Origin of the sequence: Streptomyces sp. E-08 (assembly GCF_049913095.1) — a bacterium.
Classification (GTDB): Bacteria; Actinomycetota; Actinomycetes; order Streptomycetales; family Streptomycetaceae; genus Streptomyces.
This window is the reverse complement of sequence record NZ_CP183971.1, coordinates 6,963,800-7,017,421: the sequence shown is the minus strand read 5'-3', so window position 1 is coordinate 7,017,421 and position 53,622 is coordinate 6,963,800. Positions and strand designations below refer to the sequence as shown.

The window sequence follows — 53,622 nt, the reverse complement described above, 5'->3', positions numbered from 1 at the left end:
CCTTGATCAGGATGGCGCCGAGGGCGGCGAGGGTGCCCAGGAAGGCCCACAGCCAGTCGATCCGGCCGGAGCCCCACGGGTCGGCGGCGCGCAGGCCGAAGCCGACGAGGACCGCCGCGTCGCACAGGTAGGCGCCGACCCGGTCCAGGTACACGCCGGCGAGCGAGAACTGCTTCTTCCAGCGGGCCACCTCGCCGTCGACGCAGTCGAGCAGCAGGTAGAGCTGGACCATGAGCGCGCCGAGCAGCGCCCCCGGGATCCCGGGCACCAGCAGGGCCGGAGCCGCGAGGACGCCCGCGAGCGTCATGACGTACGTGAGCTGGTTCGGCGTCACCTTGGTGCCGACGAGCTGACGGGTGATCCTGAGCGAGATCTCCCGCATGTACAGGCGGCCGCCCCAGTGCTCACCGCTGCGCCGGTCCTTCACACCCGGGGGGTGGACGACCGGGCGGAGCTCGGCCACCGAAGGCTTCCGCACCGGACGGACCTCAGCTACCGATGGATTTGGCATAGTCGGCGTACGCGTCCCTGATCTCGTCGTCGGACAGGTCGAGGTGTTCGAGGATGGTGAAGCGGCCCGGCCGGGTCTGCGGGGCGAAGGACACCGCCCGGACGAACTCGTCCACGGTGAAGCCCATCTCCTCGGGCAGGACGGGCAGCCCGTGCCGGCGGAGGGTCTCGACCATCACGCCGGAGGCGTCCCGGGCACCGCGCAGGTGCATCGCGAAGGCCGCGCCGAGACCGCACTGCTCGCCGTGGCTGGCCGCGCGCGTCGGGAAGAGCAGGTCGAAGGCGTGGCTGATCTCGTGGCAGGCGCCCGAGGAGGGGCGCGTGTCACCGCTGATCGACATGGCGATGCCGGACATCACCAGGCCCTCGGAGAGCGTGACGAGGAAGTCGTCGTCGCCCACGCCGCCGGGGTGGCGGAGCACCGCCTCACCCGCGCTGCGGGCCATGGCGGCGGCCAGGCCGTCGACGGGCTCGCCGGTCTCGCGGTGCGAGAGCTCCCAGTCCTCGATGGCGGAGAGGTTGGAGATCGCGTCACCGATGCCGGAGCGGACGTACCGCACGGGGGCGTCCCGGATCACGTCGAGGTCGATGACCAGCGCGATCGGGGTGGGCACGCCATAGGAGCCGCGCCCGTTGTCGTTGTCCAGGGTGGACACCGGCGAGCAGATCCCGTCGTGCGACAGGTTGGTGGCGATGGCCACCAGCGGCAGCCCGACCCGGGCCGCCGCGTACTTCGTCACGTCGATGATCTTGCCGCCGCCGAGCGCGACCACGGCGTCGTACCGCTTGCCGCGCATGGCGTCGGCGAGCTTGACGGCCTCGTCGATCGTGCCGCCCGAGACCGGGTACCAGTCGGCGCCGGGCAGCTCGGGGGCGAAGTGGTCACGCAGCTTGAGGCCCGAGCCGCCGCTGATGGCGACGGCGATCTTGCCGTTGCTGGAGATCCGCTGGTCCGCGAGGAGCGCGGACAGGTCGTCCAGCGCTCCCCTGCGGATGTCGACGACGACCGGCGAGGGGATCAGCCGAGTCAGTACTGGCACGCGATCTCACGGCCCTTCGCGAGGTCGTCGTGGTTGTCGATCTCGACCCACCTGACGTCACCGATGGGCTCGACGTCGACGGTGAAGCCGCGGTTGACGAGCTCCTGGTAGCCGTCCTCGTAGTAGAGGTCGGGGTCGCGCTCGAAGGTGGCCTTGAGGGCGTCGGCGAGCTCCTCGGCGGCCTCGGCCTCGATGAGGGTGACGCCGATGTACTCGCCGGTGGCGGTGGCCGGGTCCATGAGCTTGGTGATGCGCTGGACGCCCTTGCCCTCGGCCGTGATGACCTTCATCTCCTCGTCGGCGAGGTTCTTCACCGTGTCGAGGGCGAGGATGATCTTCTGGCCCTTGCCGCGGGCGGCGAGCAGGGTCTTCTCGACGGAGACCGGGTGGACGGTGTCGCCGTTGGCGAGGATCACACCGCGCTTGAGGACCTCACGGGCGCACCACAGGGAGTAGGCGTTGTTCCACTCCTCGGCCTTGTCGTTGTCGACGAGGGTGATCTTGAGGCCGTACTTGGCCTCCAGAGCGTCCTTGCGGTCGTAGACGGCCTCCTTGCGGTAGCCGACGACGATCGCGACCTCGGTGAGGCCGATCTCGGCGAAGTTCTTGAGCGTGCCGTCGAGGATGGTCAGCTCGTTCTCGGTGCCCTCGCCGGACACGGGCACGAGGGCCTTCGGAAGCGTCTCGGTGTAGGGGCGCAGACGGCGTCCGGCACCGGCTGCCAGTACGAGGCCGATCATGCTGTTTCTCCTTCGTCGTGAACGGCGGGTGCTCCGGAGGAGACCCAGAAGCGGATGGACTCCACGAGCACCACCAGCGCGACGGCGACCGCCATCGCGGTCAGTGCCAGGGTGAAGTCGTCGCCGCGGTCCGCCAGCAGGGCGGCGAGGACGGTCACCAGGAGCGTGCGCCCCTCGTGTCCGCCGGTGACGCGCACCAGCCACGCGGGCGGCGCGCCGGTGCCGCCGCGAATGCGGTACACCGTGTCGTAGTGATGGTAGGCGACGGCCGCGACCAGCCCGAATGCGGCGGGAAGGGCGTGCGGGGAGTCGGATCGGGCGGCGAGCACGAGGACGGTCGTGTACTCGGCCGCGCGGAAGAGCGGGGGGACGAGCCAGTCGAGGGCGCCCTTGAGGGGGCGGGCGACGGCCGCGCCGGCGAACACCACGTACAGGGCCGCGGCGACCACGGTCCCGCGGTCCCCGAAGGGGCGGCCGAGGACCGCGGGGACCAGCACGCCCGTGGCGACCAGGGCGAGGACGAACCCGGGGAGCACCCCGAGTCCGGCGCGGCCGAAGATCCGGCCCGCGATCCCGGCCAGCGGGCCGGAGTCCGCGAGGTCCGCCAGCGCCTGGGCGGCCCGGTCCGTCCGCTTCGCCTTGCGGGTCAGGGAGCGCAGGACGCGGCCGGCCGTGGTGTAGCAGGCGCCGAACGCGCAGCCGACGATCAGGGCCCAGAAGACGATCCGGGGCGTGGTGACGGCGGTGAGGACGGCGATCATCGCCCAGCGCTCACCGATCGGCAGGATGATCATGCGGCGGGCCCAGACCGTCCAGCCGACGCCGTCGAGCCTGCTGGACAGGGCGGCGGTGGGGCTGGTGTTGGCCGTGGCGTCGTGGTTGGCCTCGTTGAACGAGAAGTCCACGACGTGCCGGCAGGTCATGAGGACCATCGCGCCGAGCGCGAGGGCCCAGACGTCGTCGCCGTTGCGGGCGGCGCCGAGGGCGAGGCCCGCGTAGAAGGCGTACTCCTTGGCCCGGTCGAAGGTCGCGTCGAGCCAGGCGCCCATCGTCGAGTACTTGAGCGCGTAGCGGGCGAGCTGCCCGTCGGTGCAGTCGAGGACGAAGGAGACCAGGAGGAGGACGCCGGCGGCGACGTAGCCGCCGCGCGTACCGGTCGCCGCGCAGCCCGCCGCGATCAGGGCGGTGAGCAGCGAGGCGGTGGTGACCTGGTTGGGGGTCAGGCCGCGGCGCGCGCACCAGCGGGCGATGTAGCGCGAGTACGGGCTGATGAAGAAGGTGGTGAAGAAGCCGTCGTGCGCCTTGACGGCCGACCGCAGGCGTACGGCCTCGTCGTCCACGGCGTCCACGGCGGCGCGGGCCTCGTGGCGGGCCTCCGCGTCGGTGGGCACGGTGGCGACGAGGGTGCCGAGCTGGGGCCGGTGCACGGCGACGCCGTCGGCGTCGAGGGCGTCGGCGAGCGCGTCGGTGAGGCCGTCGGTGAGCGTGCCGGTGCCGGCGGCCCCGGTGGTGGCGGAGGCCGCGTCCAGGGCGCGGGCGAGCGCGGGGCGGGCCTCGCGCTGCGCGGTGAGCGCGCCGGGGGCCGCCGCCGCGGCGAAGCGGGGGTCGGTCAGGGTGAGGCGCAGCGCGTGCAGGTGACCGACGAACCGGGGGTCGACGAGCGCGACGCGCTCGCCCGCCGGGACGGCGGCCAGCAGGGCGCCGGCCTCCTCGGCGCCGGAGGCGATCCGGACGTCGAAGCCGAGCGACCGCAGATCTCCGTCGAGCGAGGATCCGGGTGCCGGCGGGCCGGTGAGGATGGCGGTCGACAGACGAACTCACTCCTTGGAGCTGACGGAGGGGCCGGCGGGGCCATGGCGGCCCCGGGCGCGGCGGTGTGGCCGGGCACCGGGCGGCGACACGTCGGCTGAGGCTATCGGATGAACGGAACGTGAGTTCACCGAGGCTTCTCCGGCAGGACTCCCCCGGTACCGTCCGTGTCCGTCCGGGTGCGTCGCGTCCCGCCGGGATCATCGCGCGAGACCGGCGGCCCGCCCCACGAACCCCGTTCGGCGAGGACGGTGGCCGGATCTCCGCTCTCCGTCGTCGTCGCAGGTCAGAGCATATGACAACGGTGTTCAGTACCGTGTTGCACATACCCCCCACCCGTAGTTCACTTGCGAATCGGGGCACAGACACGACACGACCGGGAGGCCTTGTCATGGGGGCTGGACACGACCACGGACACAGCCACGGCGGCCCGCCGCCGACGGGTACGGCGGGGGCCGCGTACAGGAACCGACTGCGGATCGCGCTCGGCATCACGCTCTCCGTGATGGTGATCGAGATCATCGGCGGTCTGGTCGCGGACTCGCTCGCGCTGATCGCCGACGCGGCGCACATGGCGACCGACGCCGTGGGCCTCGCGATGGCGCTCCTCGCGATCCACTTCGCGAACCGGCCGCCCTCCGGGAACCGCACGTTCGGGTTCGCCAGGGCCGAGATCCTGGCGGCGCTCGCCAACTGTCTGCTGCTCCTCGTCGTCGGCGGTTACGTGCTGTACGAGGCGGTCCAGCGGTTCGTCGAGCCGGCCGAGACCAAGGGCGGTCTGGCGATCGCGTTCGCCGTGGTCGGCCTGGTGGCGAACGTGATCTCGCTGTCGCTGCTCATGCGGGGCCAGAAGGAGAGCCTCAACGTGCGCGGGGCGTATCTGGAGGTGCTCGCGGACGCCCTGGGCTCGGTCACCGTGATCATCGCGTCCGCGATCATCCTGGCGACGGGCTGGCAGTACGCCGACCCGATCGCCTCGATCGTGATCGGCCTGATGATCGTGCCCCGGACGCTCAAGCTGCTGCGCGAGACCCTGGACGTGCTCCTGGAGGCGGCCCCCAAGGGCGTCGACATGGCGGAGGTGCGGGCGCACATCCTGGCCCTGCCGGGCGTGGAGGACGTGCACGACCTGCACGCCTGGACGATCACCTCGGGGATGCCGGTGCTCTCCGCGCACGTGGTCGTCGACCAGGACGCGCTGGACTCGGTCGGGCACGAGAAGATGCTGCACGCCCTGCAGGGCTGCCTGGGCTCCCACTTCGACGTGGAGCACTGCACCTTCCAGCTGGAGCCGGCCGGGCACGCCGAGCACGAGGCGAAGCTCTGCCTCTGAGCGGCTCGGCGCCGAAAGGGCCCGCCCCCGGCGGGCACCACCTGTTAGGGTTTTCGCACGAACACGTGTGGAGAGGAGCTGAGGTTGATGACCGTCGCGATGGAGGCTGCCCAGTGCGGCAGCGCCCGGTCGTCCCTCAGCCTCCGGGTCTCCGGCTGACCTGATCCCGGTCTTCCCACCGGTACGTCACGTCGTCGGCCGGGACCCTCGTCACCAAAGGGTTTCCCACGTTGTCCGACAACGCTCTGCACGACTCCTTCTTCGCCCTGCACCACGGTCTGCCGCGGCAGGGTCCCGGTTCCGACACCACCACCCGTCGGCTCCTCGCGCTCGCGGGGAGGCTTCCGGCGCGCCCGCGCGTGCTCGACCTGGGCTGCGGCCCCGGCCGCTCCGCGCTGCTCCTGGCCGCCGAGGCGGGCGCCGAGGTGACCGCCGTCGACACCCACGAACCGTTCCTCGCGGAGCTGCGGGAGACCGCCGCCGCCCGCGGGCTCGACCGTTCGGTCCGCACCCTGAACGCCGACATGGGGGCGCTGCCCTTCCCCGACGGCTCCTTCGACCTGGTCTGGGCCGAGAGCTCGGTCTTCGTCCTCGGCTTCGACCGCGCCCTGACGGAATGGCGCAGGCTCCTGGCCCCCGGGGGCACCCTGGTGCTCACCGAGTGCGTCTGGACCACCGGGGAGCCGGGCCCGGCGGCCCGCGCCTTCTGGGAGGACCACTACACGCTCCGTACCGTCGCCGGGAACGCGGAGGCGGCCGTCGCGGCCGGCTACCACGTCCTGGGGACCCTCCCCCAGCCCGACGGCGACTGGGACGAGTACTACGTCCCGCTCGCCGCGCACGCCGACGCGGCGGACACCACCGTGCCCGGCATGGCCGAGGCGGTGGCCGGGGCCCGCGCCGAGATCGCGCTGCGGCGCGAGCACGGCGCCGACTACGGGTACGCGGGCTTCGCCCTGCGGCCCGCCGACCCGCGCTGGCGCACCCGCCCGGAGACCACCGGGGACGTCGAGGCGGTCCACGCGCTGGTGGCCGCGGCCTTCGGGTCCGAGGCCGAGGCCGATCTCGTCGAGGCGCTCCGCGTCGACGACGCCTGGCTGCCGGGCCTGTCGTACGTGGCCGTGGCACCGGACGGCACGGTCGCGGCGCACGCGCTGATCACCCGCTGCCTGGTGGACGGCGCCCCCGCGGCCGCGCTCGCGCCGGTCTCGGTGGCTCCCGCGTACCAGCGGACGGGGGCCGGGCAGGCCGTCGTCCGGGCGGTGCTCGACGCGGCCCGGCTGCTCGGCGAGGAGCTCGTGCTCGTCCTGGGCCATCCGGAGTACTACCCGCGGTTCGGGTTCGTACGGGCGTCCGAGTATGGAATCAAGCCAGGTTTCGAGGTTCCGGACGAGACCATGATGGCGCTCGTCCTGGACGGTTCCGCGCCCGTTCCCCGGGGCACGCTCGCCTATCCGGCACCTTTCGGGGTGTAGTGCCCCGTTGAATCCCTCCCGCTCCCGCCGCACCGGCTGTACTCCGGTGCGGTGGGAGCGGCCACGTCCGGTCGCCGAAGTACGGACAAGCCGCTTTTGTACGGCAGACTGTGGTGGCCCCACCGGGCCGAGGACCGAAGCGAAGGATGGGTATGCCGACCACACCAGCCACCGCGGCTCAGATCTCGCCGGAGATCGCGTCGAACGGTGTCCAGCCGTCCGGAGTCCCGGCGCCGATCATGCTCGAACTGGTCGACGAGGAGGGGAGGACCATCGGCACCGCGGAGAAGCTGGCCGCGCACCAGGCGCCGGGGCAGCTCCACCGCGCCTTCTCCGTCTTCCTCTTCGACGAGTCGGGCCGGCTGCTGCTCCAGCGGCGGGCGCTCGGCAAGTACCACTCCCCCGGCGTCTGGTCGAACACCTGCTGCGGCCACCCCTACCCGCACGAGGCGCCGTTCGCCGCGGCCGCCCGGCGGACCTTCGAGGAGCTCGGCGTCTCGCCGACGCTGCTCGCCGAGGCCGGCACCGTCCGCTACAACCACCCCGACCCGGCCTCGGGCCTGGTGGAGCAGGAGTTCAACCACCTCTTCGTCGGCCTGGTGCAGGCCGACCCGCGGCCGGACGCGGAGGAGATCGAGTCCACCGCCTTCGTGACCGCCGACGAACTGGTCGAGCGGCACGCGGCCGCCCCGTTCTCCGCCTGGTTCATGACGGTCCTGGACGCGGCGCGTCCGGCGATCAGGGAGCTGACGGGTCCCTCCGGGGGCTGGTGACCACCGGCGCCCGCAGCGCGCCTCCCGGCCCCGGTGCCATCGGGGCCGGGGCCCGGCCCGCCCTGTGCGGCGCACCCGGCGGGACCGTCAGACGGGTCCCAGGGGCAGCGCCGCCCAGATGATCTTCCCGCCGCTCGCGGTGTGCTCGACGTCGCAGGCGCCGCCGGCCTCCTGGGCGATCTCGCGGACCAGGAGGAGTCCCCGGCCGCCGGTCTGCCCCCAGTCCGCCTCCAGCGCCTTGGGGCGGTACGGGTGGTTGTCCTCGACCGACACCCTGACCCACTCGGGGCCGATCGCGACCTCCACCGCTATCTCCGGGGAGAGCAGCGCCGCGTGCCGCACGGCGTTGGTCACCAGCTCGGAGACGATCAGCAGCAGGCCGTCCATGATCTCCTCATGGACGGGGACGCCCTGGCGGACCAGCAGGTCGCGTACGGCGTGCCGGGCCTGCGGGACGGAGACGTCGACCGCTGCAGCGGTGAAGCGCCAGACTCCTTCGTAGGACGGTTGCCGGGCGGGGACGCCTCCGTGGGTCTCCACGGTCCCGTTCCCACCCTCGTGCTCGATTCTCGCCACGGATCGAGTCTTGGCAATGCGCGGGGGCCGACCGGCCTACTGACCAGAAGTCGACACTTATCGGCCACCTTCTGATCGGGCGAGTATGCCCATGTCAGTTGTTCGACTGTTCCTGCGCGCTTTCTGTAGGTGATGCGGTGCCTCCTCGGAGCGGCCCCTTCCTCATCGTGCCTTCGGGCCCGGCGGATAGCATCCGGCCCATGGAGCCGCAGCTGAAGGACAGCGTCACGGACGGGATCGCCACCGTCGTCATCGCCAACCCCGCCAAGCGCAACGCGATGAGCGCCGGGATGTGGCGCGCCCTGCCCGGCGTCCTGGAGCGGCTCGCCGCCGACCCCGCCGTCCGGGTCCTGGTCCTCACCGGCGAGGGCGACACGTTCTGCGCCGGGGCGGACATCTCCGCGCTGCGCGAGCCGGGGGACGAGCAGCAGACGCTCGCGGTACGGGCCGAGGAGGCCCTCGCGGCCTTCCCGAAGCCGACCCTCGCCGCCGTCCGCGGCTTCTGCGTCGGGGGCGGCAGCCAGCTCGCCGCCGCCTGCGACCTCCGCTTCGCCGAGGAGGGTGCCCGCTTCGGGATCACGCCCTCGAAGCTCGGCATCGTCTACCCGTCCTCCTCGACCCGCAGGCTCACCGCCCTCGTCGGCCCCTCGACCGCCAAGTACCTTCTGTTCTCGGGTGAGTTGATGGAGGCGGAGCGCGCGCTGCGGACCGGGTTCGTGGACGAGCTGCACCCGGCGGGCGCGCTGGACAAGCGGGTGGCCGAGTTCGCCCGGGTGCTCGCCTCGCGCTCGCTGCTGACCCAGGCGGCGGCCAAGGAGTTCGCCGACGGGCGCCTGGACCGGGACGGCCACTGGGCGGAGCAGGCGCGCGGCAGCGGCGACACCGCGGAGGGTGTCGCCGCCTTCCTGGAGCGCCGCGCGCCCCGCTTCACGTACGGGCTCTGAGGCTCAGTCCCGCGCGAGCGACTCGGTGGGCGTCCCCCGCCAGTGCGCGACGATCGCCGCCGGGGCCTTCTCCGGCGAACCCGCGTCGTACGGCGGCTGCGGGTCGTACTCGGTGAGCAGCTGGATCGTCTGGGCGGTCTCGTCCCCGGCGATCCGGCCGAGCAGGTGCAGCGCCATGTCGATGCCGGAGGAGACCCCGGCGGCCGTGACGTACTTGCCGTCGAAGACGACCCGCTCGCCGGTGGGCTCGACGCCGAGCGCCCGCAGTTCGTCGAAGGCGAGCCAGTGGGTGGTCGCCCGGCGGTCCTCGAGCAGGCCCGCCGCCGCGAGGATCAGCGAGCCGGTGCAGACGGAGGTGGTCCAGGTGCTGGTGGCGTCGGCGGCGCGGAGCCAGTCGAGGATCTCCGGGTCGTTCATGGCGACCCTCGCGTCGGGGCCGCCGGGGACCAGGACGATGTCCGGGCTCGGGACCTCGGCGAGGCCGCGGTCGGCGACGAGCGCGAGGCTGCCCTGGTCGTTGCGGACCGGGCCGGGCTCCTTGGCCACGAAGACGGTCTCGGCGCCGGGGAGGCGGGCGAGCAGCTCGTACGGGCCGACGGCGTCGAGGGTGGTGAAGCGGTCGTAGAGCAGGACGGCGATCTGCATCGGTGGTTCCTTTCGGTGGGCGGGAACGTCGGTGGCGGGCCCGGCCGGCAACGGACCCATGGGCGAGGGGTCGGTCCACGAAGGGATCGCTTCCGAACGGCGCTCGGTCGACCACGGGGTCGACCGACGACGGCAGAGGCTGACGACGGCGTGGGCGGACGGTCAGGACAGGACTGTGTGGAAGCGTCGGCGGTACTCCGCGGGACCGGTGCCGAGGGCCTTCAGGAAGGCGCGGCGCATGGTCTCGGGCGTGCCGTAGCCGGAGGCCCGGGCGACCTCCTCGACGCCGCCCGAGGTCTCCTCCAGGAGGCGGCGGGCGTGTTCGAGGCGGACCCGGTCGACGTAACGGCCGGGCGGGATGCCGGTCTCCGCGTGGAAGGCGCGGGCGAAGTGGCGGGGCGAGAGCCGGGCGCGGGCGGCGAGCGACTCGACGGAGAGGTCCGCGCCGGGATGCTCGGTGATCCACTGCTGGAGGTCCCGCAGCGGCTCCCTGCGGGCGGTCTGGGCGGAGAGCTGGGCGCTGAACTGGGCCTGGTTGCCGGGGCGGCGCAGGAAGACGACGAGGTGGCGGGCGACGGTGAGGGCGATGTCCCGGCCGAGGTCCTCCTCGACCAGGGCGAGGGCCAGGTCGATGCCGGCGGTGACCCCGGCGGAGGTGGAGAGCCGTCCGTCCCGTACGAAGATGGGATCGGGGTCCACGTCGACCGCCGGGTGGCGGCGGGCGAGGTGGTCGCAGGCGGTCCAGTGGGTCGTGGCCCGGTGTCCGTCGAGGAGCCCGGCCTCGGCGAGGAGCAGCGCCCCGGTGCAGACGGAGACCAGCCGCCCGGCCTCCGGGGCGTTCACGCGCAGCCAGTCGATCAGGGCCGGGTCGGGGGCGCGGGTGCCCTCGCCGCCGGGCACGACGAGGGTGTGCGGGGGTCCGTCGGCGACCGCCGCGTCGAGGGCGGTGTCGGGGAGCAGGCGCAGTCCGCTGTGCGTGCGGACCGGGCCGCCGTCCAGGGAGGCGGTGCGGACCGGGTAGGCGGACGGGTCCCCCGAGGCGCGGGCGGCACCGGTGAACACCTCGACGGGGCCGGTGACGTCGAGGCTCTGGACGTCGTCGAAGAGGACGACGAGGACGGGTCGCTGCGGCATGACTCCATCCTTGGCGGCCCCGGGGGTGTCCGCAACGACGGGTAGCCCACCTTTTCTGCCATCCGGCGCTTGTTTCGGCGCGGTCCGACCGTTCCCACCGTACCGACCAGTCGGTAACGTTCGGGGCATGACGACTGCTCTGCCTCCGCGCGCGGCACGCCGCTGCCACAACGCCCTCAACCCGCTGCACTCCACGCTGTACTTCTCGCCCGACCTGGACCGCGAGTTCACCGCCCTGGGCTTCACCGACACGAGCGCGATGCGGCTCGCCGCGCGCAGCGCCGCACTCGGCGCGGTGGGCGCGGGCACGGTCGCCGCGACCTTCTACAACTACAACCACGCGTTCCTCGCGAAGCACCTCCCGGCCGTCTGGGAGACCGCCTCCCCCGCCGAGGTCCTCGACGCCCGGCTGCGGACCGTCGACGCGACCCTGCGCCGGCTGCTCGGCGACGAGGCCGTCGCCTCTCCGGAGATGGCCGAGGCGGCGGAACTCGCCCTGCGCGCCACCGAGGCCTGCGCCCGGCACGCCCGGCCGCTGTACTCGGCCCACGCCGACCTGCCGGTGCCGGAGCAGCCCCACGTCGCGTACTGGTACGCCACCACCCTGCTCCGCGAGCACCGGGGCGACGGCCACCTCACGGCGCTGCTCTCCGCGGGGCTCGACCCGGTCGAGGCCCTCGCCTCGCACACCGCCACCGGCAAGGGCATGGCCCCGCGCTGGGTCCTCGGCACGCGCGGCTGGGGCCGCGCCGACTGGGAGGCGGCGACGGAACGGCTGCGCGAGCGCGGGATCCTCGGTGCCGACGGCGAGCTGACGGAGTCGGGCACGGCCCTGCGCGCCGAGCTGGAGGAGCACACCGACCGGCTGGACGCCGCACCGTACGAGCACCTCGGCGCGGCCGGCGTCGAGCGCCTCACCGAGCTGGGCCGCGGCTTCCTGTTCGCGGCGGCGGGTGCGGGCGCCTTCCCGGCGGACCTGGTCGGCAGGGACTGAGCCCGGCCGGCGGGCGCCGGCCGGCGCCCCGGGGGACGCGCGCGGGACGGGCCGGTTGCCGCGTCCGGGTGACCGACCCGGCACAATGCACTCGCAAGCTTGAGGCACGAGAAGGCGAGTCGGGACACCGTGACGACGTCCATCGAAGCAAGGATCGCCGAGGAGCTCGGCGTACGCGAGCGACAGGTGAAGGCAGCCGTCGAGCTCCTCGACGGCGGTTCGACCGTGCCGTTCATCGCGCGCTACCGCAAGGAAGCGACCGAGATGCTCGACGACGCGCAGCTGCGCACCCTGGAGGAGCGGCTGCGTTATCTGCGCGAGCTGGAGGACCGCCGGTCGGCGATCCTCGACTCGGTCCGCGAGCAGGGCAAGCTGACGGAGGCGCTGGAGGCGAGCATCCGGGGCGCCGACACCAAGGCGCGCCTGGAGGACATCTACCTGCCGTTCAAGCCGAAGCGGCGGACGAAGGCCATGATCGCCCGCGAGGCCGGTCTGGAGCCGCTGGCCGAGGGCCTGCTCGCCGACCCGTCCGTCGAGCCCGCGGCCGCCGCCGCGGCCTTCGTGGACGGCGACAAGGGCGTCGCGGACGCCGCCGCGGCCCTGGAGGGCGCGCGGGCGATCCTCGCCGAGAAGTTCTCCGAGGACGCCGACCTCATCGGCGAGCTGCGCGAGCGCATGTGGGGCCGCGGGCGGCTGGTGGCGAAGGTCCGCGAGGGACAGGAGGAGGCCGGGGCGAAGTTCGCCGACTACTTCGACTTCGCCGAGCCCTTCACGGCGCTGCCCTCGCACCGGGTGCTCGCCATGTTGCGCGGCGAGAAGGAGGACGCCCTCGCCCTGGAGCTCGAACCGGAGGAGCCGGCCGAGGGCCCCTCCTCGTACGAGGGGATCGTCGCGCGTCGCTTCGGCGTCGCCGACCGGGGCCGCCCCGGGGACAAGTGGCTCCAGGACACGGTCCGCTGGGCCTGGCGCACCCGCATCCTGGTGCACCTCGGGATCGACCTGCGGCTGCGGCTGCGGACGGCCGCCGAGGACGAGGCGGTCCGGGTCTTCGCGGCGAACCTGCGGGACCTGCTGCTCGCCGCGCCGGCCGGCACCCGGGCGACGCTGGGGCTCGACCCCGGTTTCCGCACGGGCGTGAAGGTCGCCGTCGTCGACGCGACCGGCAAGGTGGTCGCCACCGACACGATCTACCCCCACGTCCCCGCCAACAAGTGGGACCAGGCGCTGGAGCGGCTGGCGCGGCTCGCGAAGGAGCACGCGGTCGAGCTGGTCGCGATCGGGAACGGCACGGCCTCCCGCGAGACCGACAAGCTGGCGGCCGAACTCCTCGCCAAGCACCCCGAGTTGAAGCTGACCAAGGTGATGGTCTCGGAGGCCGGCGCCTCGGTCTACTCGGCCTCCGCCTTCGCCTCGCAGGAACTCCCGGGCCTGGACGTGTCGTTGCGCGGCGCCGTCTCCATCGCGCGCCGGCTCCAGGACCCCCTCGCCGAGCTGGTGAAGATCGACCCGAAGTCGATCGGCGTCGGCCAGTACCAGCACGACCTGGCCGAGGTGAAGCTCTCGCGCTCGCTCGACGCGGTGGTCGAGGACTGTGTGAACGGTGTCGGCGTGGACGTCAACACCGCGTCGACGCCCCTGCTTTCGCGGGTCTCGGGCATCAGCTCCGGCCTCGCGGAGAACATCGTCGCGCACCGCGACGCCAACGGCCCCTTCCGCTCCCGCAGGGCGCTCAAGGACGTGGCGAGGCTCGGCCCGAAGGCGTACGAGCAGTGCGCGGGCTTCCTGCGCATCCGGGACGGCGACGACCCGCTCGACGCCTCGTCCGTGCACCCGGAGGCGTACCCGGTGGTCCGCCGGATGGTGAAGGCGACGGGCGGCGAGGTCGCGGCGCTGATCGGCGACACGGGCGCCCTGCGCTCGCTGCGGGCGGACGACTTCGTCGACGAGACCTTCGGTCTGCCGACGGTGACGGACATCCTGCGCGAGCTGGAGAAGCCGGGCCGCGACCCGCGCCCGGCGTTCCGTACGGCCACCTTCAAGGAGGGCGTCGAGAAGATCGGCGACCTGGCGTCCGGAATGGTCCTGGAGGGTGTCGTCACCAACGTGGCCGCGTTCGGCGCGTTCGTGGACGTCGGTGTCCACCAGGACGGTCTGGTCCACGTGTCGGCGATGTCGAAGACCTTCGTCAAGGACCCGCGCGACGTGGTGAAGCCCGGCGACGTGGTGAAGGTGAAGGTCCTGGACGTGGACATCCCGCGCAAGCGGATCTCGCTGACGCTGCGGCTCGACGACGAGCCGGGCGCGGACGCCCAGGGCGGCACGCCCCGGCGCGAGCGGGGCGAGCGCGGGGACCGGGGCGAGCGCTCCGGCCGGCCGCCGCAGCAGCGTCAGGGCGGTGGCCGCAGGTCCGAGGGCGGCGGCCGGAACGAGGGCGGCAACCGGAACGACCGCGGGGACCGTGGAGGCCGGGACCGTTCGGCGGCGCCCGCCCCGGCCAACAGCGCGATGGCGGACGCCCTCCGCAAGGCCGGACTGCTCGGCGAGGGTGGCGGCAAGCGCCGATAGGCACGCCGGTCGGACGTGGTCTCCGACAGGCGGAACGGGGTCGTCCCCGCGCTCCCCCGACGGGGGGCGCGGGGACGACCGTGACCAACCGGGCATCCCGTCGAGGCGGCCCGGTTTATCCGTTGACGCGGCCAGGACAGGCAACCATGATCATTCTCGGCCTCCACGGGGGAGGTGCACGATTCCTGCTCCTGGAGGACGTTCCACTCATGAAGCGCATGATCGCGAAGGTCGCCGGCGTCTCCGCCGCCGCCCTGACCATGGCCCTCGTCCCGCTCGCCGGCACCTCGTACGCCGCAGGCTGCTCCGGCGCCGGCTGCGACAACCGCGGCCCCGTCTCCATGGGCTGTGACGCCGACGCCGTCACCAAGGGCAGCGCGACGTCCCGCACCCACTCCGGCCTCAGGGTCGAGCTGCGCTGGTCCCCCACCTGTCAGGCGGCCTGGGCCCGGGTCACCGCCACCGGTGAGCAGTGGTACGAGCGGTACGGCGTCATCGAGAAGTGGTCGGGCTACGGCACCGGGTTCCAGCGCAGCCTCCAGGTAACGTTCCCCAACCCGGGCACGGACTGGACCAACATGCTGGGCAGCCCCAGCGCCTACTACCGCGCCTGCATCAGCGCCCCCGCCGCCACGAACGAGGTGGACTGCACCCCCTTCTGGTAGACCCGCCGACCCCCGCGTCGAGGTGTCCCAGCTCGTCCACTCCCAGAGGAAGCAACCACAGATGAAGCGCATGATCACCAAGGTGGCGGGCGTCGCCGCCGCCGCCCTGACCATGGCCCTGGTCCCGCTCGCGGGCACCTCGTACGCGGCCGGCTGCTCCGGCAGCGGCTGCGACAACCGCGGCCCCGTCTCCATGGGCTGCGACGCCGACGCCACGACCAAGGTGTCGACCGTCAACAGCAACGGCTTCAAGGCCGAGCTGCGCTGGTCCAACGCGTGTCAGGCCGGGTGGGTCCGCACCACGTCCCCCGACGGCAGCCAGTGGTGGCCCCGGTACGGCTCCATCGAGAAGTGGTTGGGCGCCGGCACCGACTTCCAGCGCAGCCTCTCGGTGCAGTTCCCCTACGAGGCGGGCACCGATTGGTCCAACATGCTGGGCAGCGGCAGCGCCTACTACCGCGTCTGCATCAACGACAACGGCAACGTGACCTGCAGCAACTTCTGGTAGACCGCTGACCCCCGCGTCCGCGTGAACGAGGCCGCAGCCCGACGGGCTGCGGCCTCGTTCGCGTCACACCAGGTCACGGTTCGCGTCACGCCAGGTCACGGCAGGAAGCGCAGCGCCCAGTCGGCACGGTTCGCGACGGACAGGTCCTCGTCCTCCGTCATCGGCTGGAGGAGCCGACGGGCCTCCTTCGGGTCCGCCTGGACCAGCTCGACGATCTCGGCGGCCAGGCCGTCCTGGTCGTCGCCGAGGTCGACGGCGGAGGCCCGGATCAGCGCCGGAAGGGCGTCCGGGCCGCCGAGGGCCGCCAGGACGCCGCCGAGGAGTTCCCGGGCGTAGGCGTTCCGCTCGGTGAGGGCGCGGTCCAGCTCCGCCTGGAGGCGCGGCAGGAGACCGGCGTCGCCCGAGGCGGCGATCTCGTCGGCGAGGTCGATCGTCTCGTCCACGTCGGCGTCCAGATCGTCCAGCATCTCGGTCAGCCGGGTCAGTAGGTCGGTCATGGTGCCTCCTGGAATGCGCCGTCCACGAGGACGGGGACGGTCGTCGAGCTGTCGGTCTCGGCGGCCACGGCCACGTCCTGCGGATAGCCGTACTCGTACAGTTCACGGCCCGAGTCGCAGCCGTGCAAGGCGGCGACCGGGTCCTCGGTCGCGTCCCACAGCGTGGCCGCCGCGGTCGCCTCCGGGGTCAGGGGGTGCGTGCCCCGCAGGGCGGAGAGCACCGCTCCCGCGCCCAGCAGGTCCTCGAGCGCCGGGCGCAGCGAGCCGTCGGGCCACCGCTCGCCGGAGGCGATGACGGCGAGCGGGCGCTCCGCCGTGCCGTGGCCCCGGTCGAGGAGCCACCGGGCGACGGCGGCGTGGTTGCGCAGGGAGGCGGCGACGACGGTCGCGCCGCCCGAGGCCGCCTCGGCCGCGATCGTGGAGCCGTTCGGGGACGGCAGGACCAGGCGCGGCGGCCTCGGGGCGGTGCGCAGGGCGGCCGGGGAGAGCGACCACGGGTGCGCCTCCGTGGCCTCGCGCCGGCCGGCGGCGAGCACGGCGCCGTTCTCCCGCGCGTACGCGGCGGCCGTGGCGTCCCTCCAGCGGTACGGGAGGACCGCGGTGCCGCCCTCGACGGCGACGCCCACGGCGGTGGTGAAGGACAGCACGTCGACGACGACCACGCAGGCGGCCGCCGGGGCGAGGACCCGCGCCTCGACGGGCCCCCAGCCGAAGGAGACGGTCATCGCGGGGCCCGTGCCCTCGCGGGCGCCGTACCGAGGGCGGCGCTCTCGCGGCGCCGTCCGTACGAGACCGGCATCAGAGTTCCGTCACCTTTCCGTCGGCGACCTCGATGCGACGGGTGGTGCGGACCGCGTCGAGCATGCGGCGGTCGTGGGTGACGAGCAGGAGCGTGCCGGTGTACGAGTCGAGCGCGGACTCCAGCTGCTCGATGGCCGGCAGGTCCAGGTGGTTGGTCGGCTCGTCGAGGACGAGCAGGTTCACGCCCCGGCCCTGGAGCAGTGCGAGCGCGGCGCGCGTCCGCTCGCCCGGGGAGAGCGTGGTGGCGGGCCGCATGACGTGGACGGCCTTGAGTCCGAACTTGGCGAGCAGCGTGCGGACCTCGGCGGGCTCGGTGTCGGGCACGGCCGCGCAGAACGCCTCCAGGAGCGTCTCCGTCCCGTGGAAGAGCTTGCGGGCCTGGTCGACCTCGCCGACGACGACGCCCGAGCCGAGGAAGGCGTCGCCGGAGTCCAGCGGGAGCCGGCCGAGCAGCGCGGCGAGCAGGGTCGACTTCCCCGCGCCGTTGGCACCGGTCACCGCGACCCGGTCGGCCCAGTCGATCTGGAGGGTGACGGGACCGAAGGAGAAGTCGCCGCGGCGCACCTCCGCCTCGCGCAGGGTCGCGACGACCGAGCCGGAGCGGGGCGCGGCGGCGATCTCCATCCGCAGCTCCCACTCCTTGCGGGGCTCGTCGACGACGTCGAGGCGCTCGATCATGCGCTGGGTCTGCCGGGCCTTGGCGGCCTGCTTCTCGCTGGCCTCGCTGCGGGCGTTGCGGCCGAGCTTGTCGCCGTCGGTGGCCTTGCGGCGGGCGTTCTTGACGCCCTTGTCCATCCAGGACCGCTGCATGTGGCCGCGGGCTTCGAGGGCGGCCCTCTTCCCGGCGTACTCCTCGTAGTCCTCGCGCGCGTGGCGCCGGGCGGTGTCCCGCTCCTCCAGGTACGCCTCGTAACCGCCGCCGTACAGGGTGATCTGCTGCTGGGCGAGGTCGAGCTCCAGGACCTTGGTGACGGTCCGGGTGAGGAACTCGCGGTCGTGGCTGATGACGACCGTCCCGGCGCGCAGCCCCTTCACGAAGGACTCCAGGCGCTCCAGGCCTTCGAGATCGAGGTCGTTGGTGGGCTCGTCGAGCAGGAAGACGTCGTAGCGGGAGAGCAGGAGGGAGGCGAGGCCCGCGCGGGCGGCCTGGCCGCCGGAGAGCGAGGTCATCGGCTGGTCGAGGCCGACGGTGAGGCCGAGGGAGTCGGCGACCTCCTCGGCGCGCTCGTCCAGGTCGGCGCCGCCGAGGTTCAGCCAGCGCTCCAGCGTGATCGCGTACGCGTCGTCGGCGCCGGGCGTGCCGTCGACAAGCCCCTGGGTGGCCTCGTCCATGGCGGTCTGGGCGGCGGCCACGCCGGTGCGGCGGGCGAGGAACTCGCGCACGGTCTCCCCGGCGCGCCGCTCGGGCTCCTGCGGAAGGTGGCCGACGGCGGCGGTGGGCGGGGAGAGCCGCAGCTCGCCCTCCTCCGGCGTGTCGAGCCCGGCGAGCAGCCGCAGCAGGGTCGACTTGCCGGCGCCGTTGACGCCGACGAGGCCGATGACGTCGCCGGGGGCGACGACGAGGTCGAGCCCGGCGAAGAGGGTGCGTTCGCCGTGGCCGGCGGCGAGGTCCTTGGCGACGAGGGTTGCAGTCATCAGGGAACGAATCCTAGGCGACGCGGCGACACGCCGAGGATCCGAGGAGTCCGAGCAGCACGGAGCGGTAGGTCTCGCCGTGGAAGCGGTACGGGCCGACGCCGGGATAACCCTCGCGTGCGAGGTCGGCGGTGGGGCCGGTCTGCCAGGCGAAGTCGCGCCAGACGACGTCCCCGCCCTCACGTGCGACGACGGCGGTGACCGCGCCGCAGCCGGGTTCCTCGCAGTCGGGGCAGGAGTGGATCACCCGGCGGGTGCCGTCGGCGAGGAGGAGGCGGTGGGCGTGCTCGGCGCGGACGGTGGGCGGCACGTCCGCCGCGAGGGGCGAGACGGTGTCGAAGCCGTCGGTCTCGTCGAGCCGGTGGAGCAGCGGCCTGCCGTCGACGAGGAAGTCGTGGTGGAGGTGCTCGCCACCCGGGCTGGCGGCGGAGACGAGGTCGAGGGACGTGTACGGGACCGGCATGACTCCAGTCTTTCCCCGTTCCGTGGCCGGGCCGTCCCGGAAATGTCCCGGTCCCGGTACGGTCCGGGACATGAGGAGCGACGTGATCGTGGTGGGCGGCGGGGTCGTCGGTCTGGCGACGGCGACGACCCTGGCGGAGCGCGGGCTGCGGGTGCGGATCTGGTCGCGGGACGCCGTGACGAGGACGACCTCGGCGGTGGCGGGTGCGCTGTGGTGGCCGTACCGGATCGAGCCGGCGGCCGAGGTCGGGGCCTGGGCTCTCAGTTCCCTTCGGGTGTACGGGGAGTTGGCCGCCGATCCGGAGCGCAGCGGGGTCCGCTGGGTGGCCGGGGTGCACGCGGACACGGTCCTGGACGGTCTCGGCCCGTGGTCGAAGGAGGTCGAGGGGCTGCGGCAGTTGGCGCCGGAGGAGGTGCCGGGGCCGTACCGGACGGGGCTGGCGGCGCGGCTTCCGCTGCTCGACATGCCGGTCCATCTGCTGTTCCTGCGGAAGCGGTTCGAGGCCATGGGCGGAGTCTTCGAGCGGCGCGCGGTGGGCGGCTTCGAGGAGGCGGCGGCGCTGGCCCCGGTGGTGGTCGACTGCACGGGGCTCGCGGCGCGGGAGCTCGTACCGGATGCCGGACTGCGGCCGGTGCGCGGGCAGTTGGTCCTGGTGGAGAACCCCGGGATCGAGGAGTGGTTCACGGCCGCGGACGAGTCGGCGGGCGAGACGACGTACTTCTTCCCGCACGCCGACCGGCTGGTGCTCGGCGGAACGGCGGAGGAGGGCGACGAGCGGCCCGACCCGGATCCCGCGACGGCGGCGGCGATCGTGGCGCGGTGCGCGCGAGTGTGGCCGGAGATCGCGGAGGCCCGGATCCTCGGTCACCGGGTGGGGCTGCGGCCCGCCCGGGCGGGCGGGGTGCGGATCGAGGCGGTGCCGCTGCCGGGCGGCGGGCGCCTCGTCCACCACTACGGGCACGGCGGCGCGGGGGTGACGGTGGCCTGGGGCTGCGCGGAGGCGGCGGCGGGGCTGGTCGTCGGCTGAGGACGGCCGCCGCCTCGAAAGGCCGCGGGGCGGCAACGGCCCTGGGGGCGGAAACGGTCGCGGGTCGGAGACGACCGCGGGCCAGAGACGACCACGGGCCGAAGACGGTCGCGGGGCCGAGACGGTCGCGGGCGCCGAAGACGGTCGCGGGCTGGAAACGACCACGGGGGCGGAATAGATCGGCGGCCGGAAACGACCGCGGGGCGGTTGCCGTCCTTTCGGATGGCAACCGCCCCGCGTGCCGTACTACTTCCAGAGCGGCGGCTTGCTGTTGTTGTCCGCGTCGGCGCACGCCTTGGCCTGGCGCTCCAGGGCGTCGGCGCGGGCGGCGGCCTTGCGGGCCTCCGCCGTGGCGCCGAGGTGCCTGAGCTGGGCGGCGCGGTCGCGCTCCTTGCGGGCGTCGGCCCGCAGCTTGCTGACGTTGCAGGTGATGGTCTTGGCGGCGGCCGGCTCGGCCGTCACCGTCTGTCCGAGCAGCACGCCCCCGGCGAGCAGCGTCGTGGCGAGGAGGGCCGTCAGGGTACGGCGGGCGGGCTTGGTGTGGCGCATGGTGGTTCTCCAACTTCAGGGCCGTGGGGACCCGTTCGAGGCATGGTCAGTACCAGCAGGTAACTTTACCTCGGCAAACATCGGAATCACGCCACACCAGGCCGGGGGCACCCGATCGTCAACACCTCTCCACTGGACTCCCACTGACGAGGTGATAGGCCGCCCGCGCGTCCAGGAGCAGCGGGACCAGTGCGCGCTGCGACTGGCGCAGCGGAACGAACGCCCCGGCGCCCTCCGCCCGTACGGTCACGCCGTGCAGGGCGAGTTCGTCGCCCACCTCGGCGTACTGCGCGGCGTCCAGGCGGTAGCCGCACGGTGGGTCGGCGAGGATCTCCCCCGGCTCGGCGGGGTCGTTGTCGGCGCCGCCGAGGTAGACCGGGCCCCGGTCCGCGAAGCCGGTGCTCCGGGCGAGGGCGGTGGCCGCGGTGAGCGGCCCGCGCCGCGCGTCCAGGTAGGCGAAGGCCCCCTTCAGGGCGGCGTGCTGGGTGGCGACGCGACGCCGGTGGTTGCGCGCCGGATCGTCCTGCTCGGCCTGGTCGAGGGCGTCCACCCGGGTCTCGACGAGCAGCCCCGCCGCGTGCTTGATGCCGGCCGTGTTGCGCAGGATCCGCTCCTGGCCGTCGCCGGCGACCTGCTTGACCGGCTCGCCGGTGAGCGGATCGGTCCAGATGCCGTAGATCCCGCTGCTGTAGCCGGCGAGCCCGGCGGTCGGCCGGACGTACGACTCCGAGAGCGTCCTCGACTCCCGGTGGACGTGCGGGTCGGTGTCGAGGCTGCGGGGCCAGAGGGCGAGCAGGTCCTTGTCGTAGTAGCGGGGGGTGGCGCCGTACTCGTGGAGGTCGTAGACGAGGGCGGGCCGCCGGTCCCGGATGACGGCGGCGATCGCGCGCGCCTCGGCGGTCCGCAGGGCGAGGTGGTCGCGGTTGACGTCGACCCCGTCGCCGTTGCCGCGGGTGTCGGCCTCCCGGCCGTCGGGGTTCGCGGTGGGGACCACCAGGAGGGTGGTGCGGGCGAGGAAGCGCCGGGTCTCCGGGTCCTGGCCGTACGCGAGGTCGCGCACCGTGCTCAGACAGGCCTCCCGGCCCGCCGGCTCGTCGCCGTGCTGGCTGCACACGAGCAGCACGGTCATGCCGGCACGGCCCGCGCCGAGGGTGGCGAGCCGCACCGGGCGGCCCTGTCCGGTGGTGCCGATCTCGCGCAGCGACACCCGCTCGCTCCTCCGGTCGACCGCCGCGAGGAACTCTCCCTCCTCGGCCTCGGTCGTCCACCGGGCGCCCCCGCTCTCCTCGAAGCCGGTGCGCGGGAGGGCCCGCGCGGGCGCGCTGTCCGCCGCCTTGGCGGGGACGGTGACGAGCGGCAGGGCGAGGGCGGCGGCCCCCACCACGAGGGCGAGCGTCCGCCGGGAACTCCGGCGCCTGACGGGGGCGTTCATCGGCGGCTCCGGTTTCTGGAGGATGCGGTGCGGGGGGTCATCGGGCGGCTCCCGGACGCGGGTCCGCCGCCGGCCCGGGCAGGCGGGGTCCGCTCACGGCGGCCGGCGGGGCGGTGCCGGTCAGGGACGGGACGTACGTGGGCGCCGGGACGGCCGGGGCCGGTCCCGTGGTCGCCCGGTCGAACGCCTCCCTACCGCCGACGAGGGGCAGCCGCGCCGAGGTGCGGGCGAGGTCGAGGACGAGGGTCGGAGTGGTGGACGGAGGATCGAGGAGGTCCTTGTCGGTGCCGCCGACGATCAGGGCGAGCCGGTGGCCGGCCGGGACGACGTGGTCCGTCGCCGCGAGGTCCAGGGTGAGGGTGTACGCCCTGCCGGGGGTCAGCGAGCGCCCTTCGCGCGGGTCCGCCCAGGTGCCGAGGTCGGCCCAGCCCCGGCTGACGACCGTGTACGCGACGTCCGTCGTCCGGGCCGCGGTCTCCTTGAAGCAGGCGCTGTCGCCCGGGGTGCTCGCGCCCCAGCAGGTGCGGTCGGTGAGGGTGGTGATGCCCTCCCCCGCCGCCGCGTAGTCCCTGATCGTGTCGGGCCCGAGGTCCACGAGGACGGCGGAGAGGTGCGCGGTGGAGGTGCTGGGGGTCGCGGTGACCGTCACCTTCGAGGAGCCGGAGATCTGCAGGTCCCGGGCGAGCGGCCGGGTGACGAACCCGGCCTTCTCCGGGGTCGGGGCGTCGATCCGGGCGGCCCAGTCCAGCTCGCCGAGGCCCCGGTCGTCGGTGAAGGTCGCGGTGGAGCCGGGCCTGGCGGGCGCGCGTCCGAGGACGCCCGGACCGGAGGCGGCGCCGGGGGCCGGGCGCAGGGTGGTGGTCGCCGTGGTGCGGGGCGGCCACTGCCGGTCGGTGGTCCAGACGTCCGGGGCGCGCTCGATGTCGGCGGCGGGCTCGCGGTCGACGCCGTTCTCGTAGCCGAGGAGGTAGTGGTCGAACCAGCGGTGCAGGGTGCGGACCCAGTCGGCGCGCCGGAAGTCGAAGGGGTCGACGTGGCCGGTCTGGGAGAGCCAGATCTTCCGCTCGACGCCGTGCGCGGCGAGCGCGTCCCACCAGCGGCCGAACTGCCCGGCGCGCACGTTGAGGTCCTGCTGTCCGTGGACGACGAAGACGCTGGCCCTGACCTTGCCGGCGTCCTTCACGTGGTCGCGCTCGGTCCAGGCCGGGGTCCAGTCGCCGCTGTACGGGGTGCCCGCGGTGACGCGCTCCTGGACGGCGGCGCAGCGGCCCTGCGCCTCGGGGCTGTTCACGTACTCGGAGAGCCAGCTCGGGTTGGCGTCGTAGAGCGGGGCGCCCTGCGAGTGGAAGTAGTCGTACCAGGAGGAGATCGCACCGATCGGAACGATCGTTTTCAGCCCTTCGACGCCGGTGGCGGCGACGCCGTTGGCGATGGTGCCGTCCCAGCTCTTGCCGATCATGCCGACGTTCCCGGTGCTCCAGGTCGTGGCGCGGGCCGGGGTGCCGCCGGTGCGGGAGGTGTAGCCGCGGGCGCGGCCGTTCAGCCAGTCGACGACGGCCTTGGCCGACTGGACGTCGGAGCGTCCGCCGACGTCGTCGCAGCCGTCGGAGCGGTTGGTGCCGGCGAGGTCGACGGCGACGAAGGCGTAGCCGCGCGGGACGAAGTAGTTGTCGTAGAAGAGCGGGAACTGGACGGGGTTCCCGTCGGCGTCGTACGTCTTCTTCTGGCTCTCGTTTCCGCGTCCGCAGCAGGAGTAGTACGGACTGGCGTCCATGATGACCGGGATCCTCCGGCCGGCCGCCGCGGGCTCGCGGGGGCGCACGATGTCGACGGCGACCCGGTCGGCGCGCCCGTCGCCGTCGCCGTCGAGGCCGGTGTCGACCCAGGCGGACTCGCGGACGGCGTCGGCGTACGAGTGGACCGGGCGGGACTCGCGCACGAAGGCAGCGGCGGGCGCGGCGGCCGCGGCCGGCTCGGGACGCGCTCCGGCCGGGGTGACCAGGGTCGCGAACAGGGCGGCCGTGGCCGCGGACACGAGGGTTCCGTACGTCAGTCGGGCTCCGCGGGTTCTCCGCTTTCGCATCGGCATGCGGCGGAACGTACCCCGGTCAACTCCCGGGCAAAAGAGTGCCGGAGGGAATCAGGGGGGATTCAGGGTGATTCCGGAGACGGACGGGTTCATGTCGGCCGAATGGCGATCGTGTGACAGGGGGTCCTCTGGACGTGACGGTGCGTCGGGGGGCTGAATAGGGTCCGAATTAAGGACCGACGACCACCCGTGCGTCTTACGTTTCTTATGACTTGGGGAGCACCTGTGCACCGCAGAATCATCGTTCCGAGCGCCCTCGCGGCCTCCCTGCTGCTGGCGATCCCGGCATCGGCGGCCGACTTCAACCCGGGCGCCCCGGGCATCGGCGACTCCTACTACCCGACCAGTGGCAACGGCGGCTACGACGTCTCCCACTACGACCTGCGGCTGACGTACCAGCCCGCCACGGACCTCCTGGAGGGCACGGCGACGATCCTCGCCACCACCCAGCAGAACCTGTCCCGCTTCAACCTGGACCTCGGCCTGAAGGTCAGCGAGATCCGGGTCAACGGGCGCCTGGCGAAGTTCACCACCTCGGGCGACCACGAGCTGGAGGTGACCCCGGCGAGCCCGCTGGCGAAGAACACGCCGATCTCGGTGGTCGTCCGCTACGCGGGCAAGCCCTCCGAGTTCAAGATCGACGGCTGGTCGGCCTGGGCCCGTACCCCGGACGGCGGAGTCGCCGCGCAGGAACCGGACTCGGCCGTCTGGTGGTTCCCGTCCAACGACCACCCGCTCGACAAGGCCACCTTCGACGTGTCGGTCTCGGTGCCGGACGGCACCCAGGCCATCAGCAACGGCGTGCTGCAGTCGCAGTCCTCGCGGCTCGGCTGGACCCGCTTCAACTGGCGGTCCAACAAGCCTCAGGCGACCTACCTGGCGACGCTGGCCGTCGGCAGGTTCGACATCACGACGGACAGGACCGCGAACGGGCTGCCCGTCCTGAACGCGTACAGCAAGGACCTCGGCGACAACGCGGGCGCCGCACGTGCGTCGATCGAGCGCACGACCGAGGTGGCCGAGTGGCTGGAGTCGGTCTTCGGGCCGTACCCCTTCAACTCCCTCGGCGGCTACGTGCCCAATGTGACCAGCGGTTTCGCGCTGGAGACGCAGACCCGCCCGTTCTACAGCCCGCGGCAGTTCGCCAACGGCGCGAACGTGTCGGTGGTCGTCCACGAGCTGGCGCACCAGTGGTACGGCGACAGCGTGTCCGTCCGCGACTGGAAGGACATCTGGGTCAACGAGGGCTTCGCCCGCTACAGCCAGTGGCTGTGGTCGGAGAAGGAGGGCGAGGGCACGGCCCAGGAGCTGGCCGACTACGTGTACCAGACGCGGCCGGCCGACGACCCGTTCTGGACGGTGAAGCCGGGTGACCCGGGCGCCGAGAACCAGTTCCACAGCGCCGTCTACGACCGGGGCGCGGTGGCGCTCCAGGCGCTGCGCAACGAGATCGGCGACGAGGACTTCTTCGCGATCCTGAAGGGCTGGCCCCAGCAGTTCGCCTACGGCAACGCGGGGGTCGCCGACTTCGTCCGGTACGCGGAGAAGGTCTCCGGCAAGCCGCTGGCCGGGCTCTTCGACACCTGGCTGTACCAGCCGTCGAAGCCGGCCGCCCCGGCGGCGAACGCGGCGGGTCTCTCCGCCCCCGCCGCCGCGCCGTCGGCCCGCACCGCGAAGCCGGCGAAGCCGGTGCAGCCGAAGTCGTGGAAGAAGATCGCGGAGACGAACACGATCCACGAGAACGACGCCCACGGGGGCCACGCGGGTCACTGACCCCGAGTGGCAGGGGTCCGAGCGGCACGGGCCCGAGCACCTTGGGCCCGAAGCCGACGGGGCCAAGGGCTCCGGGCCACGGGCCACGGGCCACGGCTAGGAGTTTCTCTTGAGGTCGTCCGTCAGCGCTGGGTGCGGCGGGCGGCCTCTCGGGCCTTCCTGGCCAGGGGCAGGTAGCGCAGGCGCTCCGGCAGGACCGGGACCACGGCCCGGACGACGCGGGCCGACCGGCGCAGGGCGCGCTCCTGCTCCTCCGTCCATTCCAGGCCGATGGCCTCACGGGCGTCCGGCGGCATCAGGCCGACGGTGAGGAAGGCGCGCAGCCGCAGGAAGGGGCGGCGCAGGACGGGCCAGAGGACGCGGAGGGCGAGCCGGAGCGGCAGCGGGCCCCGGTCGGGGGCGGGCAGCGGCAGGTCGGTGTCGAGCAGTTCCCGTACGACGGCGGTGGCCTCGATCTCCTCGGCGAGGACCTTCCGGTAGTACGGCCAGAACTCCTCGATCGTCTGCGGCATGTCCCGGTCGTGGATGCCGAGGATCCGGCCGACCCGGAGCCACTCCGCGTACAGCTGCCGTTCCTGCGCCTCGGTGAGCGGGCGGGCGAGCAGGCGGAGACCGTACCGGTAGATGGGGAAGCCCGTCGCGTGTACCCAGGAGTAGTAGGCCGGGGTGAGGGCGTGGTAGCGGCGGCCGTGGGCGTCGGTGCCCTGGATCGTCCGGTGCAGCTCCCGGAGCCGGCGGCCCTCCCGGGCGGCGTCGTCTCCGCCGTAGATCCACAGCTGGAGCGAGCGGAGCGAGCGCTCGCCGCGCCCCCAGGGGTCGGTGCGGAAGACGGAGTGGTCGTCGACGCCCGCCCCGATCGCGGGGTGGGCGACCTGGAGGGTCAGGGCGGCGGGCAGCATCAGGAGCGCCCGGACGTCCCCCGCGACGCTCCACAGCACTCCGCCGACGGGCGGCGGCAGGGGGTCGGGGCCCGCCGGGGGCCGGTCGAGCGGCGTCACACGGTCCATGGCCTTCTCCTCATGTGTCCAGGCTGCACCCACGACGAAGGGGCCGTCACCCGGGCGCTGCGGCCCGGGTGACGGCCCCTTCCGTGGAGTGCGGGGTCAGGCGCGGTCGGCGCCGACCGGCTCGCCGACGATGCGGGCGGCGAGGGCGTGGGCCCAGGCGTCGACGTCGGCGTTGAGCTCGCGCTCGGCGGTGGCGCGCTCCTCGGCGATCCGGGCGGTGCCGGCGGCGAGGATCGCGTCGCGCTCGGCCTGGCCCTCGGCGCGGGCGGCGGCGATGGCGGCCGAGCCCTCCTCGGTGGCCTGGGAGCGGATGCGAGCGGCCTCGTGACGGGCCTCGGCGAGCTCCGCCTCGTACTGCTCGCGGATCGCGGTGGCCTCGGAGCGCAGGTCGTCGGCGCGACCGGTACCGCCCTCGATGGCGTCGTCACGCTCGTCGAGGGTGCGCTTGATCTTGGGGAGGATGCCCTTCGCCATGATGAGGAAGGTGAGCCCGAACAACACCAGACCGAGGATGAGCTCGGCCCAGACGGGGTTGAGCGGACCGAGGTCCATCTTGAAGACAGTGGAGTTCGCGAGGGTCATGCGCGCATTCTACCTGTTCCAAAAGGTGACAATTCAGACACTGGGACGAGAGTTGGCGTGATCTTGCGAGCTCGGCCAGATTCCCGGCATCCAGAGGCTACCGGAAGGTAACCACGGCTGATTGTATGTGCGGCGCCAGCCCAACCCCCCACGCACTCATGGGAGTTCACGTGTCGTTCGCCGCGCTCCGCCGCGCCCCCGGCGCCGCCCTTTCGCTCGCGCTCGCCGCCGCCACCCTGGCGACGGCCGCCCCGGCCGCTTCCGCCGCCTCCGCGACGGCCGCCGAGGCCCCGCGCCTGAAGGTGCTCACGTACAACACGTTCCTGTTCTCCAAGACCCTGTACCCGAACTGGGGCCAGGACCACCGGGCCAAGGCTATCCCCGCCGCCCCCTTCTTCCAGGGGCAGGACGTCGTCGTGCTCCAGGAGACCTTCGACAACTCCTCCTCGGACGCCCTCAAGGCGAACGCCGCCGCGCAGTACCCGCACCAGACGCCCGTCGTGGGCCGCAGCAAGTCCGGCTGGGACGCCACCGGCGGGTCGTACTCCTCGACCACGCCCGAGGACGGCGGGGTGACGGTGCTCAGCAAGTGGCCGATCGTCCGCAAGGAGCAGTACGTCTACAAGGACGCCTGCGGCTCGGACTGGTACTCGAACAAGGGCTTCGCCTACACGGTCCTGAACGTGAACGGCAGCCTCGTCCACGTCGTCGGCACGCACGCCCAGTCCACCGACCCGGGCTGCTCGGCGGGCGAGGCGGCGCAGATGCGGAGCCGGCAGTTCAAGACGATCGACGCCTTCCTCGACGCCAAGAACATCCCGGCGAACGAGCAGGTGATCGTCGCCGGTGACATGAACGTCGACTCGCACACCCCCGAGTACGGCACGATGCTCGCCGACGCGGGCCTGGTGGGGGCCGACGCCCGCACCGGCCACCCGTACTCCTTCGACACCGAGCTGAACTCGATCGCCTCCGACCGCTACCCGGACGACCCGCGCGAGGACCTCGACTACGTCCTGTACCGGTCCGGGAACGCCCGGCCCGCCGGCTGGACCAATCACGTGGTGCAGGAGCAGAGCGCGCCGTGGACGGTCTCCAGCTGGGGCAAGCAGTACACGTACTCCAACCTCTCCGACCACTACCCCGTGACCGGCTTCTGACCGGACCGTCCCCTCAGTAGGGGTACCCGCCGAAGAGGCTGTACAGCCAGACGCCGAACACTCCGGCGACACACAGCAGGACGAACCAGGAACCGGGACCGGTGTGGCGCTCCCTGCGGGGGCGGCGGCCGGGACGCGCGGCACGTGCCGAGCGTCCCGGCCTCTCCCGCTCCCCCGGTCTTCCCGCGCGCGACGGCCCCGGAGCGGGCTCGGCGACCGCGGCGACATCGGCGAGCAGGCTGCGGCACACGGCCGCCAGCTCCGCCGTCCCGGCCGTCAGGTCGACCACCACCTCCGTACGGGCCGGGGCGGTCGTCCCCCCGTCCAGGATCCGCCCGGCGCGCAGCAGCGCCCGGTCCTTGCCCCCGGTCGGGGCGAGACTGATCCAGCGGCGCACGTGCTCGCCCCGGATCACCACCCCGCCGCCCCGCTCCCGGTAGACGGTGTGCTCCCGCCACAGGATTCCGGCCAACTCGTCGGCCGTCTCCCTGAGTTGCGCGTACATCGCTCTCCCCTGTTCCCGTGCTCCCCCGATGCGAACAGCCGCCGACTCTAGCCCGCCCGGTCGAACACCCCTACGACACCCCACCCCCGCGCCCGTTACCCGCCGAAGTCGTACACGGTGACCGGTATCCCCCGCTCCACGAGCCGCCGACGCCTCGCCCATGGGGGCCACCGTAGGAGACGGCACTGACAGGGGGCGGCGCGCCTCGATGTCAACCAGGGTTGACGTCGGGTCTGATGTCAACTTACATTGACAACATGACCGATGCGACCGATCTCGCCGCACGGGCCGGCGACCGCGACCCCCGGGTCGGACTGCGGGCCGTCTCCGCGCTGCGGCGACTGCTGGAACAGCTGGAGGCCGTCCAGGTGCGCAGCGCGCGCAACCAGGGGTGGTCGTGGCAGGAGATCGCGACCGAGCTGGGTGTCACCCGGCAGGCCGTCCACAAGAAGTACGGGAGGCAGTGATGTTCGAACGGTTCACGAAGGCCGCGCGCGCCACGGTGAAGGGCGCGACCGCGCACGCGGAGCGTGGCGGCGCGAGCGTCGTCACCCCGGAGCACCTCCTCCTCGCCCTGCTCGACCGCGAGGGCACCCGCGCGGCGGCGGTGCTCGGGCGGCTGTGCCCGCCGGAACACCGCCCCTCCCTGGTCGCCGCCCTCTCCGACGCGCGGCGCCGCGCCGGCCTGTCCCGGGCGGACGCGGAGGCCCTGGCCGACCTCGGCATCGACGTCGGCGCGATCGTCGAGCGCGTCGAGGAGACCCACGGCGCGGGCGCGCTGGCCGGGGACCGCAAGGACTCCGGGTGGTGGTCGGGCCGCCTCACCTTCTCCCGCGAGGCGAAGACGGTCCTGGAGAAGTCGCTCCGCGTGGCCCTGGCCCGCAAGGACCGCGAGATCGGCGACGAGCACCTCCTGCTGGCCCTCACCACCCTCGGCGGCGTCGTCGCCGAGGCGCTGGCCGACCACGGCGTCACCTTCGCCTCCGTCGACACGGCCCTCTCCTCGCCCGCGGCCCTCTGATCCCCCCGGATCGCCCCGTGAGACGAGCCCTTCGGGGGCTTTTACAGCAGTGGTGAGACAGCAATACTGTTGAACCATGGAGCAGGCGAGCGAGGCGCAGCAGCCCGTGTACACCGTGGACGAGCTGGCCGCGCGGGCCGGGGTCACGGTGCGGACCGTGCGGTTCTACGGGACCCGGGGGCTGCTGCCGCCGCCCGTCATCGGCGCGCGGCGGGTGGGGCACTACGGACAGGACCACCTGTCGCGGCTCGCCCTGATCGAGGAGCTCCAGCGGCAGGGGATGACGCTGGCGGCGATCGAGCGCTACCTGGAGCAGCTGCCGCCCGATCTGAGCGCGCAGGACCTGGCCATCCACCGGGCTCTGGTGGCCTCGTGGGCTCCCGAGTCCGCCGAGACGATCACCCGGCGCGAGCTGGAACGGCGGGCCGGGCGGGTGCTGACCGAGCGTGACGTGGACCGGCTGGCCGCGATGGGGGTCCTCGACCGCACCGACGGCACCGACGCGGACCGGACCGACCGGACCGACCGGCACGCCACGGGCCCCGCCGACGGCGCCGACGCGGACCGGACCGACGGCACCGGCGCCCACCGGACCGGCGACGCCGACACCTACCGGCTCGACGGGGCGCTGCTGCGGCTCGGGGTCGAGTTGCTCGACGTGCCCATCGAGCACGAGACGATCCTCGCGTCCCGGACCGTGCTCCTGGAGCACGCCCGCGCGGCCGCCCAGGAGCTCTCCCGGCTCTTCCGGGACGAGGTGTGGAGCCCGTACCGGGAGAGCGGGGAGGACCCGGACCACCTGAGCGCGATGAGGTCGCTCTCGGCCCACATGCAGCCCATGGTGGTCCAGGCCCTCCTCACCGCCTTTCAGCGCTCACTGAGTGAGGAACTGCGCACGGCTTTCAGGAGTCGGTGAAGGTCTCGCCGCGCTCCGCCTTCTCCACCAGGAGCGCCGGCGGGGCGAACCGCTCGCCGTACGTCTCCGCGAGCTCGCGCGCCCGGGCGACGAAGCCCGCGACGCCACCCTCGTAGCCGTTGATGTACTGCAGGATGCCGCCGGTCCAGGCCGGGAAACCGATGCCCATGATGGAGCCGATGTTGGCGTCGGCGACCGAGGTGAGGACGCCCTCCTCCAGGAGCCGGACGGTGTCCAGCGCCTCGGCGAACAGCATCCGCTCCTGCATGTCGCGGAACGGGATCTCGTACCCCGGCTTGGTGAAGTGCTCGCGCAGGCCCGGCCAGATCTTGCCGCGCCTGCCGTCCTCGCCGTACTCGTAGAAGCCCGCTCCGCCGCTGCGGCCGGGGCGGCCGAACTCGTCGACCATGCGGTCGATGACGGCCTCGCCGGGGTGGGTGGTCCAGGTGCCGCCCTCCTCCTCGACGGCCTTCTTCGTCTCGTTGCGGATCTTGCGCGGGAGGGTGAGGGTCAGCTCGTCCATCAGGGAGAGCACCTTCGCCGGGTAGCCGGCCTGGGCCGCGGCCTGCTCGATCGAGGCGGGCTCGATGCCCTCGCCGACCATGGCGACGCCCTCGTTGATGAAGTGGCCGATCACCCGGGAGGTGAAGAAGCCGCGCGAGTCGTTGACGACGATCGGCGTCTTGTTGATCTGCCGGACCAGGTCGAAGGCGCGGGCCAGCGCCTCGTCGCCGGTCCGCTCGCCCTTGATGATCTCGACGAGCGGCATCTTGTCGACGGGCGAGAAGAAGTGCAGGCCGATGAAGTCGGTCTGCCGCTCCACGCCCTCGGCGAGGACGGAGATCGGGAGCGTGGAGGTGTTGGAGCACAGCAGGGCGTCGGGGGCGACGACGTGCTGGATCTCCTGGAAGACCTTGTGCTTGAGCGCGGTGTCCTCGAAGACGGCCTCGATGACCGCGTCGCAGCCGGCCAGGTCCGCCGCGTCGGCGGTGGGCGTGATGCGGGCGAGGAGGGCGTCGGCCTTCTCCTGCGTGGTGCGGCCCCGGGACACGGCCTTGGCGCAGAGCTTCTCGGAGTACGCCTTGCCCTTCGCCGCCGACTCGGCGGAGACGTCCTTGAGGACGACCTCGATGCCGGCGCGGGCGCAGGAGTACGCGATGCCGGCGCCCATCATGCCCGCGCCGAGGACGGCGACCTTGCGGACCTGCCGCTTGGCCACGTCCTTCGGGCGGCTGGCGCCCGAGTTGACCGCCTGGAGGTCGAAGAAGAACGCCTGGATCATGTTCTTCGCGGTCTGGCCGATGACCAGCTCGGTGAAGTAGCGGCTCTCGATGGTGAGCGCGGTCTCGAAGTCGACCTGGGAGCCCTCGACGGCGGCGGCCATGATGGCCTTCGGCGCCGGGTAGGGCGCGCCGTTCAGCTGCTTGCGCAGGTTGGCCGGGAAGGCCGGCAGGTTGGCGGCGAACTTCGGGTGGGACGGCGTGCCGCCGGGGATGCGGTGGCCGGGGACGTCCCAGGGCTGGTGGGACTCCGGGTGCGCGTCGATGAAGGCGATGGCCTTGTCCATCATCTCCTCGGCGGTGGCGGCGACCTCGTGGACGAGGCCGTTGTCCAGGGCGCGCTTCGGGGCGTACTGGGTGCCCTGGAGCAACACCTTGAGGAGCGCGTCGGTGATGCCCATGAGGCGGACGGTGCGGGCGACGCCGCCGCCGCCCGGCAGCAGGCCGAGGGTGACCTCGGGCAGGCCGATCTTGGAGCCGGGGGCGTCGAGGGCGACGCGGTGGTGGGAGGCGAGGGCGATCTCGTAGCCGCCGCCGAGCGCGGCGCCGTTGACGGCGGCGACGACGGGCTTGCCGAGGGTCTCGATGCGGCGGAGCGCGTTCTTGATCTCGATGGCCGAGTCGAAGATGTCCTGGGCGTGCTCGGGGCCCGCCTTGATCATGTCCTTGAGGTCGCCGCCGGCGAAGAAGGTCTTCTTCGCCGAGGTGTAGATGATGCCGCGGATGGAGTCCTTCTCGGCCTCCACACGGTCGGCGATCGCCTTGATCGAGGCCCGGAAGGCCTGGTTCATGGTGTTGGCGGACTGGTTGGGGTCGTCGAGGACGAGGGTGACGATGCCGGTCTCGTCCTGCTCCCAGCGGATGGTGGTGCTCTCGCTCATGACTGCTGCTTCTCCGTGAGTAAGGGGTGCGGACGGGACGTCAGACGCGCTCGACGACGGTGGCGATGCCCATGCCGCCGCCCACGCAGAGGGTGGCGAGGCCGTAGCGCTTGTCCTGGCGCTCCAGCTCGTCGACGAGCGTGCCGAGGATCATCGCGCCGGTGGCGCCGAGCGGGTGGCCGAGCGCGATGGCGCCGCCGTTGACGTTGACCTTGTCCAGGGAGATGCCCATGTCCTTGACGAAGCGCAGGACGACCGCCGCGAAGGCCTCGTTGATCTCGACGAGGTCGATGTCGTCGATGGTGAGGCCCGCCTTGGCGAGGGCCTTGCGGGTGGCCGGGGCGGGGCCGGTGAGCATGATGGTCGGCTCGGAGCCGGAGACGGCGGCCGAGACGATCCGGGCGCGGGGCGTGAGGCCGTAGCGCTCGCCGACCTCCTTGGAGCCGATGGCGACGAGGGAGGCGCCGTCGACGATGCCGGAGGAGTTGCCGGCGTGGTGGACGTGGTTGATCTCCTCGACCCAGTGGTACTTCTGCAGGGCGACCGCGTCGAAGCCGCCGAGCTCGCCGATGTCGGCGAAGGAGGGCTTGAGGCGGGCGAGGGAGTCGGCGGTGGTGCCGGGGCGCAGGAACTCGTCGTGGTCGAGGACGGTGAGCCCGGCGCGGTCCTTGACGGGGACGATCGAGCGGGCGAAGCGTCCGTCCTTGACGGCGGCCGCGGCACGCTCCTGGGAGAGGGCGGCGTACTCGTCGACGTCGCGGCGGGAGAAGCCCTCCAGGGTGGCGATGAGGTCGGCGCCGATGCCCTGGGGGACGAAGTTGGTCTCCAGGTTGGTCATCGGGTCGGCGAACCAGGCGCCGCCGTCCGAGGCCATCGGGACGCGCGACATGGACTCGACGCCGCCGGCGAGGACGAGGTCCTCCCAGCCGGAGCGGACCTTCATCGCGGCCATGTTGACCGCTTCGAGGCCGGATGCGCAGAAGCGGTTCTCCTGGACGCCGGCGACGGTGTCGGGGAGTCCGGCGGCGATGGCGGCGATCCGGGCGATGTCGGAGCCCTGGTCGCCGACCGGGCCGACGACGCCGAGGACGATGTCGTCGATGGCGGCCGGGTCGAGTTCCGGATGGCGGGCCTGGATCTCCCGGATGAGGCCGACGACCAGGTCGATGGGCTTGGTGCCGTGCAGGGAGCCGTTGGCCTTGCCGCGTCCGCGCGGGGTGCGGATCGCGTCGTACACGTACGCTTCGGTGCTCACGGAAAGCCTTTCGCGATGAGGGTGTGAGGAGACGGGCGGCGGGAGGTCAGCCGAGGAGGGAACGGCCGATGATCTCCTTCATGATCTCGGTGGTGCCGCCGTAGATGGTCTGGATCCGGCCGTCGGTGAAGGCGCGGGCGACGGGGAATTCGCTCATGTAGCCGTACCCGCCGTGCAGTTGCAGGCAGCGGTCGGCGACCCGCTTCTGGAGTTCGGTCGCCCACCACTTGGCCATGGAGGCGTGGACGGCGTCGAGGGCCCCGTTCGTGTGCTCCTCGATGCAGCGGTCGACGAAGGTCCGGGTGACGGCGCACTCGGTGGCCATCTCGGCGATCTCGAAGCGGATGTGCTGGAGCCGGGAGAGCGGGCGGCCGAAGGCCTCGCGCTCCTTGACGTACGTGGTGGTGAGCTCCAGGAGGTGCTCGGCCCCCGCGATGCCTGCGACGGCGATGGCCAGGCGCTCCTGGGCGAGGTTGGTCATGAGGTGGAGGAAGGCGCCGTTGAGCTCGCCGAGCAGGTTCTCCTTCGGGACGCGGACGTCGGTGAAGAAGAGCTCGGCGGTGTCCTGGGACTTCTGGCCGATCTTGTCGAGGTTGCGGCCGCGCTCGAAGCCCTCCGCGCCGCGCTCGACGACGAGGAGGGAGAGGCCGTGGGCGCCGCCCTCCGGGGTGGTGCGGGCGACGACGACCACCAGGTCGGCGAGGATGCCGTTGGAGATGAAGGTCTTGGAGCCGTTGAGGACCCAGTGGTCGCCGTGGTCCTCGGCGGTCGTACGGATCCCCTGGAGGTCGGAGCCGGCGCCGGGCTCCGTCATGGCGATGGCGGTGACGAGCTCGCCGGAGCAGAAGCCGGGCAGCCAGCGCCGCTTCTGCTCCTCGGTGCCGAGCGAGGTGAGGTACGGGCCGATGATGTCGTTGTGCAGGCCGATGGCGAGTCCGGGGGCGCCCGCCCGGGTGAACTCCTCGGCGAGGACGGAGCCGTAGCGGAAGTCGGGGTTGCCGCCGCCTCCGTACTCCTCGTCGACGGCGATGCCGAGCAGCCCCTGCCGTCCGGCGGCGAGCCAGACCTCGCGGGAGACGATGCCGTCCTTCTCCCACTGCGCGTAGTGGGGCAGCACCTCCTTCTCCAGGAAGGTGCGGACGATCGCCCGGAAGGCCTCGTGGTCGGCGGTGTACAGCTGACGCTTCATGCTTCGGGCTCCTGGATCTTCAGGGCGGGTACGGCCCAGTCGCGGGCGACCTCGGCGGTGTCGGCACCGGGCAGGGCGGGGCCCGTGCGCAGGGTGCCGGGGGTGACGGAGAAGCGGGGCGCGGGGGCCGGCTGGGGGATCCCGTCCCGCTCGGTGAAGGTGGCGCGGGCGGCCAGGTGGGGGTGGGACGGGGCCTCGCGCAGCGAGAGGACGGGGGCGACGCAGGCGTCGCTGCCGTCGAAGACGGCGGTCCAGTCCTCGCGGGTACGGCTCCGGAAGCGGTCGGCGACGGCCGCGCGCAGCTCGGGCCAGCGGGCGAGGTCGCGGCGGGCGGGGGCGAGGTCCTCGATGCCGAGGAGGCGGACGAAGTCCGCGTAGAACCGCTCCTCCAGGGCGCCGACCGCCATGTGGCCGCCGTCGGACGTCTCGTACACGCCGTAGAAGGGGCAGCCGCCGTCGAGCAGGTTGACCCCCCTGCGGTCCTGCCAGCCGCCGGCCGCGAGCATGCCGTGGATCATGGTGGTGAGGTGGGCGGTGCCGTCGACGATGGCGGCGTCGACGACCTGGCCCTCGCCGTGCGTCCGGGCGTGCTGGAGGGCGGCGAGGACGCCGATCACGAGGTAGAGGGAGCCGCCCGCGTAGTCGCCGACGAGGTTGGCGGGGATGGTGGGCGGGCCGTCCGGGTCGGGGCCGATCATGCCGAGGGCGCCGGTGATCGCGATGTACCCGATGTCGTGTCCGGCGGTGGGGGCGAGCGGTCCGTCCTGGCCCCAGCCGGTCATCCGGCCGTAGACGAGACGGGGGTTGCGGGCGAGGCAGACCTCGGGGCCGACGCCGAGGCGTTCGGCGACGCCGGGCCGGTAGCCCTCGACCAGGATGTCGGCCCGCTCGACGAGGTCGAGCACGGTCGCGGGGCCGTCCTCGGCCTTGAGGTCGACGAGGACGGAGCGCTTGTTGCGGTTGGTGAGGTCGCGGGCGGGGTCGATGCCGAGGCCCGCGCCGCCGGGGCGGTCGACGCGTACGACGTCGGCGCCGAGGTCGGCGAGGAGCATGGTGGCGAAGGGGCCGGGGCCGATCCCGGCGAGTTCGACCACGCGCACCCCGGTGAGGGGGCCGTTGCGGGCGGTGTGCGTCGTGCTCATCGAGCCCCCTGGAGTATGTGACACCAATGATGTAACACCGGAGATGCTAGGAACGTGTTCCACTCGGCACAAGCCCCCGAGCCGAGCAAGCGCTTGGAAATTCCGGTGCCGGGGCCGGGGCCGGAGCCCGCCCCGGTTCCGCTATCCTCCGCCGACGACAACCGCGCGCGGCGGCGCGGTACGGCCGAGACGAGGGTCTTGATGGAGACAGGGGCGGGCGTGGGACGCGAGACCGGAGCCAGACCGTACGACGTGGTCCTCTACGGGGCGACCGGCTTCGTGGGCGAGCTCACCGCGGAGTACCTGGCCGAGCACGCGCCGGCGGAGTGCCGCTGGGCGCTCGCCGGGCGGAGCCTCGGCAGGCTGGAGGCCCTGCGGGACCGGCTCGCCGCCGACCGCCCGGGGCTCGCCGCGCTGCCGCTGCTCGTGGCCGACTCGGCGGATCCCGGCTCGCTGCGCGCACTCGCCGAGTCCGCCCGGGTGGTGGCGACGACGGTCGGCCCGTACGTCTGGTACGGCGAGGGGCTCGTCGCGGCCTGCGCGGAGGCGGGCACGGACTATCTGGACCTGACCGGTGAGGCCGAGTTCGTGGACCTCATGTTCGTACGGCACGACGCGCGGGCCCGGGAGACCGGCGCCCGGATCGTGCACGCCTGCGGCTTCGACTCCGTCCCGCACGACCTGGGCGTGTACTTCACCGTCCGGCAGCTGCCCGAGGACGTGCCGCTGCGGGTCGACGGCTTCGTACGGGCCGGGGCCGCCTTCTCGGGCGGCACCTTCGCCTCGGCGCTGACGGCCTTCGGCCGGGGCCGCGAGATCCTGCACGCGGCGCGCGAACGGCGCCTGCACGAACCGCGCCTGGTGGGCCGCCGGGCCCGCGCGCCGCTCGGCGGGCCGCGGTTCAGCCGGGAGACGGGCACCTGGGCGCTGCCCCTGCCGACGCTCGACCCGCAGGTCGTGGCCCGCTCGGCGGCGGCCCTCGAACGGTACGGCCCGGACTTCCGCTACCGGCATTACGCCTCGGTGAAGACCCTCCCGATGGCCCTCGGGGGCGCAGCCGCCGTCGGCGTGGGCGTCACCGCCGCTCAACTCCCGCCGGTCCGTGCATGGCTGATGGACCGATACTCGGCCGGCCAGGGACCGTCGGCGGAGCGGCGGGCCCGCAGCTGGTTCTCGGTCCGGTTCGTCGGCGAGGGCGGCGGTCGACGGGTCTTCACGGAGGTCTCGGGCGGCGACCCGGGCTACGACGAGACGGCGAGAATGCTTGCCGAGTCGGCGCTCTGCCTCGCGTTCGACGCCCTGCCGAAGACGGCCGGCCAGGTGACGACGGCGGTGGCGATGGGCGACGCCCTGACCACCCGCCTCCGGGCGGCGGGCATCCGCTTCCGGGTGGCGCACCGGGGCTAGGGGGTGTCCCTTCCGCCGGACCTGACGGCCCTTCCGGCGTCCAGGTCGACGCCCGTGCGGGGCGGGGCGCCGTCCTCGGCGTCCTGGCGGATCAGGCGCCCCTCCCGGCGTTGCCCGATCTGGACGCGCCTGCCCGTCAGGGCCGTACGAGCCGGAAGGGGTGGCCGGCCGGGTCCGTGTAGACGCGCCAGGGGGTGTCGCCGGTCCCGCCGTCGAGGGGTACGGCTCCGAGCGCGAGGACGGACGCGTGGGCGGCGGCCAGGTCGTCGACCCGCACGTCGAGGAGGAACTGCTGCTCGGGCGCGCCCCAGACGGGCGGGCGGTGGTCGGCGACGCCCTGGAAGGCGAGGACCGGGCCGCCCTCGCCGCGCAGGACGGCGGAGCCCTCTCCGACGGCCCACCGGGGGTCGGGTCTCTCGATGTCGCCGCCGATCAACTGCCGGTAGAACTCCGCCAGTTCGAGGGCGTCGGGGCAGTCGAGGACGACGCACCGCAGCCGCCCGATCATCCGAGCGTCCAACGGGCGACGACGTACAGGATGGCGCAGGTCCACGCCAGGGCGAGCACAACGGAGGCGGCGAGGACCGGAGTCAGGCCGCGTCCGGTCGAACGCGGCGGAACGGAAAGGGGTGTTGTCATGAACCCCACTCTGCCCGGCCGGGCGGCGGGCCGGTATCCGTACGCGTACTCAGACGTCCCTGAGCGCTTCCGCGAGGGCCCGGCGGCAGAGGGAGTCGGCACGCCGGGTGGTCTCCGGGATCCGGTAGCGCGGGGCGAGGTGGAGGGTGTGGGCGCATGCGTTGGCGAGGGAGACGCGGTGGCCGACCGAGACGAACACGGGCTTCACGCCGGCCCGGGTGCGCAGGGCCCGGCCCACCTCCTCGCCCCCGGCGAGGAGCGGAGCGGCGTCGCCGCGGGCGGGGCCGGGCTGCTCGTAGGTGAAGGTGAAGGGGTTCTTGGCGACGCCGATGGCGGGACGCCCGGTGAGCACCCCGAGGTGGCTGGCGAGCCCGAAGCGGCGGGGGTGCGCGAGGCCGTAGCCGTCGCAGACCAGGAGGCCCGGGTCGGCGGTCAGGGCGCCGAGCGCGGCGAGGACGGTCGGGATCTCCCGGAAGGCGAGGAGCCCGGGGACGTAGGGGAAGGAGACCCGGCCGACCGCCGTGGCCTCCTCCACCACGTCCAGGGTCCGCGCGTCGAGGACGACGGCCGCGGCGGCGACGAGGTCCCGCTCGTCGTCGTAGGCCACGTCGAGCCCGGTGACGTGGCCCTCGCCGACGGCCGGCCCCTCCTCGTCGCGCACGAGCCGGCCGCGCAGCTCCCGCTGGACGGCGCGGGCGGCGTTCTCGTCGGCGGGCCAGCCCGCCGGAATGTCGATGATCGTCATGATGCGGGCCACCCTACGGCCGGTGGGGCGTCCGTTCCGAGGGCTGGAACGTCACGGCTCCGCCCGGACCGCGAGCGGTAGCCTGGCGATCATGTTCGTACTGGAATTGACCTACACCGCGCCCGTCGAGCGGGTGGACACACTGCTCGACGCCCACGTCGAGTGGCTCGACGCGCAGTACGCCGAGGGCGTGTTCCTGGCGTCGGGGCGGAAGAACCCGCGGGACGGCGGGGTGATCCTGGCCGCCGGGGTCGACCGCGCGGAGATCGAGAGGATCGCGGCGGCCGACCCGTTCAGCGTCGAGGGCGTGTGCGCGTACCGGATCACGGAGTTCTACGCGACCAAGACGGCCGACGGGATCGCCGCGTACCGGGAGGAGCTGCCCGCCTAGTGTCGGGTGGTGAGCCGGGCGATGCGGCCCTTCTCGCCCGCGGCCCAGCAGGAGCCGTCGGGGGTGCAGTCGACCGTGTCGTACGAGCCGGTGTCGACCGTGCGCCAGGTGCGGCCGCCGTCGGTGGTGAGGTCGGTGCCGGTCGGGCCCACGGCGAGCGCGGACGCCTTGCCGTGCGGGAGCCAGGCGACGCCGGAGCGGTAGGCGGGCGGCGGCGTGACCGAGGGGCGCCAGGTGCGGCCCCCGTCGGCGCTGACCGCGCCGGCCCGCGGGGACGCCTGGTCCTTGCGGTAGTCGCCGCCGACGGCGATGCCGTGCGTACGGTCGCGGAAGGCGAGCCCGAAGACGCCGCGGGCCGGGTCGCCTGCCGGGATCGGCGTCTCGGTGGCGGTCCAGGTCAGCCCGCGGTCGGCGGAGTGGAGCACGCGCGCGGTGGCCCCGCCGCCCGTCGCCAGCCACACGTCGCGGGGGCCCGCCGACACCAGGCACTGGCCGCTCGCGGCGAAACCCGCCTCGCCGGGGAGCGCCTCCGGCATTCCGGCGGTCGGCAGGACCTGCCAGGAGCGGCCGCCGTCGCGGGTGGAGAGGATGCGGTACCTGCCGTCGACCGGGTCGCTCATGGCGAGGCCGTGCCGGTGGTCGAAGAAGGTCATGCAGTCGTAGAAGGCCCGCGCGTCGGTGTTGCGGAAGGACTCGGTCCAGGTGGCGCCGCCGTCCTCGGTGCGCAGCACCCGGGAGGCCTCGCCCTCCCCGATGGCGAGGACGACGGCCCGGCGGGCGTCGAAGGCCTCGACATCGCGGAACTCCAGGTCGCCCGCCCCCGGCGGCGATACGTTCCGCCAGCTGCGGCCGCCGTCGGTGGTGCGCAGCACCGTGCCCTTCGAGCCCGCGGCCCACGCGGTCCTGCGGTCGACCGGCGCGAGCCCCCGGAAGCGGGCGTCGGTACCGGTCGGTGTCAGCTGCCAGCCGGCCGCTGCCGTGGGGGTCTCCCCGGCCCGCGCCGGGGCGGCCAGGGTCAGCGCGAGCGCCGCCCCGATCAGCCCCACCGACATCGTTCGTCTCGTCTTCCCCATGGACGTCATGGCGCCGGAAGCTATAGCCCCGGGCCGTTCCCCGTCCAGGGTGCGTCCCCGGCCGGGCGTTCCTAGGCCCTCTCGTCAAACTCCCGTCGTCGCCCGAAGGGCGGCCCCGCGGCGTCAGGTGCGTGCTCTCGGCGTGCCGGGCGCGAGCCCTCGTACTGGACGTACTCGGGCTTGTGCCCGGTGCGGCGAGAGCGCGTGCATGGCGTCGCGGGGCAGGCGGGAGTTTGACGACAGGGCCTAGGCTGGTCGCATGACCGACCGTGCGACCGTGGGTGCGAGCGACCGGAGCGGCGAGCGGACGGGCGACGAGAAGCCGAAGCTCAAGGAGTACGAGGGCGAGGGCATCACCGTCACGTTCGAGCCGCGCCGGTGTCTGCACGCGGCCGAGTGCGTCCACGGCCTGCCGGAGGTCTTCGACCTGTCCCGGCGCCCGTGGGTGCTGCCCGACGCCACCGAGCCCGGCCTGGTGGCGGAGGTCGTCCGGCGCTGCCCGTCCGGGGCGCTGCAGTACCACCACCGCCCCCAGGACGCCGTGCCCGAGCCCCCGGACTCCCCCACCACCGTGCGGCGCACGCCCGGCGGGCAGCTGGTGGTGCGGGGCGATCTGGTCGTGACCGGCGAGCACGGGGAGCGGCACGAGACGCGGGTGATGCTCTGCGGCTGCGGAACGTCCGGGAACCAGCCGTACTGCGACCACTCCGGCCCCTGCGCGGAACCGGACGACGACGTACCCGAGGAGCGCTGACTCCGGGCCCGCGCGATCCGGTGACACACGTCACGTGGGGGGCGAGTGCACGTTCGGGCCACCTCGCTCGTCTTGAGGGGTGTCAGGTGCCCTGGTGTCGGGGATCCGAAGCCCGTGTGAGAGGAGCCGGTCTTGTCCGCCGTCATCGAGCAGGCCGTGCAGGCCCGTCTGGTCGCTTCCGTGCCCCGGATGGAGACCGTCCCCGCCACCTTGCGGTACGACCGCGGGGATCCGTACGCCGTGAGCATGGCCTTTCCGCCGCCGGCGACCCTGGAGGGCGTCGAGGTCTCCTGGGCCTTCGCGCGCGAGCTGCTCGTCCAGGGCGTCGAGCGCCCGGCCGGGGTCGGGGACGTGCGCCTGCGTCCGTACGGCTACGACCGCACGGTGGTCGAGTTCCACGCTCCGGAGGGCGTGGCCATGGTCCATGTGCGGACCTCCGAGCTGCGCCGCTTCCTGGAACGCTCGCAGCACCTGGTCCCGGCGGGGCGCGAGCACCAGTACCTGGACTGGGACCAGGACCTGGCGGAGCTGCTCCGTGGCCACCCGTAGGACGGTCCGCCGTTAATCGTTTGCCGCACCTCCGGTCCGGGACGTACGGTCGAACCTGACCTTGTCGTCACCCGATCGGAGAAGGACGTTGCTCGTCTGAGGTTGCGAGACACCGAGCCGCGCGTGCCCCCTGCGCCGCGTGTGCCGTTCTCGACCTCGGCGTACGAGCCGTCTTCCCCACTGCCCGCGCCCCGGTGTCTCCCGCGTTGCTCCCTTTCTCACGCTCGCGCGACCCCGGAGGCCTGCATGGCGCATCACCCCACCTTCATCACCTGTTCCTCTCTCTCCTTCTCCTGGCCGGACGGCACCACGGTCCTCGACGACTTCCGGCTCTCGGTCGGCCCCGGCCGCACCGGGCTCGTCGGGGTCAACGGCTCCGGCAAGTCCACGCTCCTGAAGCTGATCGCGGGCGAACTGACCCCGCTGGACGGCACGGTCAAGGTCACCGGCGAGCTCGGCTACCTCCCGCAGAACCTGGTCCTGGACACCTCGCGGCGGGTGGAAGAGATCCTCGGCATCGCCGCCCGGCGTGCCGCCCTGCACGCCATCGAGGCGGGCGACGCCTCGGAGGAGCACTTCACCGCGATCGGCGACGACTGGGACGTGGAGGAGCGGGCCCGTGTCGTCCTCGACCAGCTCGGGCTCGACCACGTCGGCCTGGACCGGACCGTGGGCGAGATCTCGGGCGGCGAGTCCGTGCTGCTGCGCCTCGCCGCGCTGCTGCTCGCCCGACCTGACGTACTCCTGCTCGACGAGCCCACCAACAATCTGGATCTGCACGCCCGCGCGCGGCTCTACGAGGCGGTGGAGAAGTGGTCCGGGGTGCTGGTCGTGGTCAGCCACGACCGTGAACTCCTGGAGCGGGTCGACCAGATCGCCGACCTGCGCGACGGCGAGGTCGACTGGTACGGCGGCAACTGGTCCGCGTACGAGACGGCGCTCGCCGCCGAACAGGAGGCGGCGGAACGGATGGTGCGGGTCGCCGAGGCCGACGTACAGCGCCAGAAGCGCGAACTCGCCGACACCCAGATGAAGTTGGCGCGCCGCAAGCGGTACGGGCAGAAGAGCTTCGACAACAAGGTCGCGTCGAAGATCGTGGCGAACGGGCGGAAGCGCGACGCGCAGGTCACGGCCGGCAAGCAGCGCACCCTGCACGCGGAGCGCCTCTCGGAGGCGCGGGAGCGGCTCGACGCCGCCGTCGAGGCGGTGCGGGACGACGACGAGATCCGCGTCGAGCTGCCCCGCACCTCGGTGCCGCCGGGCCGTGAGGTCCTGCACCTGCGGGACCTGGAGCTGCGCTACGGGGCCCGGGTCGCCGGCGCCTTCGAGCTGCGGGGCCCGGAGCGGATCGCGCTGGTCGGCCGCAACGGCGCCGGCAAGACGACGCTGCTCCGGACGATCGCCGGCGAGCTGGAGCCACTGTCGGGCGAGACCGACGCGCGGGTGCCGCTCCGGTTCCTGCCGCAGCGGCTCGACCTGCTCGACGACGGGCTGAGCGTCGTGGACAACGTGGCCCGGTTCGCGCCCACCGCGACGGGGAACGCGATCCGGGCCCGGCTCGCGCGGTTCCTGTTCCGGGGGGCGCGGGCGGATCAGCCCGTCGGGACCCTGTCGGGCGGGGAGCGGTTCCGGGCGACGCTGGCGGCGCTGCTCCTCGCGGAGCCGGCTCCGCAGCTGCTGATGCTGGACGAGCCGACGAACAACCTGGACATGGCGTCGGTGCGGAAGCTGACGGCGGCCCTCGACGCCTACGAGGGGGCCCTGATCGTGGCGAGCCACGACGTGGCGTTCCTGGAGTCGCTGGGGATCACCCGCTGGCTGCTGCTCGACGGTGAGCTGCGGCCGACGACGGCGGAGGAGGTCAGGGGGACGGCCCCGAGCCCGGCATGATCCGAAGGGCAGGCGGCCCTGGGGGGTGTCTTGCCGATCCGGCCTGATCGACAAGACACCACCCCCTAGCGGTGGAGTAAGGCCCAGGACTTGGTGCCGCCGCCGGGCGTGAGGACGGGGGCGAGCCCCCAGTCCCCGCCGTGGGCGTCGACCGCCGCGGCCAGCAGCCACATGCTGCGGCTGCGGCGGTCGCGGCATGCCTCGGCCGCGTGGGGCGCGGCATGGGCCGGATGCTGGTCGTAGACGGTGATCCGCAGGGCTTCGAACTGCCAGCGGACGCGCAGGATCATCTCCCGGTCGGGGGTGAACCGGTAGGCGGCGGAGACGAGTTCGGAGGCGGCGAGGGCGGCCGTGTCGCAGAGGTCCGAGAGTCCGTGCCGGTCGAGGAGCGAGCGGATCGCATCGCGCGCGAGCCCGGCGCAGTAGGCGCCGCCCGGGAGCGTCATCGAGTAGCTGAGGTTCTCCGTGGCGGGAGGTATGGGCCCGGCCGCGGCGGCGGTCGGGAGGCAACGCAGGGCGCCCTTCATCGGTCTGCTCACATTTCCTGGTGCATGGGGGGTACCTGCACACGGTCACGGTAGCCCCGTGTGAGACTTGCGTGACCGACCGTAGCGCACGACCGGAGCACGGTGCTACCACTTGCGGGCACTCGTGCCATTTCGGCCAAAACGACGGCTCGCCCGGAGCCGTGGCGTCACGAGTGAGAGGGAGAGAGAGCGTGCCACCCAGGAGCAGCCCGACCGCGCGACAGCAGCGCCTCGGGAGCGAACTGCGCAGACTCCGCGAACAGTCGGGGATGTCGGCCCAGCAGGCCGCCGCTCTCCTGGGCGTCGACCGCACCCGCATCCCGAACATCGAGTCCGGCCGGTTCGGGATCAGCCCCGAACGCGTCCGCACCCTCGCCTTCAACTACGGCTGCCCGGACACCGGACTCGTCGACCTCCTCGCCGGCATGGCCCACGAACGGGACCGCGGCTGGTGGGAGGAGCACCGCGGACTGCTGCCGCCCTCGCTCCTCGACATCGCCGAACTTGAGTTCCACGCCTCGGAGTTGGAGACCTCCGTCACCACCCACATCCCGGGCCTGCTGCAGACCGAGGACCATGCGCGGGCGGTCTTCGACACCGCCGTCCCCGCCCTGCCCGGACCCGACCTGGAGGCCCGGCTCGCCCTGCGGCTGCGCCGCCAGCAGGTCCTGGACCGGGACCGGCCGGTGCGGTACGAGGCCGTGATCCACGAGGCCGCGCTGCGCATGCGGTTCGGCGGACCGAAGGTCACGCGGGCCCAGCTGGAACACATCCTGGCCCACACCGAGCGCGACACCGTCTCCGTACGCGTGATCCCCTTCGCCGCGGGGGGTTTCCCGGGGGCGGGCCAGTCGTTCACCTATGTGTCCGCGCCGGTGCCGCAGCTCGACACCGTCCAGCTCGACTCCTCCCACGGCTCGCTCCTGCTCGACACCGACATGCAGCTGCGCCGCTACCGCGGACTGCTGGACCGGCTGCGCGGACTCGCTCTGCCCGCGACCGAATCACGCGCGTTCGTCCGCGCGATATCCCAGGATCTGTGAAGGACCCCCACACCATGAACGTCACCGCCGACGCCCCCACCGCCCCGTCCGCCCCCGCCGCCCCCGCCGCCGCGATCGACTGGAACGAGGCTTTCTGCAGCGAGGGAGCGAACTGCTTCCGCTTCGGTCTCGACGGCTCCGGCCGGGCCTACATCGGCTCGACGCTCTCCCCCGGCGAGTACGTCAGCGACTCCGTCGAGGCACTCCGGGCACTCATCTCGGCGGTGAAGGCCGGCGCGGCCGATCACCTGCTCTGAGCCGCCGGGCGTCTCCGCTGCGTAGTCGGCACCACGGCCGAGGCATGCCGACAAGGACGTGACCTGCGTCTCCGGCACCCCGCCGGAGCAGCGCACATAACGGAACGTAACCGGACATCGCCGGGACGGGCTTGGCCGACGCCTTACGGAGCCTTAACCTACGGTCTCGTAACCTACGAATCCGTAGGTATGCCCGTATGCCCTTCTCCGTCCCCAGGAGTTCCCGTGACGCTCACCTCTCCCCACCTCGGCAGCTCGGCGGAGTGGACCGACGCGCGCCTGCTCTACGCGCTGGAAGAGGTCGTCGAGAAGGAGCTCAACCGGCACCTGAAGGTCACGAAGGACTGGATGCCGCACGAGTACGTGCCGTGGTCCGACGCCCGGAACTTCCCCGGCTTCTTCGAGGACGGCGAGGCCTGGGACCCGTCGCAGTCCAAGGTCACCGACATCGGCAAGATCGCCCTCGTCGTCAACCTGCTCACCGAGGACAACCTCCCGAGCTACCACCACGAGATCGCCAGCCTCTTCGGCCGCGACGGCGCCTGGGGCACCTGGGTGCACCGCTGGACCGCGGAGGAGGGCCGCCACGGCATCGTGATGCGCGACTACCTCCTCGCCTCCCGCGCCGTCGACCCGGACAAGCTGGAGCAGTTCCGGATGGCGCACATGAGCGAGGGCTTCGAGTCCGACAACCGGCACTCGATGCTGCACTCCGTCGCGTACGTGGCCTTCCAGGAGCTCGCCACCCGCATCTCGCACCGCAACACCGGACACCAGTCCGGCGACCCGGTCTGCGACCGGATGCTCAGCCGCATCGCGCTCGACGAGAACCTGCACATGGTCTTCTACCGGAACCTGCTGGGCTCCGCCTTCGAGCTCGCCCCCGACCTGACCATGCAGGCCGTGCGGGACGTCGTGGTCAACTTCCGGATGCCCGGACACGGCATGCCCGGCTTCGAGCGGGCGGCCGCGCAGATGGCGATCGGCGAGATCTACAACATGCGCATCCACCACGACGACGTCCTCCAGCCCGTCCTGCGCTTCCTCAAGGTCCTCCAGATCGAGGGCCTCGGCCCGGACGGCCTGCGCGCCCAGGAGGAGCTGGGGCTGTACATGAACGGCCTGGACAGCGAGGCCAGCAAGTTCGACGAGAAGCTCGCGGCCCGCAAGGCCCGGATGGCCGCGCGCGCGGCCGGCTGAGCCGGCCGCCGGCGCCGGAGCGGCCCGGCGGCTCAGCGGCTCTGCCGCTTGAGCCGCCCCCGCTCCTTCTCGGAGAGCCCGCCCCACACCCCGAACCGCTCGTCGTGGGTCAGGGCGTACTCCAGGCACGCCACGCGCCCCTCGCACGCCCCGCACAGCTGCTTCGCCTCGCGCGTCGACGACCCGGGCGCCGGGAAGAAGAACTCCGGTCCGGCCTGGGCGCACAGGGCGTTCTCGCGCCAGGTCATGTCGGGCTCCGGTGCGGTCAGTACGCTCGTGTAGGTCTGCATGCCGTACACACTGCCGCCGGGTCGTAAACGAGCCATCAACGTTCGATCAATGCGGCGCGCCGAGAGGTTTCAGCCCGTGACGCCCAGCGCCGGGAGGACCGTCTCTGCCACCCGGTACGCCTCCTCCAGGAGCGGGTTCCCGGACAGGATGAACGTGTCCACTCCCAGTTCCTGGTACTCCTTGAGCCGCTCCACGACCTGGGCGGTGGAACCAACGACGGCCGTGCCGGGGCCGGGGCGGAACAGGCTCATGCCGGGCCAGAGGTTCGGATGGGTCTCCAGTTCGCGCGCCCGGGCCGGCACCTTCCCGCCGTGCTGGCGGAACTGGCGCTGCCAGCCGACGCCGTCCTCGCCCGCGCGGTCGCCGAGCTGCCGGGCGTAGGTCGCCTCGCTCGTGACGTCCAGGAGCCGGTCGGCCGCGGCCCAGGCCTCGTCCTCGGTGTCCCGGACGATCAGGTGGAGCCGGAGCCCGATCCGGAGCGTACGGCCGTGGGCGGCGGCCCGGGCCCGGACGTGGTCGAGCTTCTCCTTCAGCAGGTGCGGGGGCTCGCCCCAGGTCAGATAGACGTCGACGTGCTCGGCGGCCATCTCGATGCCGGGCGCCGAGGAACCGCCGAACCAGAGCGGGACGTGCGGCGCCTGGACCGGGCGCAGGTCGCGGAAGGAGGCGCCGGCGCCCTTGAGGTCGTAGAACCGCCCCTTGTGGTCGAAGACCTCACCGGCCGTGAGGCGCTTCACGATCGACCAGTACTCGGCGCTCAGTTCGTACCGTTCGTCGTGCTCGACGTGCAGGCCGTACTCCCGCAGGGAGTTCGTCGACCCGTTGACGACGTTGAAGCGGAGCCGGCCGCCGAAGAGGTTGTCGAAGCTCAGCGCCATCTTCGCGAGGAGGGTGGGCGAGATCAGGCCCGGGTGGACGGCGAGCAGCGGCTTGAAGCGGGTGCTGGTGGAGGCGGCGAGCGCGGAGCCGAGCGGCCACACGTCGTAGAGGTCGGTGGCGAGAAGCGCGCCGGTGTAGCCGAGGCGTTCGACGGTCCCGGCGAGCTGCGTGAGATAGCCGAGGTCGACCGGGCGGCGGCCTTCGGGCTCCCACGGGTAGGCGCCTTCGCGCGGGATCACGTACCAGAGGACTTCGGGGGCCTGGTGCGTCATCGGCTCAGGCCTTCCGGGGCAGCGCGTCGGCGACGGTGACCGCGCGGTCCACGAATCCGGCGCGGTGGAAGATGTCCGCCGCCCGCTGCTGCTCGGCGATGAACTCCTCGGTGACCTCCTCGATGGTCCAGGGCAGGGCCTTCAGGGCGGTCTCCCAGTCCTCGACCGTGCCGCCCTGGTCGGCGGCGGCGATCTCGGCGGCCTCGCGCGGGTGGGCGGCGGCCCAGTCGTCGGCCCGCCGCAGCGCGCGGGTGAGCGCCTCGACGAGCTCGGGCCGCTGCTCGGCCAGGTCACGGCGGGTGAAGAAGACGGACCGGTCGCTGATGACGTCGCCGGTACGGATCAGGGTGCGCAGCCCGCCGGTGCGGCGGGCGGCGGCGAGCTCCGCCCCCTGCGCCACCCAGGCGGTGATCTCCCCGGCGCGGAGCCTCGCCTCGCTGCCCGAGTCTCCGCGTACGGGGGTGATGTCGGTGGCGTACGAGAGCCCGGCGTCGTCCAGGGCCTTGGCGACGAGGTGCGTCTGCCAGGAGCCGACGGCCAGGTGGACGGTGCCGCCCTTCAGGTCGGCGACGGTCCGGACCGGGCTGTCCTCGGGGACGAGGAGGGCGCCGTGGTCGGGGCGGGGCGCGGAGACGGCCGTGTAGACGATGTCGTGTCCCGCGGCCTGCGCGGTGACGGGCGGGGTGGAGCCGGTGCCGCCGAAGTCGATCGTGCCGTCGGCGAGATGGGCGCCGGTGCGGACCCCGTCGGTGTACGGGTGCCAGGTCACGGTCTCGCCGAGGGCGGCGAGCTCCTCCTCCGCGTAGCCGAGGCGGGAGAGGTGGTAGAGGGAGGGGTTGCTGCGGTGGACACCGATGACGACGGTCATGCGGGGGCTCCTTCGAGAGACGGGGTGGGGGCTTCTTCGGACGCGTGGACGCCGAGGTCGGCGAGCAGGCGGCGGCGCAGGGCCACGAAGGCCGGGTCGCCGGGGTCGCGGGGGCGGGAGACGGCCACGGGCTCGTCGGTGACGAGCCGGCCGTCGCGCAGCACGGCGACCCGGTCGGCGAGGCGCACGGCCTCGTCGACGTCGTGCGTGACGAGCAGGACGGCCGGCCGGTGGATCCGCCGCAGTTCGCCGACCAGGTCCTGCATGCGGAGCCGGGTCAGCGCGTCGAGCGCGGCGAACGGCTCGTCGAGCAGCAGGAGTTCGGGCTCGCGCACCAGGGCCCTGGCGAGGGCGACGCGCTGGGCCTCGCCGCCGGAGAGGGTGGCCGGCCAGGCGTCGGCGTGCCGCTGGAGGCCGACCTCGGCGAGCGCGCGCAGGCCGGTCGCCCGGGTCTCCGCGCCGCGCGGCAGCCCGACGGTGACGTTGGCGAGGACCTTCTTGGAGGGGATGAGCCGGGGCTCCTGGAAGACGACGGTGCGGGCGGCGGGGACGAGGGCCTCTCCCCCGTCGGCTCCGTCGAGGGCGCCGAGGATGCGCAGCAGCGTGGTCTTGCCGCTGCCGCTGGCCCCGAGGAGGGCGACGAACTCGCCGCGCCCGATGGTGAGGTCGAGTCCGTCGATGACGGCGCGGTCACCGAAGACCCGGCGCAGTCCCCGTACCCGTACGGCGGTCATGTCGTCCCTCCCGGTCCGGCTGCGCGCCAGGGCATGAGGGTCCGCTCCAGGCCACGGACGAGGACGTCGGCGGTGAGGCCGAGGAGCCCGTAGACGAGGATGCAGACGGCGAGGATGTCGGTGCGGGCGTAGCTCTGGGCCTGGGACATCAGATAGCCGATGCCCGCGGTGGCGTTGATCTCCTCGGCGGCGATCAGCGCGATGACGCTCAGCGTCATGGAGAGCCGCAGGCCGGCGAGGAGCGAGGGCAGGGCGCCGGGCAGGACGACCTGGCGGACGATCGCGAGCCGGCCGAGACCGAAGCTGCGCATCGCCTCGACGAGTTTGCGGTCGGTGCTGCGGACGCCCCCGGTGGTGGAGACGTACATCGGGAAGGTGGTGGCCACCGCGATGAGCAGGATCTTGGCGGTCTCGTTGATCCCGAACCAGACCATGAAGAGGGGGACGAGGGAGAGGAAGGGGATGGTGCGGAGGGTCTGGAGGGAGGAGTCGAGGAGCTCGTCCCCGAGCCGGGTGAAGCCGGTGGTGATCCCGAGGACGAGTCCGGCGGCGAGGCCGATCACCAGGCCGAGACCGGAGCGGGTGAGGGAGGTGGCGAGCGCGTCGGGCAGCTGCCCGTTGCCCCACAGTTCCCCCACCGCGTCGAGGACCTGCGCGGGCGAGGCGAGGACGTCGGGGGTGAGGAGACCCGTGGCGGATGAGGCCCACCACAGGGCGAGGAGGGCGAACGGGCCGAGGGCTCGGACGGTGACGGCGTAGGCACGGGGACGGGCGCGGCGGACCGGCGGGCGCGGCGCGACCAGCCCTTCCGTGCCCTCGTGTTCCTCCGTGGCGGCCGTCATGACAGCTTCTCGACGTCGAGGAGGTGGGCGGCGATGTCGACCTTCTCCGGAGTGACCTTCTGGTCGGCGTAGAACCGGGCGACGGTCTCGAAGCGCGTGATGTCCTCGGGGCCGATGGGGTCGACGGTGCCGCCCTTGCCGGTGAAGGCGATCTGGACGTCCCTGGCCTTGCCGGTGACGGCGGTGGGACCGGCGTCGGTGAACACGTTGAGGTAGGCGGCCGGGTCCTTCTTCTCCTTTGCGCTGTTCTCGTGAAGGTAGGCGTAGAGCGCCTTGACGATCTCGGGGTGCTCCTTCGCGAATCCCGAACGGACCGCGTTGAGGCTGTAGTTGTCGGAGCCGATGGCGGCGCCGTCGGCGACGAAGCGGGCCTTGCCGGCGCCGATCTCGGCGACGGCGTACGTGGACCAGACCGCCCAGGCGTCGACCTGTCCCGCGTTGAAGACGGCGGCGGTCTGGTCGGGGCGCAGATAGACGCGCTCGACCTTGTCCGCGGGGATCCCGGCCTTGGCGAGGGCCTTGAGGAGCAGGTACTCGCCGGTGCCGCCCTTGTTCACGGCGACCTTGCGGCCGACGAGGTCCTGGACGGAGGTGATGTCCGAGCCCTCGCGGACGAGGATGCCCTCGCCGACCGGATCGGGGTCGGTGGCGGTGAAGAAGGCGAAGCCGGGGCTCTGGGAGAGGGAGGCGATGCCGGAGGTGATGGAGCCGGTCGCGATGTCGAGCTGGTCGGCGTTCAACGCCTGGGCCGCCGGGGCGAAGGGGCCTGCGCTGCCGGTCCAGGCCACCTGGGCACCGACCTCGGCGAGAGCCTTGTCGAGGCTGCCGTCCTTCTTGCCGCGGGCGAGGACGCCGGCGTTGCCGGGGTCGGGGATGCGAACGGTGACCGTTCCCTCCCCGCTCCTGTTCCCCTTCGGGTCGCCTGCGGCGTCCGCACCGCCGCAGGCGGTGACGGTGGAGAGGGCGGCGAGGGCTGCCAGAGCGGCGAGCGGGGTGAGTGGGCGCATGGCGGTCTTCCTCCGGGGGCGGGACGGGTGCGGGGCCGGGGCGGCGGGTGCGGGGGCGAAGCGGGTGAGGGCGGGGCGGGGGGTTCGGCGCTTACGGGACGGGCCGGGCGGACGGTTCCGGCGCGGCTGCGGACGCGATCAGGCGGGCGCGGCGCAGGGGCTCCGGGTCGGCCCAGGCCCGTACGTCCACGGCCTCGGGCAGGAAGCCGTGGGCGCGCAGGGCCTCCTCCTGCCGGGCGAGCAGGTCGAGCCGGGTGCCGGACAGGTCCGGGTGGAGGGTGCGGTGGGTGCCGGGCCGGTAGGCGCCCGCGACTCCCTCGGCTCCCGCTCCGGTCTCGGCACCGAGGATGCGGGCGACCTCGGCGGGCTGGCCGGCGGCCCAGTCGGCGGCGCGGAGCAGGACGGAGAGGAAGCGCGCCACGAGCTCGGGGTGTGCGTCCAGGAGGTCCTGGTGGACGGTGAGGGGGCGTGGGGTGCCGTTGTTGACGCGGTGGACGGGGTCCGGGAGGTCGTCGAGCTCGACGGCCACCTCGGCACCGGCGCGGCGGGCCGCCTCGACGGCGAGGGCTCCCTTCACGTAGACGGCGTCGACCTCGCCGCGGCGCAGGGCGTCGAGACCGGCGGCCCACTGGCCCCGGTGACCGTCGGCCCGTACGTCGACGAGGACCGCGTCGCCGAGTCCGTACCCCGCCGAGGCGAGGACGCCCTCGAAGCCGCGCAGGGCCATCGCCCGCCAGAAGTCGATGGGCACGGAGTGGCGCGGCACGGCGAGCCGGAGTCCGCGCAGGGCGGCGGCCCCGCGCACCGGGGAGCCGGGGGCGACGAGCACCGCCTGGCGCTCCTCGATCCAGGTGAGCCCGACGAGCCGGGTGCGCTCGCCGCGTGAACGGGCCCACAGGGCGGGCACGTTGCCTCCCTCGCGGAAGAGCCCGGGCAGGGCGTGGGTGTAGTGGGTGGCGGGGTCGGCGCCGGGTTCGGCGTCCTGCAGCGAGCGGACGGCGATGCCGTCCGGGGCGAACTCCCCCGCGAGCCAGCCCCGGTCGGCGGCGACGCCGGTGGCGGTGGGGACGGGGCAGCGGGTGAACCAGAGCGTGTCGGGAACACGGGTGTACGTCATGGGGGCATCCCGGGGTGTGAAGGGTCGGGAAGGTGGCGTGGGACGGGGAGAGCGGACCTGTGGTCACGGCGTCCCCCCTCGGGGGCGGCGGAGGACCGGCGGGCGTCGGCCTCAGCGCGTCCGGCACGGAAGGCACGCACGGCACGCACGGCACAGAGGGCACGGAGGGTGCTCGAAGCGACGGAGGTGCTGGACGCGACGAAGGTGCTCGAAGCGACGAAG

56 protein-coding genes (1 of these 56 running past the window's edge) are annotated in these 53,622 nt (G+C 73.1%); 22 read left to right on the top strand and 34 right to left on the bottom strand.

All coding sequences use genetic code 11. From position 1 onward, the window contains the following. The 4 genes in view from ACN9MM_RS32305 to ACN9MM_RS32290 are tightly spaced (at most 10 nt apart) and all read right to left on the bottom strand, a layout consistent with a single transcriptional unit that may run on beyond the window. Positions 1-478, bottom strand: partial view of a CDP-alcohol phosphatidyltransferase family protein gene (locus ACN9MM_RS32305; RefSeq protein WP_426367252.1) — the 5' portion only. Its footprint begins 302 nt before the window's first position; only the first 478 of its 780 coding nucleotides appear in the window; the start codon lies at positions 476-478; its stop codon lies off the left edge, out of view. Between the two features lie 10 nt (positions 479-488). Next, positions 489-1,550: an iron-containing alcohol dehydrogenase family protein gene (locus ACN9MM_RS32300; RefSeq protein WP_382869395.1), complete on the bottom strand. Its 1,062-nt coding sequence runs from the start codon at positions 1,548-1,550 to the stop codon at positions 489-491. After that, positions 1,538-2,290, bottom strand: coding sequence for a sugar phosphate nucleotidyltransferase (locus tag ACN9MM_RS32295; RefSeq protein WP_426367250.1), 753 nt, complete (start codon positions 2,288-2,290; stop codon positions 1,538-1,540). Before ACN9MM_RS32295 ends, ACN9MM_RS32300 begins: the two co-directional genes overlap by 13 nt. Then, a complete protein-coding gene (locus tag ACN9MM_RS32290) occupies positions 2,287-4,101 on the bottom strand; it encodes a DUF5941 domain-containing protein (RefSeq protein WP_426368879.1) in 1,815 nt (604 codons plus the stop codon). The genes ACN9MM_RS32295 and ACN9MM_RS32290 overlap by 4 nt, the downstream gene beginning before the upstream one ends. Positions 4,102-4,490: 389 nt before the next feature. On the opposite strand from ACN9MM_RS32290, the gene ACN9MM_RS32285 reads away from it, so the two are divergent. From ACN9MM_RS32285 to idi, 3 genes are all read left to right on the top strand, one after another. After that, positions 4,491-5,432 (top strand): cation diffusion facilitator family transporter, encoded by a 942-nt coding sequence (locus tag ACN9MM_RS32285; protein ID WP_426367249.1) that lies wholly within the window; start codon positions 4,491-4,493, stop codon positions 5,430-5,432. Between the two features lie 230 nt (positions 5,433-5,662). Then, positions 5,663-6,907, top strand: coding sequence for a GNAT family N-acetyltransferase (locus tag ACN9MM_RS32280; protein ID WP_426367248.1), 1,245 nt, complete (start codon positions 5,663-5,665; stop codon positions 6,905-6,907). Positions 6,908-7,059: 152 nt separating this feature from the next. Next, a complete protein-coding gene (idi, locus tag ACN9MM_RS32275) occupies positions 7,060-7,680 on the top strand; it encodes an isopentenyl-diphosphate Delta-isomerase (RefSeq protein ID WP_426367247.1) in 621 nt (206 codons plus the stop codon). 87 nt (positions 7,681-7,767) lie between these two features. Here the strand turns inward: idi and ACN9MM_RS32270 are convergent, their stop codons facing one another. Next, a complete protein-coding gene (locus tag ACN9MM_RS32270) occupies positions 7,768-8,220 on the bottom strand; it encodes an ATP-binding protein (RefSeq protein ID WP_366042330.1) in 453 nt (150 codons plus the stop codon). A gap of 236 nt (positions 8,221-8,456) precedes the next feature. On the opposite strand from ACN9MM_RS32270, the gene ACN9MM_RS32265 reads away from it, so the two are divergent. After that, a complete protein-coding gene (locus ACN9MM_RS32265; RefSeq protein ID WP_382869405.1) occupies positions 8,457-9,200 on the top strand; it encodes an enoyl-CoA hydratase/isomerase family protein in 744 nt (247 codons plus the stop codon). 3 nt (positions 9,201-9,203) lie between these two features. Here the strand turns inward: ACN9MM_RS32265 and ACN9MM_RS32260 are convergent, their stop codons facing one another. After that, positions 9,204-9,845, bottom strand: coding sequence for a DJ-1/PfpI family protein (locus tag ACN9MM_RS32260; RefSeq protein ID WP_426367245.1), 642 nt, complete (start codon positions 9,843-9,845; stop codon positions 9,204-9,206). Between the two features lie 162 nt (positions 9,846-10,007). Continuing rightward, positions 10,008-10,979: a GlxA family transcriptional regulator gene (locus ACN9MM_RS32255; RefSeq protein WP_426367244.1), complete on the bottom strand. Its 972-nt coding sequence runs from the start codon at positions 10,977-10,979 to the stop codon at positions 10,008-10,010. Between the two features lie 127 nt (positions 10,980-11,106). On the opposite strand from ACN9MM_RS32255, the gene ACN9MM_RS32250 reads away from it, so the two are divergent. The 4 genes from ACN9MM_RS32250 to ACN9MM_RS32235 all read left to right on the top strand — a co-directional run bounded on the left by ACN9MM_RS32250 (position 11,107) and on the right by ACN9MM_RS32235 (position 15,711). Then, complete coding sequence (locus ACN9MM_RS32250; RefSeq protein WP_426367243.1) at positions 11,107-11,973, top strand: SCO6745 family protein; 867 nt, start codon at positions 11,107-11,109, stop codon at positions 11,971-11,973. Positions 11,974-12,102: 129 nt separating this feature from the next. Continuing rightward, positions 12,103-14,538, top strand: coding sequence for a Tex family protein (locus ACN9MM_RS32245; RefSeq protein WP_426367242.1), 2,436 nt, complete (start codon positions 12,103-12,105; stop codon positions 14,536-14,538). A gap of 209 nt (positions 14,539-14,747) precedes the next feature. Beyond that, positions 14,748-15,203, top strand: a complete 456-nt coding sequence (locus ACN9MM_RS32240; protein ID WP_426367241.1) for a DUF2690 domain-containing protein — start codon at positions 14,748-14,750, stop codon at positions 15,201-15,203. A 61-nt stretch (positions 15,204-15,264) separates the two neighbouring features. Next, entirely contained in the window at positions 15,265-15,711 is a 447-nt protein-coding gene (locus ACN9MM_RS32235) for a DUF2690 domain-containing protein (protein ID WP_426367240.1), read from the top strand. A 95-nt stretch (positions 15,712-15,806) separates the two neighbouring features. Here ACN9MM_RS32235 and ACN9MM_RS32230 read toward each other — a convergent pair whose 3' ends face one another. From ACN9MM_RS32230 to ACN9MM_RS32215, 4 genes are all read right to left on the bottom strand, one after another. Continuing rightward, a complete protein-coding gene (locus ACN9MM_RS32230; protein ID WP_382869419.1) occupies positions 15,807-16,208 on the bottom strand; it encodes a hypothetical protein in 402 nt (133 codons plus the stop codon). Next, positions 16,205-16,933, bottom strand: coding sequence for a 2-phosphosulfolactate phosphatase (locus ACN9MM_RS32225; RefSeq protein ID WP_426367239.1), 729 nt, complete (start codon positions 16,931-16,933; stop codon positions 16,205-16,207). The genes ACN9MM_RS32230 and ACN9MM_RS32225 overlap by 4 nt, the downstream gene beginning before the upstream one ends. Before the next feature lie 73 nt (positions 16,934-17,006). Further along, positions 17,007-18,644, bottom strand: coding sequence for an ABC-F family ATP-binding cassette domain-containing protein (locus ACN9MM_RS32220; protein ID WP_426367238.1), 1,638 nt, complete (start codon positions 18,642-18,644; stop codon positions 17,007-17,009). Between the two features lie 13 nt (positions 18,645-18,657). Next, on the bottom strand, positions 18,658-19,107 hold the full coding sequence (locus ACN9MM_RS32215; protein WP_382869423.1) for a hypothetical protein: 450 nt from the start codon (positions 19,105-19,107) through the stop codon (positions 18,658-18,660). A 70-nt stretch (positions 19,108-19,177) separates the two neighbouring features. On the opposite strand from ACN9MM_RS32215, the gene ACN9MM_RS32210 reads away from it, so the two are divergent. Further along, positions 19,178-20,134, top strand: coding sequence for an NAD(P)/FAD-dependent oxidoreductase (locus ACN9MM_RS32210; protein WP_426367237.1), 957 nt, complete (start codon positions 19,178-19,180; stop codon positions 20,132-20,134). 246 nt (positions 20,135-20,380) lie between these two features. Here the strand turns inward: ACN9MM_RS32210 and ACN9MM_RS32205 are convergent, their stop codons facing one another. The 3 genes from ACN9MM_RS32205 to ACN9MM_RS32195 all read right to left on the bottom strand — a co-directional run bounded on the left by ACN9MM_RS32205 (position 20,381) and on the right by ACN9MM_RS32195 (position 24,204). After that, on the bottom strand, positions 20,381-20,683 hold the full coding sequence (locus ACN9MM_RS32205) for a hypothetical protein (protein ID WP_382873809.1): 303 nt from the start codon (positions 20,681-20,683) through the stop codon (positions 20,381-20,383). 118 nt (positions 20,684-20,801) lie between these two features. Next, a complete protein-coding gene (locus tag ACN9MM_RS32200) occupies positions 20,802-22,115 on the bottom strand; it encodes a M14 family metallopeptidase (RefSeq protein ID WP_426367235.1) in 1,314 nt (437 codons plus the stop codon). Between the two features lie 37 nt (positions 22,116-22,152). Continuing rightward, positions 22,153-24,204, bottom strand: a complete 2,052-nt coding sequence (locus tag ACN9MM_RS32195) for a Xaa-Pro dipeptidyl-peptidase (protein WP_426367233.1) — start codon at positions 24,202-24,204, stop codon at positions 22,153-22,155. A gap of 225 nt (positions 24,205-24,429) precedes the next feature. On the opposite strand from ACN9MM_RS32195, the gene ACN9MM_RS32190 reads away from it, so the two are divergent. Further along, a complete protein-coding gene (locus tag ACN9MM_RS32190; protein WP_426367232.1) occupies positions 24,430-25,977 on the top strand; it encodes a M1 family metallopeptidase in 1,548 nt (515 codons plus the stop codon). A gap of 122 nt (positions 25,978-26,099) precedes the next feature. On the opposite strand, the gene ACN9MM_RS32185 is transcribed toward ACN9MM_RS32190, so the two are convergent. After that, positions 26,100-26,984, bottom strand: coding sequence for an oxygenase MpaB family protein (locus ACN9MM_RS32185; protein WP_426367231.1), 885 nt, complete (start codon positions 26,982-26,984; stop codon positions 26,100-26,102). Between the two features lie 96 nt (positions 26,985-27,080). Next, positions 27,081-27,566, bottom strand: coding sequence for a hypothetical protein (locus ACN9MM_RS32180; protein WP_382873970.1), 486 nt, complete (start codon positions 27,564-27,566; stop codon positions 27,081-27,083). 125 nt (positions 27,567-27,691) lie between these two features. On the opposite strand from ACN9MM_RS32180, the gene sph reads away from it, so the two are divergent. After that, entirely contained in the window at positions 27,692-28,726 is a 1,035-nt protein-coding gene (sph, locus tag ACN9MM_RS32175) for a sphingomyelin phosphodiesterase (protein ID WP_426367230.1), read from the top strand. Positions 28,727-28,739: 13 nt separating this feature from the next. Here the strand turns inward: sph and ACN9MM_RS32170 are convergent, their stop codons facing one another. Beyond that, positions 28,740-29,231 (bottom strand): hypothetical protein, encoded by a 492-nt coding sequence (locus tag ACN9MM_RS32170; RefSeq protein WP_426367229.1) that lies wholly within the window; start codon positions 29,229-29,231, stop codon positions 28,740-28,742. Positions 29,232-29,488: 257 nt separating this feature from the next. Between ACN9MM_RS32170 and ACN9MM_RS32165 the strand changes: the two genes are divergently transcribed. The 3 genes from ACN9MM_RS32165 (at position 29,489) to ACN9MM_RS32155 (ending at position 31,168) form a co-directional block, all read left to right on the top strand. Next, positions 29,489-29,698 (top strand): helix-turn-helix domain-containing protein, encoded by a 210-nt coding sequence (locus ACN9MM_RS32165; protein WP_382871805.1) that lies wholly within the window; start codon positions 29,489-29,491, stop codon positions 29,696-29,698. Further along, the gene (locus tag ACN9MM_RS32160) at positions 29,698-30,252 is read left to right on the top strand and encodes a Clp protease N-terminal domain-containing protein (RefSeq protein WP_426367228.1); all 555 of its coding nucleotides are present in this window, start codon (positions 29,698-29,700) and stop codon (positions 30,250-30,252) included. The genes ACN9MM_RS32165 and ACN9MM_RS32160 overlap by 1 nt, the downstream gene beginning before the upstream one ends. Before the next feature lie 76 nt (positions 30,253-30,328). Beyond that, the gene (locus tag ACN9MM_RS32155; RefSeq protein ID WP_426367227.1) at positions 30,329-31,168 is read left to right on the top strand and encodes a MerR family transcriptional regulator; all 840 of its coding nucleotides are present in this window, start codon (positions 30,329-30,331) and stop codon (positions 31,166-31,168) included. Here ACN9MM_RS32155 and ACN9MM_RS32150 read toward each other — a convergent pair. From ACN9MM_RS32150 to ACN9MM_RS32135, 4 genes are read right to left on the bottom strand one after another with little or no spacing between them, the layout of a single operon-like run. Continuing rightward, positions 31,155-33,329, bottom strand: a complete 2,175-nt coding sequence (locus tag ACN9MM_RS32150) for a 3-hydroxyacyl-CoA dehydrogenase NAD-binding domain-containing protein (protein WP_426367226.1) — start codon at positions 33,327-33,329, stop codon at positions 31,155-31,157. The genes ACN9MM_RS32155 and ACN9MM_RS32150 overlap by 14 nt on opposite strands. 40 nt (positions 33,330-33,369) lie before the next feature. Then, positions 33,370-34,584, bottom strand: a complete 1,215-nt coding sequence (locus ACN9MM_RS32145) for an acetyl-CoA C-acetyltransferase (RefSeq protein ID WP_426367225.1) — start codon at positions 34,582-34,584, stop codon at positions 33,370-33,372. Positions 34,585-34,630: 46 nt separating this feature from the next. Further along, complete coding sequence (locus ACN9MM_RS32140; RefSeq protein WP_426367224.1) at positions 34,631-35,773, bottom strand: acyl-CoA dehydrogenase family protein; 1,143 nt, start codon at positions 35,771-35,773, stop codon at positions 34,631-34,633. After that, on the bottom strand, positions 35,770-36,915 hold the full coding sequence (locus ACN9MM_RS32135) for a CaiB/BaiF CoA transferase family protein (RefSeq protein ID WP_426367223.1): 1,146 nt from the start codon (positions 36,913-36,915) through the stop codon (positions 35,770-35,772). Before ACN9MM_RS32135 ends, ACN9MM_RS32140 begins: the two co-directional genes overlap by 4 nt. A 201-nt stretch (positions 36,916-37,116) precedes the next feature. On the opposite strand from ACN9MM_RS32135, the gene ACN9MM_RS32130 reads away from it, so the two are divergent. Then, positions 37,117-38,322, top strand: coding sequence for a saccharopine dehydrogenase family protein (locus ACN9MM_RS32130; protein WP_426367222.1), 1,206 nt, complete (start codon positions 37,117-37,119; stop codon positions 38,320-38,322). On the opposite strand, the gene ACN9MM_RS32125 is transcribed toward ACN9MM_RS32130, so the two are convergent. From ACN9MM_RS32125 to ACN9MM_RS32110, 4 genes are read right to left on the bottom strand one after another with little or no spacing between them, the layout of a single operon-like run. Then, complete coding sequence (locus ACN9MM_RS32125; RefSeq protein ID WP_426368878.1) at positions 38,319-38,462, bottom strand: DUF6191 domain-containing protein; 144 nt, start codon at positions 38,460-38,462, stop codon at positions 38,319-38,321. The genes ACN9MM_RS32130 and ACN9MM_RS32125 overlap by 4 nt on opposite strands. Further along, positions 38,459-38,830 carry a VOC family protein gene (locus ACN9MM_RS32120; protein ID WP_426367221.1) on the bottom strand — a complete coding sequence of 124 codons (372 nt, stop codon included), beginning with the start codon at positions 38,828-38,830 and terminating at the stop codon, positions 38,459-38,461. Before ACN9MM_RS32120 ends, ACN9MM_RS32125 begins: the two co-directional genes overlap by 4 nt. Then, positions 38,827-38,961, bottom strand: a complete 135-nt coding sequence (gene mmpA / locus ACN9MM_RS32115; RefSeq protein WP_426367220.1) for a morphogenic membrane protein MmpA — start codon at positions 38,959-38,961, stop codon at positions 38,827-38,829. The genes ACN9MM_RS32120 and mmpA overlap by 4 nt, the downstream gene beginning before the upstream one ends. A gap of 49 nt (positions 38,962-39,010) precedes the next feature. Continuing rightward, positions 39,011-39,706 carry an endonuclease V gene (locus ACN9MM_RS32110; RefSeq protein WP_426367219.1) on the bottom strand — a complete coding sequence of 232 codons (696 nt, stop codon included), beginning with the start codon at positions 39,704-39,706 and terminating at the stop codon, positions 39,011-39,013. A gap of 91 nt (positions 39,707-39,797) precedes the next feature. Here ACN9MM_RS32110 and ACN9MM_RS32105 point away from each other — a divergent pair, with 91 nt between their 5' ends. Continuing rightward, the gene (locus ACN9MM_RS32105) at positions 39,798-40,097 is read left to right on the top strand and encodes a YciI family protein (protein ID WP_426367218.1); all 300 of its coding nucleotides are present in this window, start codon (positions 39,798-39,800) and stop codon (positions 40,095-40,097) included. Here ACN9MM_RS32105 and ACN9MM_RS32100 read toward each other — a convergent pair. After that, complete coding sequence (locus ACN9MM_RS32100; RefSeq protein ID WP_426367217.1) at positions 40,094-41,179, bottom strand: WD40/YVTN/BNR-like repeat-containing protein; 1,086 nt, start codon at positions 41,177-41,179, stop codon at positions 40,094-40,096. The genes ACN9MM_RS32105 and ACN9MM_RS32100 overlap by 4 nt on opposite strands. Positions 41,180-41,429: 250 nt before the next feature. Between ACN9MM_RS32100 and ACN9MM_RS32095 the strand changes: the two genes are divergently transcribed. The 3 genes from ACN9MM_RS32095 to ACN9MM_RS32085 all read left to right on the top strand — a co-directional run bounded on the left by ACN9MM_RS32095 (position 41,430) and on the right by ACN9MM_RS32085 (position 44,363). Further along, positions 41,430-41,924, top strand: a complete 495-nt coding sequence (locus ACN9MM_RS32095) for a (4Fe-4S)-binding protein (protein ID WP_426367216.1) — start codon at positions 41,430-41,432, stop codon at positions 41,922-41,924. A gap of 132 nt (positions 41,925-42,056) precedes the next feature. Continuing rightward, positions 42,057-42,473, top strand: a complete 417-nt coding sequence (locus ACN9MM_RS32090; protein ID WP_426367214.1) for an SsgA family sporulation/cell division regulator — start codon at positions 42,057-42,059, stop codon at positions 42,471-42,473. A 246-nt stretch (positions 42,474-42,719) separates the two neighbouring features. Then, complete coding sequence (locus ACN9MM_RS32085; protein ID WP_426367213.1) at positions 42,720-44,363, top strand: ABC-F family ATP-binding cassette domain-containing protein; 1,644 nt, start codon at positions 42,720-42,722, stop codon at positions 44,361-44,363. 65 nt (positions 44,364-44,428) lie between these two features. Here ACN9MM_RS32085 and ACN9MM_RS32080 read toward each other — a convergent pair whose 3' ends face one another. Beyond that, the gene (locus tag ACN9MM_RS32080) at positions 44,429-44,902 is read right to left on the bottom strand and encodes an ATP-binding protein (RefSeq protein WP_426367212.1); all 474 of its coding nucleotides are present in this window, start codon (positions 44,900-44,902) and stop codon (positions 44,429-44,431) included. A gap of 179 nt (positions 44,903-45,081) precedes the next feature. Between ACN9MM_RS32080 and ACN9MM_RS32075 the strand changes: the two genes are divergently transcribed. The 3 genes from ACN9MM_RS32075 to ACN9MM_RS32065 all read left to right on the top strand — a co-directional run bounded on the left by ACN9MM_RS32075 (position 45,082) and on the right by ACN9MM_RS32065 (position 47,390). Beyond that, positions 45,082-45,933 (top strand): helix-turn-helix domain-containing protein, encoded by an 852-nt coding sequence (locus ACN9MM_RS32075; RefSeq protein ID WP_426367211.1) that lies wholly within the window; start codon positions 45,082-45,084, stop codon positions 45,931-45,933. A gap of 14 nt (positions 45,934-45,947) precedes the next feature. Next, positions 45,948-46,190: a hypothetical protein gene (locus tag ACN9MM_RS32070; protein ID WP_426367210.1), complete on the top strand. Its 243-nt coding sequence runs from the start codon at positions 45,948-45,950 to the stop codon at positions 46,188-46,190. 225 nt (positions 46,191-46,415) lie between these two features. Next, positions 46,416-47,390, top strand: a complete 975-nt coding sequence (locus ACN9MM_RS32065; protein ID WP_426367209.1) for an acyl-ACP desaturase — start codon at positions 46,416-46,418, stop codon at positions 47,388-47,390. Between the two features lie 32 nt (positions 47,391-47,422). Here the strand turns inward: ACN9MM_RS32065 and ACN9MM_RS32060 are convergent, their stop codons facing one another. The 7 genes from ACN9MM_RS32060 to ACN9MM_RS32030 all read right to left on the bottom strand — a co-directional run bounded on the left by ACN9MM_RS32060 (position 47,423) and on the right by ACN9MM_RS32030 (position 53,400). After that, positions 47,423-47,680: a WhiB family transcriptional regulator gene (locus ACN9MM_RS32060; RefSeq protein WP_382871859.1), complete on the bottom strand. Its 258-nt coding sequence runs from the start codon at positions 47,678-47,680 to the stop codon at positions 47,423-47,425. A 69-nt stretch (positions 47,681-47,749) separates the two neighbouring features. Beyond that, positions 47,750-48,832 carry an LLM class flavin-dependent oxidoreductase gene (locus ACN9MM_RS32055; protein WP_426367208.1) on the bottom strand — a complete coding sequence of 361 codons (1,083 nt, stop codon included), beginning with the start codon at positions 48,830-48,832 and terminating at the stop codon, positions 47,750-47,752. A gap of 4 nt (positions 48,833-48,836) precedes the next feature. Next, entirely contained in the window at positions 48,837-49,700 is an 864-nt protein-coding gene (locus ACN9MM_RS32050; RefSeq protein ID WP_426367207.1) for an ABC transporter substrate-binding protein, read from the bottom strand. Then, positions 49,697-50,434 (bottom strand): ABC transporter ATP-binding protein, encoded by a 738-nt coding sequence (locus ACN9MM_RS32045; protein WP_426367206.1) that lies wholly within the window; start codon positions 50,432-50,434, stop codon positions 49,697-49,699. The genes ACN9MM_RS32050 and ACN9MM_RS32045 overlap by 4 nt, the downstream gene beginning before the upstream one ends. Next, positions 50,431-51,276, bottom strand: coding sequence for an ABC transporter permease (locus ACN9MM_RS32040; protein ID WP_426367205.1), 846 nt, complete (start codon positions 51,274-51,276; stop codon positions 50,431-50,433). Before ACN9MM_RS32040 ends, ACN9MM_RS32045 begins: the two co-directional genes overlap by 4 nt. Further along, a complete protein-coding gene (locus ACN9MM_RS32035) occupies positions 51,273-52,283 on the bottom strand; it encodes an ABC transporter substrate-binding protein (protein ID WP_426367204.1) in 1,011 nt (336 codons plus the stop codon). Before ACN9MM_RS32035 ends, ACN9MM_RS32040 begins: the two co-directional genes overlap by 4 nt. A gap of 91 nt (positions 52,284-52,374) precedes the next feature. Further along, positions 52,375-53,400 (bottom strand): ABC transporter substrate-binding protein, encoded by a 1,026-nt coding sequence (locus ACN9MM_RS32030; protein ID WP_426367203.1) that lies wholly within the window; start codon positions 53,398-53,400, stop codon positions 52,375-52,377. Positions 53,401-53,622 lie beyond the last annotated feature (222 nt).

Excerpts from the sequence above, each read along its gene's own strand:
- ACN9MM_RS32295 (WP_426367250.1), bottom strand. The coding sequence starts at position 2,290 with ATGATCGGCCTCGTACTGGCAGCCGGTGCCGGACGCCGTCTGCGCCCC.
- ACN9MM_RS32285 (WP_426367249.1), top strand. The coding sequence starts at position 4,491 with ATGGGGGCTGGACACGACCACGGACACAGCCACGGCGGCCCGCCGCCG.
- idi (WP_426367247.1), top strand. The coding sequence starts at position 7,060 with ATGCCGACCACACCAGCCACCGCGGCTCAGATCTCGCCGGAGATCGCG.
- ACN9MM_RS32265 (WP_382869405.1), top strand. The coding sequence starts at position 8,457 with ATGGAGCCGCAGCTGAAGGACAGCGTCACGGACGGGATCGCCACCGTC.
- ACN9MM_RS32260 (WP_426367245.1), bottom strand. The coding sequence starts at position 9,845 with ATGCAGATCGCCGTCCTGCTCTACGACCGCTTCACCACCCTCGACGCC.
- ACN9MM_RS32255 (WP_426367244.1), bottom strand. The coding sequence starts at position 10,979 with ATGCCGCAGCGACCCGTCCTCGTCGTCCTCTTCGACGACGTCCAGAGC.
- ACN9MM_RS32250 (WP_426367243.1), top strand. The coding sequence starts at position 11,107 with ATGACGACTGCTCTGCCTCCGCGCGCGGCACGCCGCTGCCACAACGCC.
- ACN9MM_RS32240 (WP_426367241.1), top strand. The coding sequence starts at position 14,748 with ATGAAGCGCATGATCGCGAAGGTCGCCGGCGTCTCCGCCGCCGCCCTG.
- ACN9MM_RS32235 (WP_426367240.1), top strand. The coding sequence starts at position 15,265 with ATGAAGCGCATGATCACCAAGGTGGCGGGCGTCGCCGCCGCCGCCCTG.
- ACN9MM_RS32230 (WP_382869419.1), bottom strand. The coding sequence starts at position 16,208 with ATGACCGACCTACTGACCCGGCTGACCGAGATGCTGGACGATCTGGAC.
- ACN9MM_RS32225 (WP_426367239.1), bottom strand. The coding sequence starts at position 16,933 with ATGACCGTCTCCTTCGGCTGGGGGCCCGTCGAGGCGCGGGTCCTCGCC.
- ACN9MM_RS32220 (WP_426367238.1), bottom strand. The coding sequence starts at position 18,644 with ATGACTGCAACCCTCGTCGCCAAGGACCTCGCCGCCGGCCACGGCGAA.
- ACN9MM_RS32215 (WP_382869423.1), bottom strand. The coding sequence starts at position 19,107 with ATGCCGGTCCCGTACACGTCCCTCGACCTCGTCTCCGCCGCCAGCCCG.
- ACN9MM_RS32210 (WP_426367237.1), top strand. The coding sequence starts at position 19,178 with ATGAGGAGCGACGTGATCGTGGTGGGCGGCGGGGTCGTCGGTCTGGCG.
- ACN9MM_RS32205 (WP_382873809.1), bottom strand. The coding sequence starts at position 20,683 with ATGCGCCACACCAAGCCCGCCCGCCGTACCCTGACGGCCCTCCTCGCC.
- ACN9MM_RS32200 (WP_426367235.1), bottom strand. The coding sequence starts at position 22,115 with ATGAACGCCCCCGTCAGGCGCCGGAGTTCCCGGCGGACGCTCGCCCTC.
- ACN9MM_RS32195 (WP_426367233.1), bottom strand. The coding sequence starts at position 24,204 with ATGCCGATGCGAAAGCGGAGAACCCGCGGAGCCCGACTGACGTACGGA.
- ACN9MM_RS32185 (WP_426367231.1), bottom strand. The coding sequence starts at position 26,984 with ATGGACCGTGTGACGCCGCTCGACCGGCCCCCGGCGGGCCCCGACCCC.
- ACN9MM_RS32180 (WP_382873970.1), bottom strand. The coding sequence starts at position 27,566 with ATGACCCTCGCGAACTCCACTGTCTTCAAGATGGACCTCGGTCCGCTC.
- sph (WP_426367230.1), top strand. The coding sequence starts at position 27,692 with ATGTGCGGCGCCAGCCCAACCCCCCACGCACTCATGGGAGTTCACGTG.
- ACN9MM_RS32170 (WP_426367229.1), bottom strand. The coding sequence starts at position 29,231 with ATGTACGCGCAACTCAGGGAGACGGCCGACGAGTTGGCCGGAATCCTG.
- ACN9MM_RS32165 (WP_382871805.1), top strand. The coding sequence starts at position 29,489 with ATGACCGATGCGACCGATCTCGCCGCACGGGCCGGCGACCGCGACCCC.
- ACN9MM_RS32160 (WP_426367228.1), top strand. The coding sequence starts at position 29,698 with ATGTTCGAACGGTTCACGAAGGCCGCGCGCGCCACGGTGAAGGGCGCG.
- ACN9MM_RS32155 (WP_426367227.1), top strand. The coding sequence starts at position 30,329 with ATGGAGCAGGCGAGCGAGGCGCAGCAGCCCGTGTACACCGTGGACGAG.
- ACN9MM_RS32150 (WP_426367226.1), bottom strand. The coding sequence starts at position 33,329 with ATGAGCGAGAGCACCACCATCCGCTGGGAGCAGGACGAGACCGGCATC.
- ACN9MM_RS32140 (WP_426367224.1), bottom strand. The coding sequence starts at position 35,773 with ATGAAGCGTCAGCTGTACACCGCCGACCACGAGGCCTTCCGGGCGATC.
- ACN9MM_RS32135 (WP_426367223.1), bottom strand. The coding sequence starts at position 36,915 with ATGAGCACGACGCACACCGCCCGCAACGGCCCCCTCACCGGGGTGCGC.
- ACN9MM_RS32130 (WP_426367222.1), top strand. The coding sequence starts at position 37,117 with ATGGAGACAGGGGCGGGCGTGGGACGCGAGACCGGAGCCAGACCGTAC.
- ACN9MM_RS32120 (WP_426367221.1), bottom strand. The coding sequence starts at position 38,830 with ATGATCGGGCGGCTGCGGTGCGTCGTCCTCGACTGCCCCGACGCCCTC.
- mmpA (WP_426367220.1), bottom strand. The coding sequence starts at position 38,961 with ATGACAACACCCCTTTCCGTTCCGCCGCGTTCGACCGGACGCGGCCTG.
- ACN9MM_RS32110 (WP_426367219.1), bottom strand. The coding sequence starts at position 39,706 with ATGACGATCATCGACATTCCGGCGGGCTGGCCCGCCGACGAGAACGCC.
- ACN9MM_RS32105 (WP_426367218.1), top strand. The coding sequence starts at position 39,798 with ATGTTCGTACTGGAATTGACCTACACCGCGCCCGTCGAGCGGGTGGAC.
- ACN9MM_RS32100 (WP_426367217.1), bottom strand. The coding sequence starts at position 41,179 with ATGACGTCCATGGGGAAGACGAGACGAACGATGTCGGTGGGGCTGATC.
- ACN9MM_RS32095 (WP_426367216.1), top strand. The coding sequence starts at position 41,430 with ATGACCGACCGTGCGACCGTGGGTGCGAGCGACCGGAGCGGCGAGCGG.
- ACN9MM_RS32085 (WP_426367213.1), top strand. The coding sequence starts at position 42,720 with ATGGCGCATCACCCCACCTTCATCACCTGTTCCTCTCTCTCCTTCTCC.
- ACN9MM_RS32070 (WP_426367210.1), top strand. The coding sequence starts at position 45,948 with ATGAACGTCACCGCCGACGCCCCCACCGCCCCGTCCGCCCCCGCCGCC.
- ACN9MM_RS32060 (WP_382871859.1), bottom strand. The coding sequence starts at position 47,680 with ATGCAGACCTACACGAGCGTACTGACCGCACCGGAGCCCGACATGACC.
- ACN9MM_RS32055 (WP_426367208.1), bottom strand. The coding sequence starts at position 48,832 with ATGACGCACCAGGCCCCCGAAGTCCTCTGGTACGTGATCCCGCGCGAA.
- ACN9MM_RS32050 (WP_426367207.1), bottom strand. The coding sequence starts at position 49,700 with ATGACCGTCGTCATCGGTGTCCACCGCAGCAACCCCTCCCTCTACCAC.
- ACN9MM_RS32045 (WP_426367206.1), bottom strand. The coding sequence starts at position 50,434 with ATGACCGCCGTACGGGTACGGGGACTGCGCCGGGTCTTCGGTGACCGC.
- ACN9MM_RS32040 (WP_426367205.1), bottom strand. The coding sequence starts at position 51,276 with ATGACGGCCGCCACGGAGGAACACGAGGGCACGGAAGGGCTGGTCGCG.
- ACN9MM_RS32035 (WP_426367204.1), bottom strand. The coding sequence starts at position 52,283 with ATGCGCCCACTCACCCCGCTCGCCGCTCTGGCAGCCCTCGCCGCCCTC.
- ACN9MM_RS32030 (WP_426367203.1), bottom strand. The coding sequence starts at position 53,400 with ATGACGTACACCCGTGTTCCCGACACGCTCTGGTTCACCCGCTGCCCC.